This is a genomic window from Sungkyunkwania multivorans (assembly GCF_042675645.1).
Classification (GTDB): Bacteria; Bacteroidota; Bacteroidia; order Flavobacteriales; family Flavobacteriaceae; genus Sungkyunkwania; species Sungkyunkwania multivorans.
The window spans coordinates 59,228-116,898 of record NZ_JBHTJH010000025.1; the positions used below are offsets into that span (position 1 = coordinate 59,228).

Below are 57,671 nucleotides of genomic sequence, written 5' to 3' on the forward strand. Positions count from 1 at the left end.
CAGGCAGGGGAGGATGTGGAATTCTGGGTACGTTGCTCTCTACACACCAAATTCTACTATCTAGATGAGCCATTGGTGCTGTATCGTTCACATCTTAGCAACAGTGAGATCCTTAGCGATAAGTACGTGCAATTACCAAGCTATCTTAAAGAGGTGGTGGATCAAGCTTTCGACGATCATTTGTTGACTGAATCTCAGCATCGATCACTGGTCGATAATCTAGTGAAGATGCAATTAAAGAAACTGAAAGACGGTAAATGGAGAACATTCCTATATTTGTCAAAACTTAATCCCTTTTGGTTTCTTAATTTTAGCAACCTTAAACTGCTTGTAAAAATGCTTACCGCATGAGTGTAACTACGTATTTGATCACTGGAGGAGCCGGAAACGTTGGAAGTGCCCTTGCCAATAAACTATCTGAAGATAAGAACAATCATGTCGTGATCGTCGATGACATCTCAACAGGTGATATCAATAAAGTTCCTAAAAGGGACAATGTTTCCTTCATCAAGGCAGATGTCAATAATTATAAAGATATGACGCCGATTTTCGGCAGATATGACTTCGATCATGTCTTTCATTATGCCGCCGTGGTCGGGGTCAAGCGAACGCTAGAAAACCCGATGAAGGTGTTAGAGGATATCGATGGGATACGAAACATTCTTAGCTTGTCTAAAAACACCGGGGTAAAACGCGTGTTCTATTCGAGTTCTTCGGAGGTCTATGGAGAACCTTTCGAAATTCCTCAAAATGAACTCACCACCCCATTGAACTCGAGATTGCCCTATGCCATTGTCAAAAATGTTGGAGAGGCTTTCTTTAGATCTTTCTATCAAGAATATGGCTTAGAATATACCATTTTTAGGTTCTTCAATACCTATGGGCCCAATCAAAGCGAAGACTTTGTGGTTCCTAGATTTTTAAAGGCAGCTCTTAATGATGAGCCTATCTATATCTATGGTGATGGCCTACAAACACGCTCTTTTTGTTTTGTAGATGATAATGTCGATACCTGTATCAAAGCCCTGAAAAGTGAAGCACATGCCAATCAGGTGCTCAACGTGGGAAGCGACATCGAAATGACCATTTTGTCCTTGGCAAAAAAAGTAGTCGAGATCACCAACTCAAATTCCGAGATCATTCACCTTCCTCCACTGGAAGAAGGAGACATGGCGAGGCGATGTCCAGATAATAGCAAGATGAAAGCATTGCTGGGAAGGGAATTGGTATCTTTGGAAGAAGGACTTGAAAAGTTAATGGCACATTATGCGAATAGGGGATAATCCTGAAAAACATAGCAATCAACTGGAGATCGATTCCTACCATCGGGTAGTGATTCCCGTCTATATACCTAACCTTACCGAAGATTATTTTAGAGATGGTCTAAAAATACTGAAGCTGTGTTTAGGAACTTTATTACATACCATAAATCCCAAAACAAGAATTTCCATTATCGATAATGGTTGCTGCGATGAGGTGATCAATTATCTTAAAGAGCAATTTGCAGCGCACAAAGCCATCGATCAATTATTGCATTCCAAGATCAACCTGGGAAAGGTAAATGCGCTCTATTCAGCCATCAAAAGCAATCTTGAGCCCATCATTAGCATCACCGATGCCGATGTGATGTTTCTACCGGGTTGGCAAGAAGGAGTGGAAGGCGTACTTAACGATTTTCCAGAAGCCGGAATGGTTTCCCCAGTCCCCACGAGTAGAGGCTACGCCAGCATTTATACCTATAGCACTGCATATTACGGACTATTCAAAGGCAAGTTGGCATTTTCCGACGTTGCCGATCCCGATGGAATGATCAAATTCCAAGAAAGTATCGGACGTCAAATGTACGAGCCCATTCATCTGGAAAAATATTTGACAGTGGCCAATAAAAGATCAAAGGCGGTCATCGGTTGTGGTCATTTTGTGGCTACCTTCCGTGCAGAGGTCTTTGAGCATGCACCAACCGAAAATTGCCATGTGAAGATCGTCGGAGGAAGCGAAAACAATTATTTGGATATTCCCAATGACAAAGGTGGATTTTTGCGCCTTTCGACCTTAAAGAATTATGCCTATCACTTGGGGAACAGTGAAGAAGACTGGATGCTGAAAAAATATGATGAGGTGCTTGCCCACCCGAAGAATGAACATATCTTAGCCTCCCTTTCCAAACCACACCCCATCAGTAAACGAGGATATTTCGTCGGCAAAGTGATGCACAAATTGCTGTTTTCAAAATTTAAACGGTCCTTTTTTAAACTGAAAGGGATGAAACAACCTTATTGAGATGAGCGCCCAATGCTATATTTTAGTTTCCAACATAGCGCTGCCTTCCAACAGGATCGGGAGCTGGGTGACGCGTATGGATTCGTTCAACGAGCGCAATGACCTCTTCGATTTCATCCTATCGCCATCAAAAGCATCTGAAAAACATATTTTCTGTAAAAAACGAAGTTTTATTACATGGAACAAACGGTTGAGAAAATTCAATCTACTTCATCGCGTTGCCAAAGATTACGTTGCGGCCATAAAGAAGCTTGCAAAGCAAAACCAGCAGCTCACTATTGTTGTGATGGACGACCCACATCTGCTGGAGTCATTGATCCTTATAAAGAGCGAGTTGCCAGAAAAGACGAAATTAATATTCTCCTTTCACGGATTTCAACTTCAAATGAGCGAGTCTGTTTTGCAAAGGGTAGATAAGGTGCTTTTTCTATCGTATGCGGGCTATCAAGCGACCAAAGACAGCATGTTCGCCTTCGTCCCCGAAGTGGCGGTCGTGGGTAACTGCGTTAATTCGGAGCAATTCTATCCTTTGGAAATGGAAGAAAGAGATGCAGCAAGATCAAAATTTGGATATGCCAAGCGAGATAAAGTACTGGTATGGATGGCCAACGACCGCCCTATCAAAGGCATGCATCTCTTTAAAAAAATAGCGCGAACGCTTTTAGAGAAGCATAGCGATCTAAAGGTGATGGTCCTAGGAAGCAATCAGCAGATCGAAGGTGCTGATATACTGAATATCGGTCGAATCCCCAACGAGGAAATCGCCAAGTACCTTCAGCTAGGCGATTATTATATGTTTACCTCGCTCTGCAAAGAAGGTTTCGGTCTTTCGATGATCGAAGCTTTAAAGACTGGGAATATCGTATTGGCCTCAAAGAATGGGGCGATACCCGAGGTATTAGAAAATGTGCCAAATAGTTATTTAGTAGAAAATCCAAATGAATTGGAGAGCTGGGTCAGTACTTTTGAGAGCGCTATCCAATCATCGCATAAGCGAATTTCAAAGGAGGAGTCCCGCGCTATTTGGAATTATGAGGACTGGGAACAACGCTTTCTAAATGCCATAAAGAATTAACCTAACAAACTATGAGCATCATAAAAAAGATAAAGGAATTAGGGAGATTGGACAGCTATTTCAACAAGACCAATCGGAATAGCTATGATACGCTCTCCTCTTTATTGATACATCGACTATTTCCTAAAGGAACCATTTTGCCTTTCACCCCATTCTCTCTTAACCCTAACACCATTCTTCACGTGATCAATGAGATCCAACTGAACAAACGAAGATCGATCATTGAGTTTGGTTCTGGTATCTCTACCATTGTACTGGCAAAATTTATCAAGGAAAACAAGATCGATGCGCAAGTGGTCGCGGTCGAAGAAAATGAGAGTTGGGCCAACTACATTAAGGCCGAACTCAAAAAATATGATTGCGAGAAATTCGCCTCCGTGCTGCATGTGCCGCTCGCTCCGTGCAAGACCAAAGGACATACGGGTAGTTGGCACGATGTCCCATTGCTAAAAGAATCGATAAAAGGAAAGACCTTCGATTTGATGATCGTCGACGGGCCGGGTGCCTATGAAGAAAAGGAGATCCGATACCCTGCCGCCATTGAAATGATCGATTACTTTGAGCGGGATTTTGTGATCTTTTTGGATGACATTAGAAGAAAAGGCGAGCAACATATCTATAAAAAATGGAAACAGTTTCTTGCAACTCAAGGCCACAAGGTTCAAGGAGATATCATCGATTCAAAGGTATATGCGGTGATCCAATGTGGGGAAGGCTTCTCGACCTACCCGATGAGCTACTAGTAAAATTGGTATCGATGCACCAACAACTAGGCCAAGAATGTTAGATTGAGACTTCTGATAGATTTCTATCTAGTGAAGGAAATTAACAGATTTGTAGTTTACTGTTTTGGTTGATTGTGAAGGTAAATTCGTTTTTTCATCAAGGAAAAAATGAACATAGATCATAAAAGTTAGAATTTTATTCGAATTGGTACAATTTCCTTATATCAAACTCAAGTTAGTGCTTGAAATTGGTGAGGTTTAAGAAATTTAAGCTAGTTAAACGAAGTCAAAAGAAATGATACCTTTGTTTTTATGATATTCCTTAATTAAAAAAAGAAAGATCTTCGATGTTTATAATTGCTGAAATAGGACAAGCACATGACGGTAGTCTAGGAATCTTGCACTCGTATATCGATGCATTGGCTACCACTGGCGTTGATGCCATCAAGTTTCAGACCCACATCGCTTTGGCCGAAAGCAGTATTCATGAACCTTTTCGGGTGAAGTTCTCCTTTGAGGACAACACTAGACTCGACTATTGGAAACGGATGGAGTTTACCCTCCCGCAATGGAAAGAGATCAAAGCACATTGCGATGAGGTTGGGCTAGAGTTCATGTCTTCCCCTTTTAGCAATGCGGCTGTAGATCTTTTAGAAGAGGTAGGTGTCAAGCGCTACAAGGTTGGCTCGGGTGAGGTGAATAATTTTTTGCTCTTGGAAAGGATCGCGCAAACGAGAAAGCCGATCATCATCTCCTCCGGAATGAGTTCTTTCGAAGAGTTGGACCAAACGGTGGCTTTCCTCAAGGATAGAAAGGTCGATTATAATATTTTACAATGTACCACGGCTTATCCAACATCCGCGACACAGTATGGACTCAATGTCATCCCTGAACTGAAAGAACGCTATGGTGTAAAAGTTGGTTTCTCGGATCATTCGGCCAAAGTAGCGACCTGTATCGCAGCGACAGCATTAGGAGCTGAGATCTTGGAATTTCATGCGGTCTTTGACCGTCGACTTTTTGGCCCGGATGCGAAGTCCTCATTAGAGATCGATGAGATAACTAGCCTGGTCAAAGCGGTCACCGATATTTCAACGGCATTGAAACATCCGATAGATAAGAATAATAATGGCCAATTTGCAGATTTAAAAGGTATTTTTGAAAAATCATTGGCAGTCAATAGGGATCTTAAAGCAGGACATCAACTGTCATTTGAAGATCTTGAAGCTAAAAAACCATCAAATATGGGAATCAAAGCGGCTAAGTACACAGAGATAGTGGGAAGAAAGCTTGCACGCGACCTTGACCAGTGGGATTTCTTAAACGAAGACGATCTACAATGAGTAAACGAAAAATATGTGTTGTGGTAACGGCAAGACCTTCATATAGCCGAGTAAAAACTGCACTTTCGGCGATAAAGGCACATCCAAAATTGGAGCTTCAATTGGTGGTTGCTGGGTCGGCCTTGTTAGACCGCTATGGAAACGCGGTAGACTATATAGAAAAAGATGGGTTTGCCATCAATGAGAAGGTCTTTATGGTGCTGGAAGGCGAAAACAAGACATCCATGGCAAAGACCACTGGCCTTGGTGTTATGGAACTTGCAAATACCTTTTATAATTTAAAGCCAGATGCTGTGGTGACCATCGCCGATCGCTTTGAGACGATCGCTACATCGATCGCGGCGACCTATCAGAATATCCCATTGATCCATTTACAAGGTGGTGAGGTAACCGGTAATATCGACGAGAAGGTGCGTCATGCCAATACCAAGTTGGCAGATATTCATTTGGTGAGTTCTGAAGAGGCACGTGACCGTGTGATCAATATGGGAGAAGACGCCTCCTATGTCTTTAATACAGGATGCCCCTCCATCGACCTTGCCTATGAAGTTGCCAAAAGACCCGAACTAGACTTCGACCCCATAGAAAAGTATGGCGGTGTTGGCTCTAGCATCAATTGGAAGGATGGCTATTTGGTGGTGATGCAACATCCTGTGACGACCGAATATGAGCAGGCGAGAGAAGATGTGACAAAAACACTGAAGGCAATTGACAAGCTTGGGATTCCCACATTTTGGTTTTGGCCCAATGTCGATGCAGGTGCCGATGGTACCTCTGGCGGAATACGTTCCTACAGAGAGATCCATCAACCAAAAAATATCCATTTCTTTAAAAATATGCTTCCCGAAGACTTCTTGCGACTGTTGATTCACAGTAAATGCTTGATAGGCAATAGCAGCGTCGGCATCAGGGAATGTTCCTTCTTAAAAGTTCCAGTGGTGAACATCGGGACCCGACAACATGGAAGACAACGCGGAAGCAATGTCATCGATGTGACCTATGATCAGAAAGCGATAGAAGACGCAATTCTGAACAGGGTCGAAGCAAGCGACATTATCGAAGAGCATATATATGGAAATGGAAAAGCTGGAGAAAAGATCGCTGATATTTTGGCCGATATTACCTTGAGATTTCATAAAACGATTACTTATTGATGAGAGTGTTAGGACTCATACCGGCGAGAGGCGGATCTAAAGGCATACCGGGAAAAAACTTGAAGGTCCTTGGAGGAAAGCCTTTGCTGCAATTTACCGCAGAGACCGCTTTGGCTTCACGCATGTTATCAAAAGTGGTGCTTTCTTCGGATGATTCCGACATCATGCATGCAGCAGCTTCGATGGGTATTGAAGTGCCTTATAAAAGACCTGCGGAACTTGCTCAGGATCAAACACCTACATTGCCTGTAGTTCAGCATGCAATTTCCTATTATGAGGGTCAAGGCGAATATTTTGATGCGGTTTGCCTATTACAGGTAACAAGTCCTTTCAGAACTACCGCCCTTTTAGATGCAGCGGTGAAGAAGTTCATAGCGCACAAGCTCGATTCTTTAGTTTCCGTGCTCAAAGTGCCGCACGAATTCAATCCGCACTGGACCTTTAAGGCTGATGATTCCGGTTTGCTCACGATCGCAACCGGCGATGAACAGTTGATACCAAGGCGCCAAGAGCTGCCTGATGCCTATCACCGCGACGGATCTATATATATCACACGAACGCCCGTTATTATGGAACAACAGTCCTTATACGGAAGTAAAATGGGCTTCATAGAATCTTCACCAGAAAATCATGTGAATATCGATACGATAGCCGATTGGAAAAAGGCCGAAGAATTGTTGAAGTTAAATAGTAAATAGTTGTCGAGTTTCCCTATGACCAATGCTAAGAAAGTACTTTTTTTGATTCCAGATGGCGTAGGCATTAGAAACTATTTATACTCTGATGTGATAAAGCATATAAAGGAAAATGCCTCCATCGTTTTCTGGTCACCGCTCGCTGAAGAGGCTTTTAAAGAAGTCTATGAACTTCATGATATCGATGTCGAGTATCAACAGATCAAGCTCCCAGTAGAAAACGCCATTACCCGTTTGTGTAGAGAGGCCGCGACCTATGCACGCTTGAATCATTACGCAAAGAAAATGTCCAATCCCACCATTTTGGTAGTTTGGAGAAGACCAAAGAATAACAAGAAGTTGTGGCTGTTGTATATAATGGCCGAGGTCTTAGGTAAATGGGCCTCTAAGAAGTATCAACGCATCTTAAAGCTAGAACGAATGGCCCAACGTCATTGGTCCAATGCGGTCATTTCCAATTATAAAGGTAAATTAAAGGCAGTGGCACCACATTCGATATTTATTACGCACCAACGTGTGGCAGGCCTAAACCCAATCTCACTCGCAGCCAAAGAACTCGACATCCCTACGACGACCGCCATCTATTCTTGGGACAACCTTCCAAAGGCTAGGCTCTCTGTTAAGACCGATCACTATTTGGTTTGGTCCAATTGGATGAAAGATGAGATGCATACCTATTACCCTGAGATCCCAGAGAATAATATCAAGTTGGTCGGAACGCCACAATTCGATTTTTATGCCCAAAATGAAAGACTGCGGTCTAAAGAGGAATTTGCTTCCAAATATGGTTTGGATGCTCAAAAAAAATGGATCTGTTTTAGCGGTGATGATGTGCGAACCTCGCCCTATGACCCAGATTATCTGAGAGACATTGCCAACGCCCTATCAAGGATGTCCGATAGTGATCGACCGCAATTGATATTTAGAAGATGTCCGGCGGACTTTTCCGATCGCTACGACACCGTCCTAGCGCAGTACCCAGAACTAATTGTCGCCATCGATCCCCTATGGAACAGCAAAGCAAACAACTGGGGCGGATTCTTTCCGAAGTTGGCTGATATCGACTTGCAAGTTAATCTAGCTTTTCATTGTGAGGCGGTGATCAATTTAGGCTCGACCATGGCACATGATTTTACTAACTTTGGAAAACCTTGTCTATACATCAACTATGACCAACCCCATGCCAAAAATTGGTCGGTGGATACGATCTATAAATATCAACATTTCCGAACGATGGAAGGCCTACAGGCGGTAGGATGGTTGAATGGAAAAGACGAAATCGTTGATAAGCTTCAACAGCTGATGGAAAATCCTGATACCATCGGGCCCGATAAGGAACTTTGGATGAAAAAGGTAGTGCGCCATCCTTTAAAGGAAAGTTCAAAATTAATAGCACAAACCCTATTATAAATGCATATTTGTTTCATCACTCACGAGTACCCAAAAAAAGGACACCCGCATGGTGGTGTTGGGACCTTTGTGCAAACGATGGCGAGAGCATTGGTTCAACGAGGACACACCGTAAGTGTGGTAGGGCAACATTATATTTCACGTGATGAAGATGAGAACGATCAGGGTGTAGCAATATATAGATTGAAGAAACATGCCGTGAAAGGTTTGAGTTGGTGGTTCAACGCGAAGGACATCAATACAAAGTTAAAAGCACTTCATGCTGTAGACCCGATCACCATCGTCGAAGCATCAGAACTTGGGTTGGCGTTTATAAAGAAATTAAAGGGAGTCAAGTACGTGATTCGGCTACATGGAGGCCATCATTTTTTTGCGGAAGCGGAAAATAGAGGTATTAACCTCTGGAAAGGCTTTCAAGAAAAGCGTTCTTTTAAAAAGGCAGATGGCTTTGTTGCAGTCTCCAACTACGTGAAGACCCATACCGAAAAATATTTAGATTTTTATGACAAGCCATTGGCCTACAGCCCAAGCCCCATTGACCTCGAAAGATTTTACCCTAGACCGGATATTAAGATAAAGAGGCATCACATCGCCTTTGTGGGTACGGTTTGTGAAAAGAAAGGCATTAGGCAGTTGATCTTGGCTATGCCAAAGGTTTTAAAGGAGGTGCCAGATGCGATTTTACATATTTATGGGAGAGACTGGTATTTTGCCGATGGTACCTCATATATCGATCATTTAAAGACGGATGTGCTTCCCAATTTAGAAAAAGGTCCAGAGCATATCATCTTTCACGGACCGATCCCCTATGACGAGATTCCATCGAAATATGCTGAAGCCGAAGTGTGTGTATTTCCCTCTCATATGGAAACGCAAGGGTTAGTTGCGCCCGAGGCCATGGCAATGGGAAAACCTGTGGTATTTTCTGAATTAGGTCCAGGCCCGGAGATCATTGAGCACCAAACCAACGGATTGCTCTGCGACCCGCATTCACCCGATAGCATAGCCGAATGTATCTGTGAGCTACTTATAAATAAAGAAGAGGCAGAAAGCTTGGCGAAGAAAGCTGCCAAAAGCGCGAAGGAATTATACAGTATTGAGGCCGCTGCGGATCGAAATACCAACTTTTACCGATCATTGATTAGAACCAATTAGAAAACAAGGATGCATTTCGTAATCATGACTCATGTAATACACGAAGAGACCGAAAATGGCCTTGCGGCCTATGCCCCATACGTTAACGAGATGAATCTTTGGTTGAAGCATGTGGATACCGTAGAAGTCGTGGCGCCATTGCAAGCAAGCAATGCAAAAAAGCAGACCTTAAGTACGGCTTACAAACATAGATCGATAAGCTTGTCCCAAATTCCAGAGTTTAGTTTGGTTGGGATTCGAAACGGTTTTAAGACACTGATCAAACTTCCGAAAGTAGCATATAAGATATGGAGGTCCTGTAAAAAGGCAGACCATATTCATTTGAGATGTCCTGGAAATGTGGGGCTGGTCGGATGCGTGGTGCAAATTTTCTTTCCAAGCAAGACAAAAACCGCCAAATATGCAGGAAATTGGGATCCCAAGAGCAAACAACCATGGAGCTATAGACTGCAAAAGCGTATACTATCGAATACCTTTCTCACTAAGAACATGAAGGTCTTGGCTTATGGTGATTGGCCAAATCAAACGAAAAATGTGCTACCTTTTTTTACGGCCACTTATAGCGAAATTGAAAAAACAGCCATATCGCTAAGACCATTGAATGATACAGTACGATTCATGTTTGTAGGTACCTTATCTGTGGGCAAGCGCCCTGTACTGGCAGCAGAGATCATAGCGCGTTTACACAAAGAAGGGCATCAAGTTCGTATGGATGTCTATGGCGAAGGTGAAATGCGGGATGATCTAATGCAGTTCATTCAACTTAATAATTTAGAAGAAGTCATCATGTTGCATGGCAATAGAAGTAAAGAAGAAGTAAGCAAGGCGTATAAAAACGCACATTTCGTGTTTCTACTTTCAAGGTCCGAAGGATGGCCCAAGGCCATTGCCGAAGCCATGTTTTGGGGCGCAGTGCCCGTCGCTACAGAAGTTTCTTGTGTGCCTTATATGCTGGATAACGGTAATAGAGGTATTTTGATAGCACCGAACATTTCGGCCGCCATCGAAGAAATAACACAATTATTCAATAAAAAAGAACGTTATTTGCAAATGGCCGAAGCAGCGATGCAATGGTCCCGCCAATATACCTTAGAGAAGTTTGAGACCGAGATAAAGAAGTTACTGTAACGAGGTGATTGAAAAAAGGAAAGGCATATTGCAACTCATAGATTCGTTGGACGCTGGCGGAGCGGAACGGATGGCGGTAAACATCGCCAATGCATTGGTCGGCTCCAATGGGGTGAATTCTTTCCTTTGCGCCACGCGCCAGGAAGGGCCATTGAAAGCATCGATAGCTGATCAAGTGAGCTATCTTTTCTTAAAAAAGAAAACAACAATAGACATCACTGCCATTTGGCGATTGCGAAGGTTTGTCTCATCTAAAGAGATCACGATAATTCATGCGCACTCTTCATCATTTTTTTTAGCTACACTTGTAAAATTGATCACACCACACGTCAAGATCGTTTGGCACGATCACTATGGTAATAGTGAGGCACTTGCTTCAAGACGCTTCAAGATGTTAAAATGGTGTTCTCGTTTTTTCTCTGTGGTCATATCGGTGAATTTGTTGCTAAAGGAATGGGCCAAGAAGAACTTGCGCACAAGTCGTGTTACCTATTTGCCCAACTTTGCCGCTACTTCGCGGCAGATGGTTTCTGGAACTGTACTTAAAGGAATGGAAGGGAAACGCATTATTTGTTTGGCCAATCTTCGACCTCAAAAAGATCATATTACCTTGATCATGGCTTTTAAAAAAGTTCTTATGAAGTTTCCCGATTGGACCCTGCACTTAGTAGGTAAAGATTTTGAGGATACCTATGCGGAAGAAGTAAAGCGACGAATTATTGAAGATGACCTAGGGGAAGATATTTTTTGCTATGGAAGTGTAAATGACATACAAAATGTACTTGGACAAGCCACGATCGGTGTACTATCGTCAAGATCTGAGGGACTCCCAGTATCTTTGTTGGAGTATGGTCTAGGGGGACTCCCAGTAATAGTCACGGAGGTTGGAGAGTGTGGAAAAGTAGTGATACATGAAGAGAATGGCCTTGTAGTTCCACCAGAAAATCCTATTTTGCTGGCCGAGGCGATGCAGACCTATATAGAAAACGAAGAAACAAGAGAAAAGAGCGCTCAATCCTTTAAAGAGCATATTGATCAGAATTACAGTGAGGTAGCCATTATAAAGACGTTGTTGGAGATTTATGATTCGGTTTAAAAAAGATATATCAGACTTCCAAAGAGAACTTTTCCTCATCTTGGTCCATGTTGGACTAGGGGTGATGGCTTCGTATTTCAAGCCTTTGATGAAACTGTATTTTGCGGTGGTCTTTGTTTCCTTTTTATGGATCATCATTAAAAGGAAGAATATGGGGAATATCGCTCTGGTCTTCTGTGCGTATTATGTTGGGGGCGATACCTTCTTCAGGATGACGGGTGGGACATTCTTCTACGAACAGGTAAAGTATACCTTGATCATTTATATTTTGCTGGCAGAATACTATAAGCCCAATAAACAGCGGACGATCATTTACTACATATATATCCTGCTTTTGATACCAGGAGTGTTCGTTGCAATGAATGCGCTTGATTATGAGACAAATCTGCGGAAGGCGATAGCATTCAACCTTAGTGGGCCGGTGACCTTGGGTATTGCAGCAATACATTGCTACGGTAGAAGAGTACGCTTCGACACTATCAAAAAGATATTGTTCTATATGGGTCTTCCAGTGATTTCAATGACCGTCTATTTGTTTTTATACACTCCAGATCTACAGGCGGTGATCACAGGGACACAGTCAAATTTTGAGACTTCGGGAGGTTTTGGTCCCAACCAGGTCGCCACGGTCTTGGGAATCGGAATGTTCATCTTCTTTGTGAGATATATTTTATGGTCACCAACGCTTCTTTGGAAAACCATCAATGCAGGCCTTTTGGCAATCATGACCTTTAGGGCGCTGCTCACTTTCTCTAGAGGAGGAGTCGTTACCTCGGTGGTGATGGTCGCGCTTTTTCTTGGGATGGTCTATCTGGTTTCGACAGGAAGGCTTAAGGCCAAATTGATAAAGGTATTTTCGTTGCTGATCTTGGTGATGCTAGGCACTTTTATTTATTCGAATTTTCTATCAGCAGGAATGCTCGAGAAACGCTACAAGAACCAAGATGCCATAGGGCGACAAAAAGAAGATGTGACCACTGGACGCAAAGAGCTCATCGCCGCAGAAATAGAGGCTTTCAATGAAAGCCCCTTCTTTGGGATTGGCGTAGGAAAGAACAAGGAATATCGATATCATCGAATTGGGGTCATGGCCGCTTCGCATAATGAAGTTAGTAGGATCTTGGCAGAACACGGGATGCTAGGCATATTGGCCATGGCTATCTTGTTCTTCGTGCCGCTACTCCGTTTTCTCGTTTGGCACCGAAATATCTATATGTTATCCTTTTTTGCCTTTTGGTTTCTGACCATCAATCACTCCTCCATGAGAATATCGGCGCCAGCATTTATCTACGGACTCTCGCTATTAAGTATCGTGAATGTTAAAAATTCTATACATAGGAAACAACTTACAAAAGAAGGGCAGAACCACCTCGACAATAGACAGCTTAGGCAAACTGCTTGAAGCCCGCTATAAGGTGTACTATGCTTCTTCGATAAATAATAAGTTCTTCCGTTTAATGCATATGCTGTTCTCCGTGATCAAAAGGAGAAAGGTCAACGTGGTGCTAATAGATACTTACAGCACATTCAACTTCTATTATGCCTATCTGGTAAGTCTTTTTTGTAGGATGCTGAGACTTCCTTACATCCCAATTTTACATGGCGGGAATTTGCCGAATAGGATCTTACAAAGTCCGAAGATGAGCACGGCTGTCTTCAAAAATGCGGTCACCAACGTTTCCCCTTCCAAATACATGTTAGAGGCCTTTGAAAATCTAGGATATGATAACGTCACCTATATTCCTAACAATATCGAGTTGGATCATTATCAGTACAGATCGAGAAGCGAAGTACAACCGAAGCTTTTGTGGGTGCGTTCATTTTCATCTATTTACAATCCCACTATGGCGGTCGAGGTGCTAAAAATACTTTTAGACAAAGGGTATGAGGCGTCACTGTGCATGGTTGGTCCAGAAAAGGATGGTTCGCTCGAAGCTACCAAAGAAAAGGCGAAGGCATTGGGCGTTGAGGTGACATTTACGGGTAAACTCACCAAAGAGGAATGGATAAAGCGTTCTGAGGATCATGATATTTTTGTCAATACGACCAATTTTGATAATATGCCGGTTAGTGTGATAGAGGCGATGGCCTTGGGGTTGCCTGTGGTCTCTACCAAGGTCGGAGGCATCCCATTTCTTCTAGAAGATGGTAAGGACGCAATGCTGGTCGCACCTCATGATAAAATAGCAATGGCAGCGGCTGTCGAGGAGCTTGTTTCAAGGCCCGACATAGTGAAAAGTATAACAGGCCATGCGCGGACGAAAGCAGAAACGTTTGATTGGCAAACGATAAAGAATCAATGGTTTAAACTGCTAGATGATGTTGCATAGAAGTATCTTTCAACTTGGCCAACGCTATCGGAATCCATCCATTCCAGCTTGGATGAAGTTCTTGCGGTCTTCCGATCGGTGGAGCCGAGAAGAGTTAGAGACCTATCAGTTGACAAAGCTAAAAGAACTGGTGTCCTTCGCTTATGAGCATTCCCCATATTACAGGTCCATTTTTGAGAAGGAAAACATCTCGTCCGACGAAATCAAGGGCCTTGGAGATATCGAAAAGCTTCCAATACTCACCAAAGAGCAACTTCTTAAGAATAACAAAGACATCCATGCCAATTACAAATTTAAGAAAACCTTTACCGCCACCACCTCGGGTTCTTCTGGAGATTCATTAGTGTTCCAACGAGAAGAAGCTGCAGATTCGTTTAACCGGGCGGCCATCTTTAGAGGATATTCTTGGTATGAAGTTCAACCATGGGAGCGCAATGGCTATTTCTGGGGCTTCAATTTTTCTTGGTCAGAGAGATTAAAGACATGGCTACTGGATACGCTTCAAAATAGATTTCGAGTGTTTAGCTACGAAGAGAAGGCTTTTAAAAGCTTCGTGATGAAGCTTCAAAGTGCAACATACATTCATGGGTATTCTTCGATGATCTATCAGACTGCCAAATTGATCAATGAAAAAAGATTAGAAAGACCAAAGCGTCTGAAGCTCGTTAAAGGTACATCAGAAAAGATCTATGAGAGCTATCAGGATGAAGTGGAGAAAGCTTTTGGACGGAAGATGATCAGTGAATATGGCGCTGCCGAATCGGGAATCATCGCTTTTGAGTGTCCCCATGGAAAAATGCATATCAACATGGAAGGGGTGATCGTGGAGGAGATGGAGAACGAGATCTTGCTCACCAACCTTCAGATGTTTTCATTTCCGATCATCCGATATAAATTGGGGGATTATATAACACTGGCCAAAGAAACCGAAAAATGTGACTGTGGGCGAGCACATGCCATCCTTAATGAGGTCACTGGACGTGTGGGGAAAAGTGTGTATGGTCATGAGGGAATCTATCCTAGCCTCTATTTCTATTATATCTTCAAAAATCTTGGAAAGGTACATGACTTAAAATTGAATTATCAGGTGATTCAACGAACAAAGGGAAACTTGGAATTCTATGTCGAACAAAAAATGAGCGAGGCCGAACAAAACCTATTGAAGAAAGAGATCAAGAGATATTTTAAAGAAGACATTTCGTTCACGGTGATCGATGATCATATGCTTTCGATCACAAATGCTAAAAAAAAGAGTTTTATCTCGCATCTTTGACCCCCAGCAACGAGCTGATGGTAAATTACCTCGAGGCCTTCGTTCGCCAAAATGGCCGTATGAAGGTGTACACGCCTGTAACGCATTTAAATCTCCATTATCAAATAAATTTCTTAATGTTCATTTCATATAATTGAATCATTCTTTCTAAATTACAGCGCCTAATTGCCCTGATATGAAATGAGCATAAAAAAAATCAATTAGTTGCATAGTAAACGGTATAATTGAATTTTTTATGTAAAAGTGCAACGTTTACATCTGTGCAATTAATTTTTATTGGTTTATAGAGATGAAATAAAAATTGAAAATAGATGAAAGACGCTCTAAAAGAGACCATAGAGATAAATAAAAAACAACGGGATTTCTACAATACGCCTTCCAAGAAAAAGAACGCTGCCACCAAGTTGTGGTCAAAGATAAGGAACGGGGTGCTCAGTGGTTTTAGAAACCAATTCAATATCAAACAAAAGGTCTATAACAAACATAAAGAATGGCTTGAAGGAATAGAGAATTACAAGGTGTTAGATCTTGGCTGTCTTTATGGAAACCACCACACGATGTATATGGCAGAAAATGCCAAAAGTTATATCGGTATCGATCTTAGTGATAAGGCCATCAATAGTTTGGAACAGCGACTCAGGGATAAGGGCTTTAAAAACGCCAAGGCATTGGCCGTCGATTTCCTTTCTGATGAGTTTGACGAGGAGGCTTTCGATTTGATCTACGCATATGGGGTCATGCATCATTTTGCGGACTTTGACATGCTGCTCGATCGTATCGACCAAAAATTGAAACCAGGAGGCAAGATCATCCTTTATGACCCCTTACAAACCAGCTTTCCTATCAAAGTGATGCGAATGCTCTATCGTCCTTTTCAAAGTGATAAGGATTGGGAATGGCCATTTACAAAGAAGACCTTTAAGAAATTATACGATCGCTACGATGTTCTTGCTACGCACGGGATTCTTGGGGCTAGCAAATGGGGATTGTTGCTAAAAATTGTACCTGCTTCCAAAGGTTGGAAACAACGCCAGATCAAAAGTCTTGTGGATAAAGACTGGAACATAGAAGAGCAGAATGAGTTATACAAATGTATGCATGTCACTATGCATCTACAACGAAAAACTACGGTCTAATATGGCGCATTGCAGCGCTATTCTTCGTAACTTCGGAAGTGTTCGATCGATCTTAAAATTTTATTCATAAACACAAGATTCAACGTAAGAAATGGTTTTTTGTGATCATTTAACTATTTATCAAATGATTTATATTAGCTATTTTAGTTTTTAAATGGAGGAATTAACGCGAAAGTCAAATATACATTTCGAAATAAGCGAGCGCAAGATCTTGCTTAGAATATTCGACATCCTCAGCGTAGTACTTGGCCTGGTGCTGGTTTCCAACTTCTTCAACTTTGATTATCTAAGTATTTCTCCCGAAAATTGGTACTGGATCATCGTACTGCTCCTTTATCTTACGATCTTTGCAAACATCTTTGAGTGGTACGACCTACAGCGCTCTAGTAGATTGGACCAAATACTGCCCAATGTGGTTTTGGCCACTTCGATCACCATGCTTTTCTACCTTTTGACGCCAAAGCTTACTCCCGTTTTACCTGAGAATCGTCTTCAGATACTCTATTTCTTTCTTTCGATCACCATTCCCGTGATCTTATGGCGCTTTGCTTATGTCTTCTTTATTTCCAAGCCCCGATTTTATAAGCGGGTGTTGCTTATTGGATCTACCTATGAGGTGGGTGTCATGTATCAGGCCATCAAAGAGACGACCCCAAGCATACATATAGCGGGGTATATCAACACTGAAATTGGGAACAAAGATTCCATTGCTCTAAAAGATGTACGGCAGCTGAACGATAAAAATTTGAAGGCACTGGTCAAGGAACTTGGAATTTCAGAGCTGATCATCGCGAGCAACGAATCTGATGAAATGGCAAAAAAACTGTTTGACGATCTTATCGACCTGTTGGAGTCGGGTTTGCCTATACGCGAATATACCCAAGTATATGAGGAGTTGACCAATCGTATTCCCGTGCAATATATCGGGAAGGATTTTTATAGATATTTTCCGTTTAGCCGAAGTAACCAGAACAAACTCTATCTTTTCTATCATCGATTCATGGACATTCTACTTTCGGTGATCGGATTGACCATTACGCTGGCGATCCTTCCTTTGATATTTTTAGGAAACCTTGTTGGAAATAGGGGCCCTTTATTTTATACGCAAACAAGAGTGGGTAAATATGGTGCTCCATTTCAGATCTACAAGCTGCGCAGCATGGTAGTGGACGCTGAAAAGGAAGGAGTGCAATGGGCACAGCAAAACGACCCAAGGATCACCGCCTTTGGAAATTTTCTCAGACGGTCACGGTTAGATGAATTGCCACAACTGATCAATGTACTGAAAGGAGAGATGAGTATCATTGGCCCAAGGCCAGAACGACCAGAATTTGTCGAGGCCCTATCTAAAGAGCTTCCCTTCTATGAAACGCGTCACGTTATCAAACCCGGTCTTACCGGTTGGGCGCAGGTAAGTTCAGACTATGGTTCCTCGCAAGAAGATAGTCTTCATAAATTGCAATATGATCTCTATTACATCAAACATCGCAGCTTCTTTCTAGATGCTAGCATTTTAGTGAAGACCTTGAGTACTGTGCTATTTTTCCGAGGTCGATAGGGATCTTTTATAGAAGCTTCTCAAATAGCCGTAGCGTACCACCAGCGCAACGAGAATAGGTATGGACATCAATGGAAAAATTTGAGATCCGATCGCCCAGATCAGTACTACCAGTAGCACCAAAACAATAAGAAGGTTCATATATCCAACAAACCATTTCTTATTCCTTTTTAAAAGGAAAGCGACAAATAGGTTGGGTGCAAAGGCCCAAAGTACATTAAGATTCAGCGCAGTAGCCGAATGATCGGTGCCAAACCAAAGAAATAAGATCACCAAACCAGCAAGACCTGTGGTTAAAAACAATATGATATCTAGCCAAGTACTGCGCTTACCGGTTTTGTTGTCTTTGTAGGTCACCCAAAGGATGACGATCATCAACAAACAGAATATGACCAATGGACTCGTTAGGAAGAATGATTTATTTTCTTTGACAGCAGGCTCGTAGATCGTTGCGGTCTTCTCCACCAATTCCACCTTATTTTCAGCTCTATTTCGAAGATTCGCATCGGCATATCCTTCAAAGACATAATCGGGTATGAAAAAACGTTCCTTGGCCGTCGTTTCCCTATCGATGACTGCGCCTAGCGCCAAGTCGATTCCAAAACCACTCCAACTGTTGTGCTGAACGTATTGATGTATTATTGCTCTAAAGGTCATTGGTGTTTCAACAGTATCATCAAAATTGACCTTTCCGTCCATCACCTCTTGAAGAACGGTTCGCATCTTTGTGGCGCAGTTGTTAAAGAAAAAATCGTATTTGTATGAACGATTCTCGGGTTTTAGATTGATCTCTAGAAATTGAAACAATTCTTGTTTGGCCTCCTGATCAATATTTAGTATTTGCTCTTTAATCCAGCGATTTTCGTACTGATAAGTGTATAGGAAGCGCTCAAATTTTGAGCGACTTAATTGGTAGAGCAGCTTACCGCGAGCAAATTTGGCATAAAAGTAAGGGGTGTCAAAATCAAAGGTCCCGTAATTATAGACCACGTCAATGCCGTAAAGGGGGTCTTTAACTCTAAACGCATTATGCCCAAACTGAGAATAGAGCTCAGTCCCAGGACCACAGGTCAGGAGGCTGATCTCTGCCTTTTCTGAAAGTTGAAAGTTAGCTGGAGCCTGAGCAACTCCTTGATTGAAAAATAGAAGAAGTAGCAGTGCAAAGAATATTCTTCTCATAGGAATCGGGTTGTGCAACTAAATTAAACTACTTTGGGGAGTTATAAAATAAGATCATCTAAAAAGTGTCCAATCGATCTTTATAGAGAAGACATTACTGTAGATGGCGGCACTCTGGTCGCCTAGGTCGGTCAAGGAGTAGTCTATCTGAATACCCTTGTATTTGAAACCTACTCCCAAGTTAGGCTGAAAACTTGTCTCATCACTACCGTCGATGCCTGGTGTATTCTGGAAGTTACCCACACCGGCTCGCACAAACACAAGATCGGTATAGCCAAATTCCAGTCCGACGGCAGGAGTAAAACTCACCGCTGAGGTAGAGAAGATGTCATTGGTCTCTGCAAAGCGCATGTTAAGGTCAAGCTCCGCTCTCAAAGTATAATCGTAGTGGAAGGTGAAATTTCTGGCGATTCCCAGCTGCATTTTTGGTTTTGTGATCTCCATGGTCTCCGGAAGTCGCTGTTCTGGGATATTGGGATTGGAGGTTTGCAAAGCGTCCTCATCGATCTGCCAAGTGTTGTAGGTGGTAGTAATGTCGCGAAGCATGATGCCGTACTCCCAATTACTTCTTTTGAATTGAAATCCAAGGTCAAAGCCCACCCCCCAAGATTTGGCAAAATCGCCAATGACCCTGCGAATGACCTTTGCGTTGGCACCCCAGCTAAAACCAGGGATCTTCAGATTTCTCGCATAAGAAAAGGTAACACCATAATCCGCAGCGGAAAATAAGCTGACATTATCAAAATTGATGACGCCGCCGGCATCGATCAGTTGCGTGGTATTCAAGATATCATCCACGCCAAATCGTATCAAAGAAATTCCCCAGGCACTGTCCTCGTCGATAGGCATGGCGAAAGCTGCATAGTCATATTGGGCGATATTGGCAAAATAATTGGCATGCATCAATGCCAGCTGATTGTCCTCTAGATTGATCAAACCTGCAGGATTCCAATAGCCGGAATTGACATCACTGGTGCTTGCAACCACGGCATTAGACATACCAAAGGCCGCAGCATCGACACCAATGTTCATAAATTCGTTAGAGTAATTGACGACCGTTTGCCCTAAAACCACATTAGAGAGTAGGATCAATCCTAGTAAAAACCTTTTCAAACGCAATTAGTTTTGTGCAAATATCTCACTTTTTTCTAAGAAGATAAACTCTAAAAGCGCTTAGTTATTGTTCGGAAATGTTAATTTGAGGGAATTCTGAAAGGCAAGACGGAAAATCACTTGCAGCCTATCGTAAATTGTGAATCCTTACTTATATTTACGCTGATAAAAGACTCAATGAAAAAACACATTCCGAACCTTATTACGTTATTAAATCTGTTCTGTGGTTGCATTGCGGTCGTCTTTGCCGCATCTGACGAGCTGATCATTGCTGCTTTCTTTGTCTTTCTTGGTATTTTCTTTGACTTTTTTGATGGCCTCGCCGCGAGAAAACTGAAGGTCCAAAGCGAACTGGGGTTACAGCTGGATTCCCTCGCGGATATGGTGACCAGTGGTCTGGTACCAGGGTTGGTGATGTTTCAGTTGTTATCTTCAGTAGAAGGTGTTGTAGGCCTAAGTATTGTTAACAGCGTTGGAGAATTTACGCAGTGGAGAGGATTTAAAGTTGGGCTGCTTCCGTTCATTGGATTTTTGATTACCCTAGCTTCTGCCTATCGTTTGGCCAACTTTAACATAGACGAAAGACAGACAACGTCTTTCATCGGTCTGCCAACTCCTGCGAATGCATTACTCGTACTTTCGTTGCCGTTGATCTTGGAATTTCAGAGTAACGATCTCTTCAGAGATATCATTTTAAATAAGTGGTTTCTCATCGGAATGACCCTATTGAGCAGCTTTTTGCTCAATGCCAACTTGCCGCTATTTGCGTTAAAGTTTAAAACTTGGGGATTTAAGGAGAATGCGATCCGTTATATCTTTTTGATCGCTTGCGTGTTGCTTTTGGCACTACTTCAATTTGTAGCGATACCCCTGATCATTTTGCTGTATGTGTTGATGTCCCTCTTTGACAAAACATCCAACACCCAACACCCAATACCTAAAAACGGACTTTAAAAGTCCAATTTCTTTTTACGCAGTTCAAAGTTTTGGCCCAAATATACTTTGCGAACCATTTCATCGGCAGCCAGTTCTTCGGGCTTTCCTGCCTTCAGAATACTTCCTTCGAACATCAGATACGAACGCTCTGTGATCGCCAAAGTTTCCTGGACGTTGTGGTCGGTGATCAAGATTCCAATATTTTTGTTCTTTAGATGAGCCACGATTCGTTGGATGTCCTCTACCGCAACGGGGTCGACCCCAGCAAAAGGCTCATCCAACAACACAAACTTTGGGTCTGTCGCTAACGCACGAGCGATCTCTGTTCGTCTGCGCTCCCCACCCGAAAGCAGGTCTCCACGGTTCTTTCGGATATGTCCCAAACCAAACTCTTCGATCAGCGCTTCCATCTTCATCAGCTGTTCCTTTTTAGAGAGCTTGGTCAATTGAAGTACACTGAGAATGTTGTCCTCGATACTCAACTTTCTGAAAACGGAGGCCTCCTGAGCCAGATATCCAATACCGCTTTGAGCACGTTTGTACATCGGATAGGTGGTGATGTCCTGATCGTCCAAGAAGATCTTCCCGTCATTGGGTTTTATCAGGCCAACGATCATATAAAAGGAGGTGGTCTTTCCAGCACCATTAGGGCCAAGCAAACCAACGATCTCACCTTGATGGACTTCTAAGGAGATTCCTTTTACTACCTTACGTCCTTTGTAGGACTTCATTATGTTGTCTGCGCGTAAAATCATGGACATTCCGTTTCGGCTTCAAAAATAGACAAAAATTGGGGACTGGGTGATGGGTGTTCGTCTATGGGTAGAAGTTTATCATGAATTTAACAAGCGCGTTGCCCATCCAAACTTGAACCCAAAAATTTCAACCTTCAGTCTAAGAATCTTTCGCTTCCAAGGCGTCCCAAAATTCGTAGGCACGGCGGAGGTGCGGAATTACGATGGTTCCCCCTACTAGCGTGGCGATACCTAGAGACTCGAAAACTTCCTCTTTGGTAACCCCTTCTTTATGGCATGATTCTAAATGGTAGCGTACACAATCATCGCAACGTAACACCGCAGAGGCTACTAGCCCCAGAAGTTCTTTGGTCTTTACGTCAAGTGCACCGGGCATGTACGCATTGGTATCAAGGTTGAAGATCCTCTTAATGATCTTATTATTGTCTTCTAGGATACGGTCGTTCATCTTAGAACGATACGCATTGAACTCATCTACGATATCAGCCATTTCTTAAAGCTTTCTTTTCTTGATTTCTTACAACGATCTTTGTGACCAAGATACTTATCTCGTATAAGATCACGATGGGGATGCTCACGATCACTTGACTGGCAATATCGGGTGGCGTAATAATGGCCGATGCGATCAAGACCAATACAAAGGCATGTTTTCTGTATTTTCTAAGGAATGCAGGCGTGACCAGACCTAATTTTGCCAAGAAGTAAATGATGATCGGCAACTCAAAAATGATACCACCAGCGAGTATGGTAGAGCGGATGATCGCAATATAACTGCTATAGGTAGGATTATTCACTGCATCATTGCCAAGCGAATAACCTCCTAGAAAGTTCACCGAAAGTGGCGCGATCACATAGTAGCCAAAAAGCACTCCGAGGAAGAACAACAAAGAACCGATAGAGATAAAGGCTCCGGCGTACTTGCGTTCGTTGTCGTGCAATCCTGGTTTTATAAATCTCCAGATCTCAAAAAGTACAAATGGGAAAGCCAAGATAAACCCTAGGGTGATCGAGGTCCAGATATGAATGGAAAAAGGAGAGGCCATTTGCGTATGCTGAACTTTAAAAGGCATTTCGGTAACGCAGAGCCCATCGTTCAATCCCAGATTTTGCGAAAGATTGCAAAAAAACTGATACGTCGCAAAATCTACTTTTCGCGGGCCATCTATTAAGGTGTTAAAGACAAAGCTTTTAAAGAAGAACACGACGACGGCCGCAATTAGAATGGCCACACTTGCACGTATCAAATGCCAGCGTAATTCTTCGAGATGGTCTAGAAAAGACATCTCATTGGGGTCTTTCTTCGCCTTTGCCATCAGATGATTCCTTCTTTAATAAGATTATGGAGATGTACGACCCCCGCATATTTACCATGGTCTACCGCTAATAACTGACTGATGTCATGCTCTTCGAGCATATCCAGTGCATCCACGGCCATCGCATCATTATCGATGAGCTTGGGAGTGGAGGACATGATATCTTTTGCCGTAAGTCCGTTGATATTATCATGTTTGGAGAGCATCCTTCTTATATCACCATCTGTGACGATCCCTATGACCTGCTGGTCCTCGATAACCGCGGTAACACCCAACATCTTTTCCGAGATCTCAACGATGACGTCTTTTACAGGGGCATCGGCACCTACCTGTGGCTTCAAGTTACTGCCGGTAATATCACTGACTCTCAAATAGAGTTTTTTGCCCAGCGAGCCGCCAGGATGATACTTTGCAAAATCTTTACTGCTAAATCCTTTTAAGTCCAATAACGCTATTGCAAGGGCATCACCGATGACCAATTGTGCCGTGGTACTTGTGGTCGGCGCCAAATTATTCGGACATGCTTCCTTCTCCACATAAGCATGCAGAATATGGTCCGCCTGCTGCCCTAAAAATGATTCTTTATTGGAAGTGATCGCTATTAATTTGTTAGGCCCGTTCTTTATAAGTGGCACTAGCACTTTGATCTCTGGGGTGTTACCACTCTTAGAAATACAGATCACCACATCATCATCCAATATAGTGCCTAGATCTCCATGGATGGCATCTGCAGCGTGCATAAAGATGGCAGGAGTTCCGGTAGAGTTCATCGTGGCAACAATTTTTGTGGCAATAATGGCACTTTTCCCTATTCCCGTGACGATAACCCTTCCTTTAGATCGATAGATCAGCTCTGTCGCCTCGGCAAAATCCTCATCGATGAGCGTGGCAAGGTGTGTGATCGCTTCTGCCTCAGATCTTATCGTTTGTTTGGCCGAAGAAATGATCTTATCCCTAATGTTCAAAACTTAATATTTTATTGGGTTTGTTAAAAGTAAAGAAAGTTTTATCTTTAGTAGTGCAAATGTATATAAAATAGTAAAAAGATAGGATGGGTTCCCCGGAATTTGACGTACACAAGGAGCTAAAAAAACATTTTGGTTTTGGCAATTTCAAAGGTTTACAGGAAGAGGTTGTAAAAAGCGTGATCGAAGGAAAAAACACCTTCGTTATCATGCCAACGGGTGGGGGGAAATCCCTATGTTATCAGCTACCAGCATTGGTCAAGGAAGGAACCGCGATCGTGGTTTCACCTTTAATAGCACTCATGAAGAATCAGGTGGATGCCTTGCGAGGCATCTCTGAGGTCGAAGGTATCGCTCATGTGCTCAATTCATCATTGACCAAAGCGGAGATCGTCAAAGTTAAAAGTGACATTTCTGCGGGAGTTACAAAACTGCTCTACGTGGCACCCGAATCACTCACCAAAGAAGAAAACATAGAATTTTTACGCTCGGTGCCTATTTCATTCATGGCAGTGGATGAAGCCCATTGTATCTCCGAGTGGGGACACGACTTTAGGCCAGAATATCGCAATCTTAAGAAGATCATAGAGCGCATCGGTGATGATATTCCGATCGTAGGTCTTACCGCAACGGCCACTCCCAAGGTACAAGAAGATATACTAAAGAATTTGGGGATGATCGACGCTCGGACATTTAAAGCATCCTTCAATAGGCCCAATCTTTTTTATGAAGTTCGCCCAAAGACTAAGAATGTTGATGCAGACATTATACGTTTTGTAAAACAAAATGAAGGCAAATCCGGTATCATCTATTGCCTCTCGAGAAAGCGTGTGGAAGAGTTGGCGCAGGTGCTTCAAGTGAATGGCATCAAAGCAGTGCCTTATCATGCTGGACTCGACGCCAAGACCAGAGCAAAGCATCAAGACATGTTCTTAATGGAAGACGTCGACGTGGTGGTGGCGACCATTGCGTTTGGAATGGGAATCGACAAGCCCGACGTTCGTTTTGTAATCCATCACGATATTCCCAAAAGTATTGAAAGCTACTATCAAGAAACGGGACGCGCTGGTAGAGATGATGGGGAAGGGCATTGCTTGGCCTATTATTCCTACAAAGATATAGAAAAGTTAGAAAAGTTCATGGCTGGGAAACCTGTAGCTGAACAGGAGATTGGACATGCATTGCTGCAGGAGATGGTGGCCTATGCAGAGACTTCCATGTCCAGACGAAAGTTTATCCTTCACTATTTTGGGGAGGAGTTTGACGAAGTCAATGGTGAAGGTGCAGACATGGATGACAATGTTCGCAACCCAAAGAAAAAACATGAGGCCAAAGATGAGGTCGTAACGCTCTTGAAGGTCGTTCAGGAAACGAATGAAAAGTATAAGAGTAAGGAAGTGGTGAATACCTTGATAGGAAAGTCCAACGCCTTGATGAAATCTCACAAGACGGATGAAAAGGATTTCTTTGGCATGGGAAAAGCCCAGGATGGTAAATATTGGATGGCACTCATCCGTCAGGTCTTGGTCGCAGGTTTACTCAGAAAAGATATTGAGACCTACGGTGTCCTCAAGCTTACAGATGCAGGGGTCGAATTTCTAAAAGCGCCTTCTTCTTTCATGATGACCGAAGATCACACCTATGTCCAAGCAGATACCGATGATGTGATAACTGGTGATAAGAGCGGAGGTGGAGCAGCCGATGAAAAATTGTTGAAGCTGTTAAAGGACCTTCGTAAAAAAGTTGCGCAAAAAAGGAATGTTCCGCCGTTTGCTGTGTTTCAAGAGATGTCACTAGAAGACATGGCCTTGAAATATCCTGTGAATATCGAGGAGATGAAAAATGTGAATGGTGTTGGTGAGGGAAAGGCTAAGAAATTCGGTAAGGACTTTGTAGAATTGATAGCACAATACGTTGAGGAGAACGATATCGTGCGTCCAGATGATCTTGTGGTGAAAAGTACAGGGGCCAATTCGGCCTTAAAACTTTATATCATCCAAAATGTGGATCGAAAACTACCACTGGATGATATCGCAGCTGCGAAAGGACTTAAAATGGAGGATGTGATGAAAGAGATGGAGCAGATCGTCTACAGCGGGACAAAATTGAACATCGATTATTGGGTGGACGAAATCTTGGACGAGGACCAACAAGAGGAATTGCACGAATATTTTATGGAAACCGAGGACGATAAGATCTCATTGGCACTAGAAGAGTTTGATGGCGACTATGAAGATGAGGAGCTTCGACTATACCGTATTAAGTTTATCAGCGAGGTGGCAAATTGATATGATGACAGCTATCGTTTAATGCGTATGGCTCGCAAAAGATCTTTAGACCTTATAGGATGTCTAGAGACCTTTTCAAGATTCTTCTTTTCGGCCGTTATTATCAAAGAGACGATCATTTTGTTAGCGGGGCATGCTATCTCCAGTTTTTCAGCAGCCTTCACAATAGCGCCATTTAAATGCGCGATCTCCGTCTTTTTTCCTTGAGAAAGGTCCCACCACATCGAAGTACGCACATTGGGGTCGATGGTCAACATTTTATTGGCAACCAACTTAAACAGAAAATTAGGAAGACTTAGGACCAACGGAAGATATTTGCCCGGTACTGCCGTTACTTTTGGAAGCTGAATATTTTGCACCTTGGTCACCGCCAGCAATTCTCGCATCATGGCGGCAATAACCAGTCGATAGTTACGGTCCTCTAACATTTGTTTCACGGGGATATCTGCCAACGCATTGACACTATTGCCGAGATTCAACTGTAATTTTGCCCATAATAAGGCCTGCATATTATTGGTCGTGGTGACCGACATCAAATCGCTATCGATGCTTTTGGCGACCGCTTCAATCATTTCTTTGTGTGCTGCCGGCGACATCTCAATGGCAAGTGTGCCTTCCGATCCACGATGAAGATGCCCGGGCGCTATCTCGGCAACATTGAAGGGAACCATCACCCGCAAGACAAGATTGTTTGGATAGTGTTCTTTGATGACCTCTTCAGATCCCAAGCCGTTCTGACAACAAAATATAACTGTTTCTGGTTTAATAAAGCCTTTAATCTCTTTAGCCGCTTGCGCAATGGCCGTGCACTTTACCGTAAGCCAAAGAAAATCGCACCGCTCGCCGATGCTACTTTTTTCAACAAACCGAAGCTTGTTTATATGTGCAAGATTTCCCGCATAGTCCGTTAGCTTCAAGCCGTTTGCAAGCTTTTTAATGATATGTGGTTTGCATATCAATCCTACATCCATTCCTTTGGAACTTAGAACACCGCCGAGGTAGCATCCAATAAGTCCTGCCCCGAAGATGATATGCGATTTTCTCTTAGCGTCTTTAATGCTATTCATTCATTCTTAAGGGTTCGTTCTAAAGAGGTCTCAAAATTAAGCGGTAAAAGATGATAGTGCATGCTGTTCGTTTTATCAAAAGGTGAATTGCTACGCTATTGATCATCAATTTTTAAAATTGCGTTTATCCTATTGTTGTGAACATCTTATCGTCGTTGTCATCTCAAAGATAAGTTTTCAATCTCTAAGTTTCCACGCTACGTTCATAGAGCTTTTATAGTTTCAAAAAGGCAGGTCGACAAAACCGCTTTCAACATTTTATGCTTCGCCGAACAATCCTTACTTTTGCAGCCTAAAATAAATCGAGCATGGAAAACGGCATTTACGCAAAATTCAATACTACCAAAGGTGAGATCTTGGTAAAACTTACACACGATAAAACCCCAGGTACCGTAGGTAACTTCGTTGGTCTTGCCGAGGGGCAATTAGAGAACGATGTGAAGCCTCAGGGTAAACCTTACTATGATGGTTTAAAATTTCACAGGGTGATACCAGATTTTATGATACAAGGGGGTTGCCCGCAGGGAACAGGTGTCGGTGGTCCTGGATATCAATTCGATGATGAATTTCATCCAGAATTAAAGCATTCTGGGCCAGGTGTATTATCCATGGCCAATGCAGGTCCTGGCACCAATGGGAGTCAATTTTTTATCACTCATGTGGAAACTGCTTGGTTAGATGGCAAACATACGGTGTTCGGATATGTTGTTGAAGGACAAGGTGTGGTAGATGCAGTAGCTCAAGGCGATATGATAGAAAGCTTGGAAATTGTAAGGGTAGGAGAGGAAGCAGAAGCTTGGAACGCCGTTGAGGCTTTTAGAACTTTTGAAGGTAGTCGCGAAAAACGTTTGGCAGAAGAAAAAGCACGTCAGGAAGCTGAGCTCGATAAATTAGCAGCTGGTTTCGATAAGACAGAAAGCGGATTGCGTTATAAGATCATCAACAAAGGAAATGGTGCCAAGGCCGAAAAAGGACAAACCGTTTCGGTACATTACAAAGGGCAGTTGGCAGATGGGACGGTTTTCGATTCATCATACAAGCGCAATCAACCTATCGATTTTGCCTTGGGCGTAGGACAAGTGATCCCAGGCTGGGACGAAGGTATCAGCTTGTTGAATATCGGTGATAAGGCCCGCTTTGTGATTCCTTCACATTTAGCCTATGGCAGTCGTGGAGCTGGTGGGGTAATACCACCCGATGCGACCCTTGTCTTTGATGTAGAGCTGGTGAACGCAAAGTAAAAAGCAATAAATAGGAACAAAAGAGGCCTTCTAAAAGAATTAAGTAGAGTCATTGCGATTCACCGCAGGTGGAGAAGCAATCTGTATAACCTTCGTTAATGTTTAACAGATTCCTTCCCCAGAAGTCTCGAGGTCGGAATGACACTTTTTTAGACAGCCTCTTTTTTGTGAAAAATAGTCGCTACCTTTAGTGTTCAATTCAACCAGACATGACCAATACCGAACTCGACCATCTTCGTTATCCGATTGGGAAATTCGAAATGCCAGAAGAAATAACGGATCTCTATATCAAAGAATGGACCAACATTCTCGAACAATTTCCGACAAAACTCGAGAAATTGGTGATTGGGCTGTCCGAGGAACAATTGGACACGCCTTATAGGCCAGATGGCTGGACGGTGCGACAGGTGGTACATCATGTAGCAGATAGCCATCATCATAGCTATACAAGGATCAAATGGGCACTTACCGAAGATAACCCGATGATCAAAGCGTATTTTGAAGCGCGTTGGGCGGAATTGACAGATACAAAGTTGGCACCGATCCGGATATCATTGGATCATTTGAAGGCACTTCATGTCAAATTGGTCTATCTTATCAAAGGGCTATCCGAAGAGGAGCTAAAGCGCACCTATGTACACCCTGAAGATGATATGGAAGTAGATCTAAAAGAACATATAGGAAAATATGCATGGCATAGCGAGCATCATTTTCATCACATTAAAAACTTGTTAGAGCGGAAAGGGTGGCTTTAAAGTTTAAGTAGCATACGCTGCATTTCTCTGTGCTCCTTCTTGATACCAGGATACGCTAGATCATAGGTTGAAATGGTTACAAAACCTGCGCGCTGATAGAACTTTAGTGCTGGGCTTGTTGTCATCACATCAACTCTTAGAGCTTTCTTGTGATGCGTCTTTGCAAAGAAACAGACAAATTCGAAGGCGCGATTCCCGATTCCCTTGTTGGTAAAATCTTCTGCGAGGTAAATTTTCTCCAGTTCCATGGCCTCTTTAGCCTTAAAGTCGCCAATGGCACTGTCGATGCGTATTTTGATCAGCCCCGCATCTTGCTCGTCATGTCGGATCAAAAAAAGTTGGAAATTGTGATGCTCAATATTTTTCTGTAATGCTTCCTCCGAAAAACTCTTTTCAATATACAATGAGACATCCTCGCCCTTCCATATATCCGTATAAGATTGTTTGTAGGCAAGCCGTCCAATCTTTGACAAGGCAGGAACATGCTCTGAGGTACAGCGAATAAACTCTAAACTCATGGGTGGAAACTTATGTTTTCCATTTGATATTGCATCCAATACTCGGTTTTTGGGAGGAGGAAACTGCTTTACCATCCAATAGAGAATCGATTGCCCCTCGCATATCACTTCCAGTCACTGGAATTCCATTGCCAGGCCGCGAATCGTCCAATTGCCCACGGTAGATCAATTTTAAGCTAGAATCAAATAAATAGAAATCAGGTGTGCAAGCGGCGTCATATGCTTTGGCAATTTCTTGCGTCTCATCATAGAGATATGGAAAGGTGAAGCCTTCTTGCTTCGCATTTTCCTTCATCAGCTCCGGACGATCATCTGGATAGTTCTTTACATCATTGCTGCTAATGGCCACAAAACCGATTCCTTTTTCTTGATAGTCTTTTGCCAATTGCACAATACCAGCATTTACATGCTTCACGAACGGGCAGTGATTACAAATGAACATGATAACGGTGCCTTGTTTTCCTTTGATATCTTGAAGTGTTGTTTGTTGATCGGAAACCGTATCCATTAAACTAAAATCGGGAGCATTTGTGCCCAGGGGTAGCATATTGGAAGGAGTGCGTGCCATGCTTATTTATTTGAGTTCTTTTAAAAATGCGTATCTGTAAAGTTACAAAGAAGCAATGATCCATAGCGATGCTTTTCCAGGTTAAATTTCTTGATTTGAAGATGGATTATTCGTAACTTATTGGAAATCAAAAAACAGTGTTATGGAACGCAGCTATGAAAGCCTATCGAAAGCAATTGAAGCCTTGACCAAAGAGGGATATACTATAGATTTTAACTTGGTTGATGAAGGTATCGAGTCCAAGCATTTGAAAGAACGCTGGACGGCAAGCCAGTGCGAAGTGGTTCGTTTTTTTAGATTCGAGGGAATGACCAGTACCGACGATTCCTCCATCCTATATGCCATAAAGACGAAAGATGGTAAAAAAGGGTTGCTCGTCGATTCTTATGGCGTCTATGCTGGGCAAATCTCAGAAGAGATGCTCAAGAAGTTGAAGGTTCATTAGTTTGCGGTCGCTAGCGCCATCCCTTCTGCAAAAAAGTTGATCGATCTATAGCTGCCATATTCTAGAAAGAGTTCCTAAAAAATACCGCATTCATCAACAATTTGTTAGTGCCGTACCAAAAGGCCCTAAAGTTAGTATTATCGGTGAATATGATAACCTTTCCCCTTCCCAAGCGCTGCGATTTAAAAGGTACGGTGTGCTTTAATTGCTCTAGGTTCTCTTCGGAAATATAGCCGCTTAGTAAGGGCTGCCCCGTATATTTTATCGGATTCCGATAGCTTGTGCTATCCGCTCTAATGAACAGACGTGTATTTCTGAACAATGGCAGTCTTTTATTTTTATAGCCAAAGTTGATCGGATGCGACCGATCCAATTCGGCTTCAAAAATCGCTCCACCGATCACCTGTGCTCCTGTAAATTTCTGGGCATCTTCAAAAGGAACATCTTTAGCAACCACTTGGGTCTTGTTGTAATCAATTTTTATAAAACCATTATTGCTTAGCCATCTTGCCGCATTTCTGAAGCCGATAAGCGTCCCACCTTTTCGCACCCACTCGTTTAGTTTATTCTTTTGCCCGTTGTTCAAACCCGATTGGGTGTTTGGCAGAATGATCACATTGTACTTGTGCAGATCGGCCCTATTAAAATATTCTGTATCTATCTTGGTGATCTGCATATCATAACGCGTATCAAACAAATGCCAGATTTCTCCAGCGTCATAGGCATTGATGCCCCTTCCTACGATCATGGCCACTTTTGGTGCCTTTATAGTTCTAAATTCGTTGCTTCCAAGATCGATCCCGTTGGTCAATCCAGTAGTTACGGCAGTAATTTTGATATGTGATTCTTTAGCGACCTTTTGTAAGAATGTGTAGATCTCGTCGCTGTTTAGCTCTTGATTTTGAACAGGGATCATGATCGTGCCATAGTCATATTGATTTCCCTGAAGGTCAAAAGGTGTCATCCCCTGTTTTGCTCGCAACCCCTTCTCCAAGATCATATTCAACGCTTTCGGGGTATAGTATTCATGCCATTCGAACAAATAGGCGTAATTGCTTTTTGCGGAAACACTCCCCATGGCTGGTTGAAGGTCCGTTACTTTGGCGCCTGCATTATTCAAAGAAGGAAGATTGGTGTGGTCCAGATTGAAGGCGAGTGGAAAGCTCCAAGCTGAAATATCATAGAATAAACTGTCCTTGAATTTGGTCCTTTTTTCAAACATTGCGTTGATCAGACGATGATTTTTCTGATTTGTTGGAATGATATAACTAGATCCCTTTTTATAGCGCTTTCCATCAGCGGTAAAGTCATTTTTGATCTCGTGAAAGTCGATCTGATGGCGCTTTAAGATCTCTGCTAGATGAAAGGTTTTAGCTGCATCCTTCTCGTCTCCAAAGACGATCGCTTTTGTCTTTGTCCGCGCCCCCTCATTTCGGGCATTCTTATAAAAGTCTCTTTGGTAGCCGAGAATCTCCGTTCGCAGATTCTGAGCAGCTTCTAAGGTAGATAAAGCGGTGGTGAGTTGATTTCTGATAGTGAAGGGAAAGGCGAGTAAACCATTTGCGCTTTCTTGCAAATGACCTCGACTGCTGCCTTGCTCAAACAGAATACCGATACTTCCATTGATATCTGGAAAGGTAGAGCCCTTTCCATAATAAAAGTCATCGTAATTTTCCTCTGAATAATAGAGCGAACCGATTTTATCCAAAGCCTTTGCGTGAAATTTTGCTATTTCTTTGGTCAATTGTTGATTCATTTTCGGAGTCAGGGGGTGTGTGCGATCGGGCACCCCTGGCTGAAAGAAGAACGTACTGTTGGTACCCATTTCATGATGATCTGTCAAAATATTTGGAAGCCATTTGTGAAAGGTGGCGATGCGAACCCGCGATTCTGGGAGTTGTACCGGCAGCCAGTCCCTATTCATATCAAACCAATAGTGATTGGTGCGACCGCCAGGCCACACCTCATGAAACTCCCGGTCGTTATTGTCCGAATTCAGATGTTGGCTCTTGTTGGTATTGGCCCAGTACGCAAAACGTTGTAAACCATCTGGATTGTACGATGGGTCAAAAAGAATGATGACGTTTTCCAATAGTCGCTCTATTTCTGGGCCTTGGGCCGCCGCCAAGTGATACGCAGCCAGCAGGGAGGCGTTTGCGCCGCTTGGCTCGTTCCCATGAATGGAAAACCCCTGCTGCACAACGATGGGCATATTGGCAATATTCAGCTCAGCGCCGCTCGACTCTGTAAGCTGAAGATGTTGTTGCCTGATCGCTTCTATGCGTTGATGATTTTTAGGCGAGGTGATGGTCAAAAGGAGCAGCGGTCTGTCCTCAAAGGTCGTCCCTCTATCTTCAATAGTGATGCGATCGGAGGTCGCCGCGAGGGTCTTCATGTATTCTACTAGCTTATCATGGGTGACGTGCCATTTACCAACCTCATAGCCTAAAACGCTTTTCGGCGTTGGAATATCTTGGTTATATAAATCGCTTTGAGGGAGAAAGTATTTGAGATCGTATGTTTTTTGAGCAGATAAAGCAGTGACTATAAAAAGTAATAGCAGGGTTAGTTTTTTCATTTCGAAAATGTTGGTTACCTAGTAAAAATAAAAAAACCGTTTCGATTATTCGAAACGGCTGTTATTTTAAAGGTTTTTTAACGTATCAGATATCGTCAAAATCTACATCGGTAAAAGATTCTGGTGAGGTATTGGTCTCTCCATTCTCTTCGTACTCCTTCTTATAATCCTTTTGATGACGCTCACTGATCACTTCTTGACCTTTCTCGTTGATAATGTAATCTGTAGTTTCCAATAATAGGTCTTTGAATGAGTCAAAATCTTCTTTGTACAAATAGATCTTGTGTTTCTTATAGTGATAAGATCCGTCTTCGTTGGTAAATTTTTTACTCTCGGTAATGGTCAAATAATAGTCTCCGGCCTTGGTGGCTCTAACATCAAAGAAATAAGTTCGCCTTCCAGCACGTAAGACCTTGGATAGGATTTCTTCTTTCTCTAAAACATCTTTTTCACTCATGATCCTTCTTTTTCTGTTTTTGGTAGTTGATATTGTCAACCAAAAATGTAAAAAAAAAGATAATCAAACAACAAATTCGTTACAAATCTTTCTCGGACAGCTGCTTCAAATAAAGCTCTTTGTAATACCCTTCGGTGCTTATCAGTTGATTGTGAGTACCTTGCTGTATGATTTCACCATCCTCTAAGACGATGATCTTATCCGCATTTTTCGCCGAAGAAATACGATGACTAACAATAAGCGTTGTCTTGTTGGATGACACTTTTTCGAGATTGTTTAGGATCTGCTCTTCGGTCTCGGTATCTACCGCAGAAAGGCAGTCGTCAAGTAATAGGATGTTCGGGTCTTTGATCAAAGCACGTGCGATAGAAACCCGTTGTTTTTGCCCTCCAGAAAGCGTGATTCCGCGTTCTCCTAGAACAGTGTCATATCCTTTAGCGAAGTCAATGATATTTTTATGGACCACAGCATCTTTTGCTGCGGCGATCACTTCGTCGTCCGTAGCGTCCTCTTTCCCAAATTTTATGTTGTTCTTTATAGAGTCTGAAAACAAGAACGCATCCTGTGGTACCGCACCAATACTATCCCTTAAGCTATATAGATTGAGCGTTGTGATCGGTTTGTCGTCGATCAGGATTCTTCCAGAGGTGACATCATACAACCTGCTGATCAGTTGAAGTATCGTAGATTTTCCGGCACCTGTTTTTCCAAGAATCGCCAAGGTTTCTCCGCGTTTCACGGAGAATGACAGATTTTTCAAGGCTGTGATATTCGTGTCGTCGTAGGTAAATGTTACATTTTCAAATGCAATATCTCCCTTAATTTCATCCGGTTCGTCTTTAGGATTTTTGATATCTGGTTCTACCAAAAGAAACTCGTTAATTCGTTTTTGGGAAGCCTCTGCCTGCTGCACGATCGAGGTCACCCAACCTACCGTCGCAACAGGCCATGTGAGCATGTTAACGTAGATAATGAATTCTGCAAGAACTCCTATCTCTATCTCTCCATTGATATATTGATTTCCGCCGATATAAATAACGATGAGATTGCTTAGTCCTATCAATAGGATCATCATTGGAAAGAACCACGCTTGTATCTTTACGAGATCCATGTTCTTGTCCTTGCTTTGATTGGACAGGTCTTCAAAATCATTTTGGGTAGCCAGCTGAATGCCATAGGCCTTGATCACCGAAATTCCGCTAAACGATTCTTGCGTAAATGTGGATAGTTTGGAAAGGTATTCTTGGACGACCGTACTTCGTTTATGAATCGCTCTGCTCAATTGATAGATGGCAATTGAAAGTATGGGTAATGGGAGCACGGTGTATAACGTAAGCTTTGGCGCAACATTGATCATGTAGGAAATCACCACTACAAATAATGAAAGCGTATTAATACTGTACATGATCGCGGGTCCGACGTACATCCGGGTCTTGCCAACGTCTTCGCTAATGCGATTCATCAGATCTCCCGTACGATTTTGTTTGTAGAAATTAAGCGATAAGCGCTGATATTGTTCGAATACCACATTCTTAAGGTCAAATTCTATGAATCGCGACATGTTAATGATGGTCTGTCGCATAAGAAAGGTGAGAAATCCAGCAACGATGGCAGCACCGATGATAAGGAGAATATTATAAAGCAGTTCTCGTTCCACGATAGCGAGGTCGGTGATTTCCTTTGACAGGTATTTTTCGACCACGGTCAACGAATTGCCGATAAGCCTGGGAGCGAAAAGCGCAAAGATACGGGCAACGACCGTAATGATAATACCTAGAATTAGGCGGTATCTGTATTTATAGAAGAAGCGATTGAGATATCTTAGTTCTTTCATAGATGTATGAAGCTATGAATTTTATCAAATTCATATTTAATAAAAGCATTTGTTGTATAAAATATAATTTTTTCTATTTTTACAGCCTGTTTTTAAGAATATCGAAAAACGGAAGAACAATTAAAAGAACGCATCACTATGATTTCAGAGGTAATATCCACTAAAGAACTTCCAAAAATGGACCCCGTTTTTGGGCAATTGTCTTTCGACGATCACGAACAGATCGTTTTTTGCCAGGACAAAGATACAGGTTTGAAAGCAATAATCGGGATACATAATACGGTTCTTGGCCCAGCTCTTGGCGGTACCCGTATGTGGACATATAATAGCGAATGGGATGCCCTTAACGATGTGTTACGACTTTCTAGGGGAATGACCTTTAAATCGGCCATTACAGGATTGAATCTAGGAGGAGGAAAAGCTGTGATCATCGGCGATGCTAAAACGCAAAAGACCCCAGCGCTAATGAAGCGTTTTGGTGAATTTGTTCATTCTTTAGGAGGGAAATATATCACCGCGGAAGATGTGGGCATGGAAACTGCCGATATGGATCTGGTTAGAGATGTGACACCGTATGTTACGGGTATATCCGAATCTAGAGGCGGCGCAGGAAACCCTTCGCCAATCACAGCCTATGGTGTTTTCATGGGAATGAAGGCAGCAGCAAAGCATCAATTTGGCTCTGATGTCTTAGAAGATAAAAAAGTGCTGGTTCAAGGTATAGGCCATGTTGGTGAAACTTTGGTAGAGCATCTAACAAATGAGGGAGCGAAGGTTGTTATTTCAGATATCAATGAAGAACGACTGCAGGCCATTAGTGTCAAATATGGTGCTTCGATCTTTCGTGGAAAAGACCTCTATGAGGCAGATATGGATATCTATGCTCCCTGTGCGCTTGGGGCCACTATCAATGACGAATCCATTGCTAAATTAAAGGCCCGAGTGATCGCCGGTGCCGCAAACAATCAGTTGGCCAATGAAGTGAGGCACGGTGCCATGCTTAAAGATAAAGGGATTGCCTATGCACCCGACTTCCTTATCAACGCTGGTGGTATCATCAATGTGTATGCAGAACTTGAAGGGTATGGTAAAAAAGAGATCATCCAGAAAACAGAAAATATCTACAATACCACTTTGGAGATCTTTGCGCATGCAGCGAAGAATAACTGCACTACGCATCAATCGGCATTGAGTATTGCGCAGTCGCGCATCGAAGCGAGAAAAAGTAGCAAGAATTCGTAAATACATTTAAAATAGTTTTACTTTTGCGGGCGTAAGAATCTTTCTTACGCCCTTTTTTTTGTCAATAGCCATAAAAGTTCTTTCTAATGTTAACAAGAAGACATATTCGTGTAAAGGTGATGCAAGCGGTTTACGCGTTCTCCAAAGCTTCGGAAGACAATTTGTCCAAACAAGAGAAGTTCATCAATGCGAGTAGCGAAAGTATGTACGATCTTTATATCCTGATGCTTTCACTGCTTTCAGAAATTAGAAAGCTCGCTGCGGATAGGCTCAAGAAATCACAAAAGAAATACCTGGCCACCGAAGAAGACAAAGATCCCAACAAAAAGTTTGTGAACAACCAGCTGCTGCAACAGCTGAGCATCAATAGACAGCTGGAGACAGAATTGGAATACCGCAAGCTCAACAACTGGAAAATGGACGACGAATATGTTGCGATCATCTGGAATGAACTCAGAGAAAGCGAGAGCTACAAATCGTACATGTCTACCAAAGAGACCTCCTATAAAGAAGACAAGAACTTTATCATTAGTATTTATAGAGATATCATCGCGCCCAACGATAAGCTGTATGAATACTTTGAGGATAACAAATTGACCTGGCTCGATGACTTGCCAGTGGTGAACACCGTAGTGGTGAAAACCTTGAAACAATTTGGGCCAAAAGCGGACGAGAGTTTTTACCTTCCGGACCTTTATAAAGACGAAGAAGACAAGGAATTTGCTAAGGAGCTCTTTAGAAAGACCGTTCTAAATGATGAGAAACTGCTCAAAGAAATAGAGGGTAAAACACCCAACTGGGACAAAGAGCGTATTGCGGATATCGATATGGTGCTTTTGAAAATGGCCATCTGCGAATTTTTAAATTTTCCCTCCATACCGATCAAGGTAACCATCAACGAGTATCTAGAAATAGCCAAAGAATATTCCACCCCTAAAAGTAGCGTTTTCATTAACGGCATTCTAGATAAACTCACCAAAGAATACATTGAAAATAATAAGTTAAATAAAAGTGGACGCGGGCTGATGTGACAAAATATTGTTATTTTTAGGCGCTAATTAAAATTTAAAATTTTAGAAATGAGAAAAGGAATAATTTTACTAGGAGCAGCCATGGCTATGGTATTCACTTCGTGTAAGGACAACGCTGCTGAAAAGATCAAATCAGAAAATGTTGCCCAGGCAGCAGAACGTGACGCGGCAGCAAAGAATTTTCCTGTGATGAAATGGGATAAGGTAGAGCACGATTTTGGTACTATCAATGAGGGCGACAAAGTAGAAACTGTTTTTAAATTTACCAATACAGGAACCGCACCTCTCAAGATCGTTAGTGCTAAGGGAAGCTGTGGATGTACAGTACCGCAACCTCCTACAGAGGCCATCTTGCCAGGAGAATCCAACGAGATCAAGGTACAGTTCAACTCTGCCAATAAGCCAGGAAATCAGCAAAAGACGATTACGGTGATCGCCAATACAGAGACCGGTAGAGAGATCGTGCGAATCAAAGCGCAAGTGACTCCAGATCCAGAAAAGCAGAAACAACGCGACGAATTGGCAGCAAAGCGCAAAGCGCAACAGGCTGCATCAGCAACAAATACGAACACAACAACAGGTCACGAAGGCCACGATCATAACTAAGAATGGGAGAAGGATTTCAGGGTATGTTACCCTTTTTACTGATGTTCGTGGTGATCATATTTTTTATGGTCATTCCGGCTCAGCGGAGACAAAAGAAGGAAAAGAATTTTATAAATAGCCTTAAAAAAGGTGATCGTGTTATTACCAAGAGCGGCATGCACGCTAAGGTTTTGGAAGTAAATGACAAGGATAACAGTTGTGTTTTAGAGACCATGGCTGGCAAACTGAAGTTTGATCGTTCAGCGATTTCCATGGAAGCTTCAAGCCGACTGCAAACTGCTGTAAAAAAGTAATAAGTTCTTTCCAAGATATAGCAAAGCACCTCAAAACGAGGTGCTTTTTTTATGTGTTCAAGTATCATGACCAGTGAGTGCGTTATTCATAAGTGGCTGAAATTCATTATATTTAAGTAATCAACCATAACCTCTAAACAAATGGCAAGACCAACGATTGCAATTATCGCGATGCTCTTTGGTGCACTCTTCTGTACCTGGGCACAGACCAAAACCGTTACTGGAACAGTGACAGACGAAGACAACCAACCACTACCCACTGTTTCGGTGGTGGTAAAGAATACCACCCGTGGTACCACTACAGATTTTGATGGAAATTATTCAATAGACGTCTCTGAAGGAGAGGTTTTTGTTTTTAGCTATGTAGGTTTTGAAAATGCCGAAAGAACCGTCGGCAGTGCGTCGACCATCAATGTGCAATTAAGTTCAGGATTGGCACTGGCAGAAGTACAGGTCGTGGGTACCCGTAATCCAAATAGGACCGCAGTTGACACGGCCGTTCCGGTAGATGTGATCGACGTCGCCGAACTGGCAGGAGCCGCACCACAGGTCAATTTAAACCAGATCCTTAATTATGTCGCACCTTCCTTCACCTCTAATACTCAGACCATCTCTGATGGGACAGACCATATCGATCCCGCATCCCTGCGAGGCCTAGGACCCGACCAGGTCTTGGTACTGATCAACGGAAAGCGTAGACATACCTCTTCATTGGTCAATGTCAATGGTACCTTTGGCCGAGGTAATGTAGGTACTGACCTGAATGCGATTCCTGCAGCCTCTATTCAACGAATCGAAGTTTTACGAGATGGTGCAGCAGCGCAATATGGTTCTGATGCCATCGCTGGGGTCATCAATATCGTATTAAGAAAAGATACCGATGAGCTGAATGTCAATATTACCTCTGGAGCACATTTCTCTAAAAATTCCAATGGGCAAACCGGAGGCGTCGATGGAGCAACCACTAACATAAGTGCCAATTATGGTATTAAGCTTGGGGAAAAAGGGGGATATGTGAACTTTACTGGGGATTTTGACTATCGTGATTTTTATAGTCGTATGAAAGAGTGGGAAGGTAGCGTCTTTAATGCGTATAACGCCATTGAGTTTGTTGCGGCCAATGATGGTTTTGATATTTCCTTGTTGCCCGATGATATCGCAGAAATTCAGAATTACGGAGCGCAAGTGTCGCACTTCTCCACACAGCTGCAAAATGATATTGCCAACGCAAGTACCATTGCCGATCTTCAGGCCATCTTGGGTGTAGATGTTACCGATGCCGAATTGGCCGCTCGAGGGCAGGTACGTAGCGATTATAACATGCGTGTCGGACAATCGGAGTTGCGAGGAGGACGATTTTTTGCCAATATGATGCTTCCGATGGACGAAGAGGGAACACAGCTCTATTCATTTGCCGGAATCAGTAATAGAAAAGGAAACTCGGCAGGTTTCTATAGATTGCCAAATCAGTCAAGAACCTATACTCCAGCTTATATCAACGGTTTTTTACCCGAGATCAATTCGGATATCACCGATAAATCCGTAGCCGTAGGAATTAAAGGAGCGATCGGTGACTGGAATGTGGACCTAAGCAATACTTGGGGACAGAATTCCTTTCAATATGTGATAGGTAACACCTCCAATGCCTCATTACAAAATGCAACACCAACGACTTTTGATGCAGGGGGATTTGCGTTCACTCAAAATACCAGCAACCTCGACATCAGCCAATTCTATGATGAGATATTAGCTGGATTCAACGTTGCCTTTGGAGCAGAGTACCGGTTTGAAAACTACGAGATCATCGCAGGGGAGGAAGAATCCTATGGACAATATACCGATGACGGACAATTGATCACGTTGTTCAATCAGGCGCCTGCCGAAGATTTCTTTGGTAATCCTCGTCCAGGTGGCTCTCAGGTGTTTCCTGGTTTTAGTCCGAGCAACGAGCTTTCTAGGGGAAGAAGCAGTATTGCTGGGTATATCGACCTAGAAGCTGATATCACAGAAACGATACTGGCCAGTTTTGCGACACGATTTGAGGACTATTCAGACTTTGGGTCCACAATCAACTTCAAAGTTTCTGGTCGCGTAAAAGCCACCGACAATATCAATGTTCGGGCGGCTGCAAGTACCGGATTTCGAGCACCTCATTTGGCACAGTTGAATTTTAACTCTACCTCGACCATTTTTGACAACAATGGGAATCCGCAAGAGGTCGGAACCTTTTCCAATGATAGTAGAGCGGCCAATTTGTTGGGAATCCCGCAACTGAAGGAAGAGACCTCTAAAAGTGTAAGCTTAGGGTTTACAGCTCAAATTCCAGACTACGATCTGTCGATCACCTTAGACGGTTATTTTGTTGCCATCGATGATCGTATCGTCTACACCGGTCAATTTGCAGGACCAGGAACAGGCACGGAACTAGACATCCTGTTGGCCCAGGCCAATGCGAGTCGCGCTACGTTCTTTGCCAATGCCATCGATACCGAATCGAAAGGCTTGGATGTCGTCATTACCCATAACATCCGGTTTGGATCCAATATGCAATTAAGATCTGATCTTGCAGGTACCTTCTCTCAAACTAGGAAAGTTGGTGATATCCAAGCTTCGCAGGTCTTAGAGGATGCCGGTTTGGTCGATACCTATTTTCCAGAAGACAGTAGAGTATATCTCGAAGAGGCCGTGCCACGGACCAAGGTGAACCTTACCAACAGCTTTACCACCGATAAGTTCAATATCTTTTTGAGAAATGTATGGTTTGGAAAGGTCACCGAAGCCACGACCATTATAGAGCGTCAACAGGTTTTTGGTTCTAAATTGGTAACCGACCTATCTTTTGGCTATCAACTTGGAGAAAGCCTCACTGCCACGATCGGTGCCAACAATATATTCGACATCTATCCAGATAGAGCTGCCCAGGACCTAGAGCCTAATGTTGCTGGAGATCAAAATAACAGAAGTAGTGGGCGTTTCGATTGGTCGCGTCGATCGCAACAATTTGGTATCGGAGGAAGATTCCTCTTTGCTAGATTGTCATTCTCGCTAGATTAAGATAGTTTATTCTACTCAAAGAATAAAATGAGGTTGTCTAAAAAATTGTCATTCCGAGTGTAGCGAAGGAATCTGTTTGATTTAAGTTAGCGATAAACAGATTACTTCTGCCGAAGTCTCGGCCTCGTAATGACCATATGTCAATTTTTTAGACAACCTCTTTATCGATTAGCAGTTACGATATTTATCATTGAGCCCAATGCCGTCTTTGATCATTGGAATGATCTTCTCTAGCCGACTTAACTTTGTGGCTTCTCGTTTTGCCGCAGCGATATATTCTGAGAACTCCCGTTGTTTAAAAGGTGTGAATTTATCGAAAGCGATTTTCAAACTAGCGTCTCTAGAAAATGCATCGACCAATTCAGGTGGAACCGAAGCAGTTTTTTTCTTTTGAGGTTTTATTTCCTTGCCGTCTTTCTGATTTTGAATCGCCTCATGCAAATATGCCTTTATCGGCTTTTCTTGCTTAGCTATTTCTTCGATGGACTGAAATCGCCATTGCCGCAGCGCAACAGTTTTCTCTTCCTGCGCATTGATCAATACATTTTTCTCGTCTTTCAGAAAGACGCCTTGAAAAAACCAGATTCCAACATAGGACTTGAAGGCTCCAATACCAGCGACGTTTTTCCCATTTACGGTGTAAGTGGGGATACTCCATTTTAGGGTCTCTATCATTTCAGTGGTATCAAAGATGGCCCTCAGCATATTTATGGCAGGTATCCATTCACCTTGAGCACTGATATAATCGTCTACAGTACTATATTTTTTCATAAAAAACATCTTTTTTTCATTCCCTTGAACCTGCCTGTCGGCAGACAATGGCAGGAATCTATTTTTTATGTCTTGATGATGGACTTCATCGCATCCTCAATTTCTTTTGAATACATTATCCAATCACCAATTTCCGGCGTATCTAAGGTCTTCGCCCTGCTGTTTAAGCAGTTCGAATCTGTACCGCAGAATTTGTCGGATATGTAAATAATCGTGTGCCAACCAATTTACCAAATATGTCCTAGCGGTCATTCGGCCTAGTTTTGGATGTGTAAAACCATTTTCCCAAGGTGCGTCTTTCAAACCGCGCAACCAATCGATCGATCGATCTCTTTCAGCATTGAACTTTAACAACATTTCGTTATAATCCTGTTCCGAATAATCTCGCTCAACGACCCACACTATGGGATCGAAGGGAGGTGGGGTCTCATCAGGTCTTTCCAAACACCACTGTGTTCTAAAGCGAAAATCATCCCGTTCCTCGTCATACAGATGACAAACGATCTCTAACAGGCACCATTTTTCTGGAGAAGGTCGCCATAGCTGTCGCTGTTGGTTGATATTCTTTAATAGTCCAACAAAGACTTCGCGATTATTTGCAAGTTGTTCGATTATATCTTTCATAGTTAAACTTTTTAGCGGTCTATTGGTAATACTTGCCAAGTATATGGTCTATAGTGTCTACTACTTCTTTTGCATTCTCTGAACTGAAACAGAGGGGAGGTTTGGTCTTTAGCACACTGTCAAAAGGACCATCGGTACTGATCAAGATGTGCCGCTTGCGGAGTTCATTCTTAATGTACTGCGCAATCTGGTGATTTTGTTTCAATGTTTTTTCGCTGATGATTTCCAAGCCCAAAAAAAGTCCACTTCCACGAACATCGCCAATACAGGGATATTTTTGCTTCAAATCCCCTAACAACTTAGTGTAGCACAGCCCAACATTCTTAGCATTCGATTGCAAGTTTTCCTCTTCTATAGTTTCTAAAACGGCCATACCTATGGCACAAGAAACGGGATTGCCCCCAAAAGAGCTGAAGAATTCAACACCTTTGGCAAAGGAATCGGCAATTTCTTGTGTGCAAACAACAGCGCCCATCGGATGTCCATTGCCTATCGGTTTCCCAAGGATGACCATGTCTGGAATTACCTCCTGAGCTTCAAAACCCCAGAAATGATCTCCTAAGCGTCCAAATCCGGTCTGTACTTCGTCACTGATACAAATTCCTCCATTTGCCCTGATTGCAGGATACAGTTCTTTTAAATAGCCTTTTGCCAATGGCACTTGTCCGCCACAACCTACGATAGGCTCACTTATAAATGCGGCGACAGCCATTTCACTTTCTTGCAGCAATGCAATGGCATCTTTGGCATATAGACTTCCAGCATCTTCATTTTTGTATTTCCCCCAATAGGTGTCAGGAATGGGCGTCTTTAAAATATGACCTTTCTGACCTTGTCCCTTTGGATTGCTGAATTTATAATCGCTAACATCGATGGACGTTTGCGTGTTACCATGATATCCGTGTTCTGTTACCATAATGCCATCCCATTGCGTATGCGCCTTGGCCATCCGGATGGCGAGGTCGCTGGCGGCACTTCCCGAATTGACGAGGAATATCTTATTTAAGCTCTTTGGGAAATAGGAAAGTAGTTTTTCGGCATATGCTGGCAAAAGATCATAGAGATAGCGAGTATTCGTATTTAGCTGAGCCATTTGCCGCTGACCCGCTTCGACCACCTTAGGATGACAATGTCCAACGTGGGGAATGTTGTTGTAGGCATCCAAAAAAGTATTTCCATATCCATCGTACATATACTGAAAGGCCGCCTTTTGCACAAAAATTGGGGATTGATAACTTATCGATAAGTTCTCCCCAAAATAGTCTTTGCGTCTTTCTATGTGCCAATCAATAGATTTCGGTGCTTTTGATTCAAAACCTGCCGCCTTTCTGAAGGTAAGTAGCGCTTTTTTTGGATTGATGCGTAACCAGCGATGCAGCATTCGCCAGGCTGGTTTTTCGCTTACAGAAATGTATTCGTTCCCAGGGTCGTCCTTTTTTGCTTGCGCAGAATTACAGACGCTGATGCATAGTCTGGCAGCGATCAAATAGTATAGAACCTCGAGTTCGTTTTCTTCCAACGGTAATGTCTTGTGATAGCCCTTAATGATCGGAATTGCCCAAGACAAGGGGTCTTCCTTGTCATAGCAGGCATAGGTGATCGCCACGGCCAATTCGTTGATAAGAAACGAATGCGCGATATCACCAAAATCGATGATACCAGAAACCTTCCCATCTTTGATCAGGACATTCCACTCGTTGGCGTCGTTGTGTATAATACTTTTTCTAAGTTCGTGTTGTTTTGGAACGACCTGCTGTTCGAATTGCCCAATAAAATAGTTTACGATATTTCTGTGGTGGGCATCATCGATCGCTGGCACCATTTTTTTGACCAATGGCAAGTATTGTATATCCCATTCCCATTGCCTTGCACTTATGGTATCATTTCTAAGTGACAGTAACCTTTTATCCAGACGGGCCAAAAATACACCCAATGACTTAAAAAGGGTTTTGGAATGATCCACATCCCCCAAAAACCGACCCTCGAGAAAACTTAGTTTTCTGTAAATACTAGGGTGGTCACCGAAGTTCTCCAAACCTATATAGCTGTCTTTTTTTACGGGAATAGGCAGTGGGGTCTCTAGATCCAGGTCCTGGACAAACAATAGCACCTCATTCTGTGCTTTGACCATTGCAAGTGTTTCCGCGCTATGCTCATAGGTCTTAAAGATGAAGTTTCCAGAGTCCGTTTCTACTTTATAATTGGCATTCGCATAGCCATCCAATTTTTTAACGGTTGTAATTGGTGACTCGAAATAGGGTTGTAGAAGCGTTTTCACGGTTGTTGGTTGTTGGTGTCTCTGCTATTGGTTTTCTACAGTTGTTTAGCGATCAAATTTTTCAGCAGTAAGTTCGGCGATCTTGACGATGACTTCGGTAGCTTTTATCATACTTTCAACGGGAACATACTCGTATCTACCATGGAAATTATGTCCACCAGCAAAAATATTAGGACACGGAAGTCCCATATAACTCAATTGAGAGCCGTCGGTGCCACCTCTAATGGCCTTTATGAGCGGTTTTATACCAAGTTCTTTCATCGCCTCTTCTGCAATAGCTACGATATGCATTACCGGTTCCACCTTTTCCCGCATATTGTAATATTGGTCTTTCAGTTCAAGTTCTATCACAGCTCTTCCATAGGCTTTGTTCATGGTCGCCGCGATCTCTTGTATCAACGCTTTCCGATCTTCAAATTTCTGACGGTCATGATCCCGAATGATATATTCTAGATGGGTCTCTTCTACCTTACCACTTATGGAATACAAGTGGAAAAATCCTTCATAGCCCTCAGTTTCCTGTGGGATCTCATATTGTGGAAGTGCAGCGATGAATTCGTTGGCGATAAGCATGGAATTCACCATCTTTCCTTTTGCATAGCCAGGGTGAACGATCTTCCCCTTCACTTTTACCTTGGCTCCCGCAGCATTGAAATTTTCATATTCCAACTCGCCGATCTGGCTACCATCCATGGTATAGGCCCAATCGGCTCCAAATTTCTCGACATCAAACTTATGAGCACCACGTCCAATCTCTTCGTCGGGAGTAAAGCCCACACGTATTTTCCCATGTTTAATTTCAGGGTGGGCAAGCAGGTATTTCATGGCCTCCATGATCTCTGTGATACCTGCTTTATCATCTGCACCGAGTAAGGTAGTTCCGTCTGTGGTGATCAATGTCTGACCTTTGTACAGCAACAGATCTTCAAAATAATCTGGTGAAAGCACGATATTTTCCTTCGCATCCAATACGATATCTTTTCCATCATAATTTTCGATGATCTGAGGGTTTACATTGGCGCCAGTATAATCTGGTGTGGTGTCGAAATGTGAAATAAAGCCGATCGTTGGAACTTCATGTCCAACATTGCTAGGCAAGGTGGCCATGACATAGGCATTCTTATCTATAGAAACGTCTTCCATCCCCATTCCCTCTAGTTCTTTGGCAAGTTTTTTGGCCAGGTTCCACTGTTTCTCAGAGCTGGGAGTCGTCTCACTATTGGGGTCAGATTCGGTGTCAATGGTCACATAACTTATAAAACGGGCTATGAGTTTTTGTTTATCGATCATGAAGAAAATTTTAGTTCTTCAAAAATAGCGATTTAGATGAGGAACTATTCTATACTTTTCAAACTTTGAAAAAGCTATTGATCCAAAGAATTCCTCGAGGCGCTGCCCATAAGCTCCGCCTTCGGACCAGTCTCGAGATACCTGCCCGCCACAAGTAGGGTCGGTTTCAAGAAATTTTTATTACCTATTTTTGCGCAAACAATACAATTAGATGTATAAGTACCTTCTTCGACCGATCCTTTTTCAATTTGATCCTGAAAAAGTACACCATTTCACATTTTCTCTCATACGATTCCTATGTAAGATCCCAGGGGTGGCTTCAATTTTTAGAGCATTCTACTCCGTAAATGACAAACGCTTGGAAAGGGAGGTGTTTGGGTTGAAGTTTAAAAACCCAGTAGGACTGGCGGCGGGATTTGATAAAGATGCGAAACTATACAATGAATTAGCCAATTTTGGTTTTGGATTCATCGAGATCGGGACGATCACCCCCAAACCACAGGAGGGGAATCCTAAAAAGCGACTCTTTCGCTTAAAGGCCGATAGCGCTATCATCAATAGAATGGGCTTTAATAATGGAGGTGTTGAAGAGGCGGTAGGGCGCTTAAGAAAGAATAAAGGCAAAGTGCTGGTTGGAGGTAATATTGGAAAGAATAAAGTGACGCCCAATGAGCAGGCTGTAGAAGATTATAAGATCTGTTTCAATGCGTTGTTCGACCATGTCGATTACTTTGTGGTGAATGTGAGTTCGCCCAATACGCCAGGACTTCGCGAACTTCAAGATAAGGAGCCGTTGACGAAACTACTGACTGAGCTTCAGGTTTTAAATAAGGATTTATCAGTTCGAGCGCAGTCGAGAAGACAAAAGCCAATACTCTTAAAGATAGCGCCAGATTTGACTGACGAGCAGTTATTGGATATCATAACCATCGTAAAGGATTCAAAAATAGATGGAGTTATTGCCACCAACACGACCATTTCTCGAGAAGGTTTGAGCTCGCCATCTTCATTGACCAGCGAACAAGGAGGACTCAGTGGAAGGCCAGTAAGAGATCGCAGTACCGAAGTCATTCGATTTTTGGCAAAACATAGTAACAAGTCCTTTCCAATAATCGGTGTCGGCGGGATACACAAGGCTGAAGATGCACTTGAAAAACTGGAGGCGGGTGCCGATCTTGTTCAGTTATATACGGGATTTATCTATGAAGGGCCGGCATTGGTAAGGGATATCAATAGAGCAGTTCTCAGATAGCATATCGGATGTTTTCTTATTATTCATCCACTCAATATCACAATGTGGAGAATATTAAGCGTACTTTTGCGGCTAATTGTGAGATGGCGTATGATGAAGAATGTCATTTCTAACTACATTATATGACATTTAAATCATTAGGATTATCCAATGCTCTACTGAAAGCAGTCGAGAAAAAAGGATATACAACGCCTTCACCGATTCAAGAAAAGGCGATACCACGAATTTTAGAAGGAAAAGATGTTTTGGCATCCGCCCAAACAGGAACCGGAAAAACGGCCGGGTTTACATTACCCCTCTTACAGATCTTATCTCAAGGACAGCAACTGAGAAGGCGCCCCATACGGGCGCTGGTATTAACACCAACCAGAGAATTGGCAGCCCAAGTATATGACAATGTAATGGATTATGGAAAGTTCTTAGACCTGCGAGCGATGGTGATGTTTGGTGGGGTCAATGCCAAACCGCAGATACGAACGCTGAAGAATGGAGTGGACATCCTCGTGGCTACTCCGGGTCGTTTATTGGATCTGTATAACCAGAAGGCCCTATCTTTGGCCAATATCGAAATATTGGTAATGGATGAAGCAGATCGCATGCTCGATATGGGCTTTTTACGAGACATCAAACGAATTCTTGCCTTGATGCCAAAGAAAAGACAGAATTTGTTGTTTTCGGCTACCTTTTCTAAAGAGATAAAGCAATTAGCTGGAAGTATTTTGCATCAACCGGTTTCGGTAGAGGCTACTCCAGAGAATACGACTGCCGAAAAGGTGAATCAGAGGATGTATAAAGTTGATAAGGGTGAGAAACCTAACTTGCTCATCAAATTAATATCAGAGGGAAACTGGGATCAAGTATTGGTATTTACCCGAACAAAACATGGTGCCAATCGCTTGAGTCAGAAATTGGAGAAAAGTGGTATATCCTCTGCTGCGATCCATGGAAATAAAAGCCAAGGAGCCCGTACCAAAGCCCTCAGTGGATTTAAACAAGGAGCGATTAGGGTATTGGTGGCCACGGACATTGCCGCTCGGGGATTGGACATTCCTTTGTTGCCGCATGTGATCAATTTTGAATTGCCCAACATACCCGAAGATTACGTGCACAGAATTGGTAGGACTGGTAGGGCAGGAGCCAGCGGCGAGGCGCTTTCCTTGGTAAGTATCGATGAGCGAGATTATGTCAAAGGAATCGAAAAGCTGCTTGACGAATCATTTAAGTTGGAAGTATTTGAGGGATTTGAGCCTAGCGACCGGCCAGAAAGCGATGGTAGGCCAGCTACAAACTCGCAATCTAGAAGGTCACGACCAAAAAATCGCAACAGAAATTACCGAGGCGAGCGCGGAAGAAACAATTCCAATCGTGGCGGCAGCAAGAAGTCTTGATCCAATTTTTTTAAAAAGACTTCCTATTTCTATTTGGATCGATATTAGGACAAGATACTTGAACGCGTATCTTGATAGCTGTGTTCTTTCAGATTGATATACAGATTTCCAGGATACATGGAGAAGGCGAAAACCTCTCTTACCTCTTCTGGTTTTACAGCGAGCGCTACATCAAAATTTTTACAGATCATAGACAGAGCCATGATCATTTCGTGCATGGCCAAATTCTTACCTGGGCAGAAACGAGGTCCTGCTCCAAAAACCTTTATGATATCTGGGCTATGTGGCCCTGAGAACGGACACCCTTCTTTTAACCAGCGTTCAGGGACAAAAGACTCTCCATGAGCAAAGTATTTCTCATCGGTTTGTGACACTTGGATCTGGAAGATGATCGAAGTGTCTTTCTCAATATGGATACCATTGATCTCGATATCTTCATTAGCTTGATGAAACATGTTGGGGGCCACGGGTTTTAGACGTAAAGCTTCCATCGCAACCGCCTCGGTATATTTTAGCTTGCCAAGGGTCTCATTGTTTGGAGGGAATAAGCCGTCACCGTAGATCTCAAAAGCCTCTTCGCGTATCTTTTTTACCATTTCTGGCTGTTGCCCTAAATAATACAATGCCCAAGAGACCGAATTGGAAGTGGTGTCCTCTCCAGCCATCAAAAGCGAAAAAACATTGCTATACACCGCATGGTCCGAGAAGTTTTTATCCTTTTCTTGTTCTACGAGTAGGGCTTCCAAGAAATTCGTTGGATTTTCCTTCAATTCAGGATTATTTTCTAAACGCCCTTTAGCCTCATTGATAAAGTGGTTCACGGTTGCTTCTATCTCAGCAACCGCATGATCCAATTCTTTGTCTTTTTTTAGTTTCAAGTAGCGCCAAAGCGGAATTGGAGCCGTGATACGTTCGTTGATCATCGGAAAGACCTTCTCCAAATGTTCTTGGATCACATCTCCGTCATGGTCGATGGTATTCATCGGATATCCAAAGGCGATCACAGTGGTGATGTCAACGGTATAGCGCATCATTTCTTGTTGGATATCAATAGGGTCACCGGTTGCTTCAAGCCTTTTTAGTTTGTTCAAAAAGCGCTCTGTTGTTTGCGAGATAATGGGAAAGAAACCTTTCACATTCTTCATGTTCAATGCTTCGGAGGTGAGTTTCCTGTGTTTTTTCCAAGTTTCCCCTTCCGCATTAAAGACTCCTTTCACTCCGATCTCTTCGATAATGTCGGTCATCTTTGATAACCTTCTAAATTTCTCTGGACGTGCCTTTAAAACTTTTTTATTAAAATCCGGGTTTGTAGAGACCAAAAAAGGTTTTCCAACGAAGTGAACCCGAAAGATATTCCCAACCTCTTCCGACCATTTTTCAATCGCACGATGCTTATTTTCTACGTTGAATTGATGAAGGTGACCTACAATAAAATCTCCTTTTGGTGTGGGGAGATCCTTTAGGGTCTTGGTTTTGTTTGTTATGGTTTCTGGCGTTTCTTCGAAAAGAGATGCGTCGATAAAAATATTACCATCTTCAATTTTTATTGGATAGCTCTTCAGGCAGGCTCTTTTTCTGGTATGCTTGCCATCTTGGCAAGAAAATTTCCAATGATGCATAGGGCAAACGATATGTCCTTTCTCAATGTGACCTTCAATAAGCGGTGTACCTTCATGCGGACAATTTCCCTGAAAGGCCTTGATCGAATTTTCATGTTCAAGAAGGAGAATGCGTTGCTCGTTTAGAATAACTTCGTGAAGTTGGTCTGTTTGAATATCAGAACGTTTGGCAATTTGGATCGGTTTCATGGATAGCATAAGTTGGTTACCTTCAAAATTAACGAAAAAAGAAAGACCCTACACAAGAGCGTAGGGTCGAAATGGGAATCTTTGGAAAAGCCATTTAGTTTTCAATAATGATCTTTCTAGTGCTTGTATTTCCTTCGATGGAAATAATACGGATCAAATAGATTCCAGCGTCTAGCGCACTATAGTCAAATTCGAGTTCGCGTTGATTGTTAACATTTTCTACTCGCACCTTTTTTCCCAATAGGTCATAGACCTGAACTTCGGTAATTGGATCTGCACGAAGCGAGGCGACCTTAAAAATACCGTTGCTAGGATTGGGATATACCGTAAATGCATCGCGATCAAATTCATCAGTGCTTAGGATCGCATCTAGTGTAATGGTCAAAGTGCCCACCTTTTCGTTGGAGAAAGGGGCTATATTTTGCCTGCTAAAGATCACTTCTTGGGGGCTGCTGGCAGGATTGCTACCAGAATAGGTGTCTCCTTCTTCAGTACCAGCATCATACGGATATAGATCGAGCGTTATCGATGGTATCCAGTCGCCGTTGGTGTCCAAAAGTGAGATACTATTCACCGCGATCATCCAGTCTGGACTTGGCGCGATCATAGCGGCTAAAGATAACAACGGATAATTACCACTCACTTCAACCCCAGATAGTGCAGCGGTACTAATAGCTGCAAAGGGAGAAAATGAGGCCTGTAACCATCGATCGGCTGTTCCATCGATATTGATGGCGTCCTCTACTTCATTAAAAAAATTACCATTGCTACCCAATTCTGCCACATCCTCTATCCCAGGACTGGCCAATTGGCCAGGGACAACGAATGTAACACTGTTGTTGTGGGTGGCTCCAACGAGATCGCTCCAATGTGCATTGGATGGAAAACCGGCAAAAGGATGCGTGGTATTGCTCCATGTGCTCGTAAAGCTAATGTCATAACGTGCGATGGATTGAGCATGTACATTCCAAAGAGCGCTCGAAATGAGTAAGATGGTTGTAAATAAAAGCGTAATTTTCTTGATCATCGGTTGATAAGTTTATGTTACTTTTAAGGGATTTTTGCCAAATTCATGGATATCGAAATCATTTTATCTTTTTTAGTCGCATCTATACTGCTGACCCTTTCACCCGGTCCTGATAATATTTACGTTTTAACACAAGGAATGGTTCACGGGAAGAAATATGGCATAGTCACGACCCTTGGCTTGGTCAGCGGTATTCTGGTGCATACCACGTTGGTAGCATTCGGTGTATCGGCCATTATTAAAAAGAGTGAGACGATTTTCTTCGTGATTAAATTGTTGGGTGCTTTATACTTGTTTTACCTTGCCTACCAAGTTATCAGAAGTGAACCAGCAATTCGGGTAAACAAAGCTCTGGCACCCCGGAAAGATCTTTTTCAATTGTACCGTCAGGGTTTTATCATGAATGTGCTCAACCCGAAGGTTACCATCTTCTTTCTCGCCTTTTTTCCGAGTTTTCTTTTTAGTGAGACACTAAGCAACATAGTACAGTTCTACGTCTTGGGGGTACTATTTATGTTGCAGGCTTTGTTGATATTCGGTTTGATAGCGATCCTGGCGGGAACCATCGCTGAATTTTTAAAGAAACACCGAAATACAGGTGTGGTTCTTAAATGGATGCAGATCTTCGTTTTTATCGGGATTGGAGTTTTCATCCTTCTTTCGGATCAATAGCTTTTCAAAAACCATCAACCTTATATTTCATCATAAAAAATAGTGGTATTTTTATGCTCGCCAATGAATAAAGTAAAACTCATAGAATGTCCACGAGATGCCATGCAGGGCATCAAAGAGTTTATTCCTACGGAAAAAAAAGTACAGTATATACAAGCACTGCTGCGATGTGGTTTTCATACTATAGACTTTGGGAGTTTTGTCTCGCCAAAGGCTATTCCGCAAATGGTGGATACGGCCGAAGTACTGGCCAAACTCGATCTTTCAACGACCGAGAGCAAATTGCTAGCCATTGTTGCTAATGTGCGCGGCGCTAATGATGCCGTTATTCATCCCGAAATTGACTATTTAGGGTATCCGTTTTCTATTTCGGAGAACTTTCAAATGCGTAATACTCATAAGACCATTGCGCAGTCTCTGAATGTCCTCAGCGAGATATTGCATATTGCCGATAAAACAAACAAGGAGGTCGTGGCGTATCTCTCAATGGGATTTGGAAATCCGTATGGTGATCCTTGGAGTGTTGAGATCGTTGGCGAGTGGACCGAGAAGTTGGCTAAAATGGGCGTGAGGATCCTGTCACTATCGGATACCGTGGGCAGTTCTACCCCAGAAGTGATCGATTATTTATTTGCCAACCTCATACCTAAGTATCCAGATATTGAATTTGGGGCTCATTTACATACCACTCCCTCTAAATGGCATGAAAAAGTGGATGCCGCTTACAAGGCTGGATGTAGAAGGTTTGATGGTGCCATTCAAGGATTTGGTGGGTGTCCCATGGCAAAGGATGAACTTACTGGCAATATGCCCACAGAACGCATGGTATCCTATTTCACTGCTGAAAAGGTCGATTCCAACATTAGTCCAATGAGTTTTGAAAGCGCCTACAACGAAGCATCAAAGATCTTTAATTTCTATCATTAGAAAATAAAGGGAATAAGGCTATAGGTGTCTTTTTTATAGGCGAGGTACTCTTCACCAAATCGCTCCTCTAAATATACTTCCTCCAACACGATCTTGTAGAAAATGATACCTGCGAGCAGCGTATACACCAAAGTGACTATAATTCGACCATCATGCCAGACCAATGGCAAGAAAAAAAGTAGTAATCCAAGATATATCGGATTTCGTAATAATCTATAAGGTCCCTTTTTGATGAGCATATCAGATTTTACCTCGGGTTGAGATTGTAAATTCTTGATACCCAATGATAGGACACCCCAAACGGCTAAGGCGATGGCCAGACATTGAAAAAGAGCCCAAAAACTCGGAGCTACCGTGGCCGTGTAGAATGTTAAAAACAGGCCACTAAAGAATTCGAGCGTTACTAACGCAAAGGAAGTTTTAGACATGGGGCAATGTTTAAATATTCAATATAGTAAAAAAAATGTAATTCGATGAAATGCACCATGTTGGGAGGTATATTGGTTCTCAGTATCGTATAAACGGGATAGTTCGCAAATTCGTATAAAAAAAGCGCATTCTTTGGAATGCGCTTATGGTAGTAATACAGATTTCGAGTCTAGAATCGCAGCTCAAAACCTCCGTAAATTCCGAAAGGATGACCAGGTCTAAGTCCTGCTGGGACACGTGAAACAGCATAGGTTTCGTCCAGAAGATTGATGACATTGGCCGTTAAACTGAAATTTTTACTGAAATGATATTTAGAGGAAAGGTCAATGATAAAATTACTTGCCACTTCTTCATCCGCAGGAATACTGCCTTGTCCAGCTTGCGTTCTGAAGGCTCCGTTGAATCTTCCATTGGCATTGATCTCAAAATCTTTGTGTTCTAAAGAGAGCGATGCATTGAATTGATGCTTGGAAATATAGGGAAGTTCATCTCCCGCTTGCACTTCGCCCCAAAGGTCATCGTCGCTTCCAAAGCTATTCAAGAATTCGGTGTCCGTAAAGGTATAACCGAAGGTGATCGGAAGATTGAAACTTTCATTCAGTGGCAAGAGATTGTAGTTTAAAAGAAGCTCGATTCCTTTTACGTTCACCTCTCCTGCGTTAAATTGTTCAAGAGAACCAGTACCGCCAGTTGCAGCGAGATCACTTCCGAGCAAATTGCTATAGTCGTTATAGAATCCGATGAGTTCCCCAGAAATTCCAGCAATATCAAATCGAGAACCCAATTCTATATTGATGCTTTCTTCGGGCTTCTGACCGGGCTGATTGCTCGGGGGAGAGAATCCTTTATGAACTCCACCAAACACAGACACCGTGTTGTTTACATTATAATTAAAACCAATACCAGGAATAAACACGTCGACATCATTTTCTCTTGTGGATAGGTCACTTCCAGTACGAGAAGGGTCACTGGTGCCATAGTTTAATCTTCGTAGTCGAATGTTCTCGTACCGAATACCAGGTGTAAGGGTTAGGTCGTTATATTTCAACTTGTACATTGCAAATGCAGCGAACGCGCGTGCATCACTGATTCGATTGGCATCAGAACCTCCGGGAGCATCAAACGTAAGTTGCATGATTCCATCGGTGATACTATAGCCATCTTTCCATTGAAAACGGTCTTCCTCGTCAAAATGGTACCGAAGTCCAATTTCTACGTCATGGAAAAAAGAATCACCGCCCCAATGATAGTCGAACTTGGTTTGAATCCCTTGTGAGGTATATCTACGATTGTTTGCCTTTACCAAAAGCGCGTCATCTGCCGAATTCGCCGTGCCATCCAAGATGGCAAAATGATCTGGGAAGTCTTGAGGATTGCTTATTACCGCAGCGATCCCTCTCTTATCCCCGTTGAATACCACATCATTCAATTTATACCAGTTACGCTCAAAGCCATTGTGGTATGCAGTGGTCGAAACTCTAAAGTAATCACTGAATTTCAAGGTATGAGTGGCCATCACCTGTACGTGCTCGGTCACCATTTGGTCTTCCTGAGACGAAGCATACCTTCTAAAAGGAGTGGCTGCAAAGTCCTCTTCGGTAAGCCCAAGATACGTTTCGTCAGAAACTTCATCTGAATATTGAAATTTCACTTCCAATGCTTGTCTCAACGTTGCATCGGAATTCGAATTCACCCTAAATTTAGCTACAAGGTCATTTTTGTCAAAGCCGGTGTCACCGCCATTGTCTAATTCCTTAAAACCATCCGAAGCAAAGTTGAGGTATTCTACCATGTATCCAAAGTTCTCTTTGCTATCCCCCACAACGGCGTGAATACGACTACTGTTAAAGCTTCCATAATTTGCGGATGCCCTTACACCAAAGGATCTTGGAATACTAGTAGAAAGCATGTTAATAGCTCCACCTGTTGTATATGGACCATATTGAACTTGGCTACTTCCCTTTAAGACCTCTACCGCCTCCATTCTGGCGATAGAAGGAAAATAGTAAGCGGCGGGAGCACTGTATGGTGCTGGTGCTATAAGGACACCATCTTCCATCAATGTTATTTTCGCGCTGCGCTCTGGAGAGGTACCTCGAAGACTGATGTTGGGACGAAGACCAAAACCATCCTCTTCATAAATATTAACACCAGGAACAGTTCTCAGTACTCTGTTAATATCGATGGGATTGAATTTTTTTAGTTCAGCCGGGTCGATATAATAGGCCGATCCTGTGCGGTTTTTAGCCTGAAACTTACTCCCAAATATCACATTGGCAGAAAGCACGACTTCTTTTAATTGTTGGATACTATCTAGGGATGTGCTTGGTTGTTGTTGCGACTGGCCTTTTGAAGAAAGATAGGCTAGCAGTAAAAAGACGGTTAGTAGATAAGCTTTGTTCATTTATTTAGACTTATTAAAAATAATAGTGATTTTCCAGCTGCAAATTTATATGCTGGTCTTTTTATATCAAAATTTATTTAGAACAAATAAAAATAAACTCATCAATTCATAGTTAAATAATTAATAATCAATACAATGTATTGTGTTAAATTTATGTTTTGAAGCTATAAGGTCTTCATTTTGATACAACGATAAGATGATCTTC

The 57,671-nt window shown here is 42.6% G+C and carries 51 protein-coding genes (1 of these 51 cut by a window edge); 31 read left to right on the forward strand and 20 right to left on the reverse strand.

The window, feature by feature from the left end; genetic code table 11:
- From ACFQ1M_RS17965 to ACFQ1M_RS18045, 17 genes are all read left to right on the forward strand, one after another.
- Positions 1 to 351: the 3' portion of a glycosyltransferase family 2 protein gene (locus ACFQ1M_RS17965; RefSeq protein WP_386411124.1), read on the forward strand. 537 nt of this gene lie to the left of the window's left edge; the window shows 351 of its 888 coding nt (coding positions 538-888); its start codon lies off the left edge, out of view; its stop codon occupies positions 349 to 351.
- Entirely contained in the window at positions 348 to 1,283 is a 936-nt protein-coding gene (locus tag ACFQ1M_RS17970) for an NAD-dependent epimerase/dehydratase family protein (RefSeq protein ID WP_386411127.1), read from the forward strand. Before ACFQ1M_RS17965 ends, ACFQ1M_RS17970 begins: the two co-directional genes overlap by 4 nt.
- Complete coding sequence (locus ACFQ1M_RS17975; RefSeq protein WP_386411130.1) at positions 1,267 to 2,280, forward strand: glycosyltransferase family A protein; 1,014 nt, start codon at positions 1,267 to 1,269, stop codon at positions 2,278 to 2,280. Before ACFQ1M_RS17970 ends, ACFQ1M_RS17975 begins: the two co-directional genes overlap by 17 nt.
- A 1-nt stretch (position 2,281) precedes the next feature.
- Entirely contained in the window at positions 2,282 to 3,355 is a 1,074-nt protein-coding gene (locus ACFQ1M_RS17980; RefSeq protein ID WP_386411133.1) for a glycosyltransferase, read from the forward strand.
- 11 nt (positions 3,356 to 3,366) lie between these two features.
- A complete protein-coding gene (locus ACFQ1M_RS17985; RefSeq protein ID WP_386411136.1) occupies positions 3,367 to 4,098 on the forward strand; it encodes a hypothetical protein in 732 nt (243 codons plus the stop codon).
- Positions 4,099 to 4,427: 329 nt separating this feature from the next.
- On the forward strand, positions 4,428 to 5,423 hold the full coding sequence (locus ACFQ1M_RS17990; protein ID WP_386411139.1) for an N-acetylneuraminate synthase family protein: 996 nt from the start codon (positions 4,428 to 4,430) through the stop codon (positions 5,421 to 5,423).
- Complete coding sequence (neuC, locus tag ACFQ1M_RS17995) at positions 5,420 to 6,577, forward strand: UDP-N-acetylglucosamine 2-epimerase (protein WP_386411141.1); 1,158 nt, start codon at positions 5,420 to 5,422, stop codon at positions 6,575 to 6,577. The genes ACFQ1M_RS17990 and neuC overlap by 4 nt, the downstream gene beginning before the upstream one ends.
- Positions 6,577 to 7,275: an acylneuraminate cytidylyltransferase family protein gene (locus ACFQ1M_RS18000; protein ID WP_386411144.1), complete on the forward strand. Its 699-nt coding sequence runs from the start codon at positions 6,577 to 6,579 to the stop codon at positions 7,273 to 7,275. The genes neuC and ACFQ1M_RS18000 overlap by 1 nt, the downstream gene beginning before the upstream one ends.
- Positions 7,276 to 8,682 carry a hypothetical protein gene (locus ACFQ1M_RS18005; RefSeq protein WP_386411147.1) on the forward strand — a complete coding sequence of 469 codons (1,407 nt, stop codon included), beginning with the start codon at positions 7,276 to 7,278 and terminating at the stop codon, positions 8,680 to 8,682.
- Entirely contained in the window at positions 8,683 to 9,837 is a 1,155-nt protein-coding gene (locus ACFQ1M_RS18010; protein ID WP_386411150.1) for a glycosyltransferase family 4 protein, read from the forward strand.
- Positions 9,838 to 9,861: 24 nt separating this feature from the next.
- A complete protein-coding gene (locus tag ACFQ1M_RS18015) occupies positions 9,862 to 10,965 on the forward strand; it encodes a glycosyltransferase family 4 protein (protein ID WP_386411154.1) in 1,104 nt (367 codons plus the stop codon).
- Between the two features lie 28 nt (positions 10,966 to 10,993).
- A complete protein-coding gene (locus ACFQ1M_RS18020; protein ID WP_386411157.1) occupies positions 10,994 to 12,061 on the forward strand; it encodes a glycosyltransferase family 4 protein in 1,068 nt (355 codons plus the stop codon).
- Positions 12,048 to 13,463: an O-antigen ligase family protein gene (locus tag ACFQ1M_RS18025; protein ID WP_386411160.1), complete on the forward strand. Its 1,416-nt coding sequence runs from the start codon at positions 12,048 to 12,050 to the stop codon at positions 13,461 to 13,463. Before ACFQ1M_RS18020 ends, ACFQ1M_RS18025 begins: the two co-directional genes overlap by 14 nt.
- Positions 13,378 to 14,391, forward strand: a complete 1,014-nt coding sequence (locus ACFQ1M_RS18030) for a glycosyltransferase family 4 protein (RefSeq protein WP_386411163.1) — start codon at positions 13,378 to 13,380, stop codon at positions 14,389 to 14,391. The genes ACFQ1M_RS18025 and ACFQ1M_RS18030 overlap by 86 nt, the downstream gene beginning before the upstream one ends.
- Entirely contained in the window at positions 14,378 to 15,664 is a 1,287-nt protein-coding gene (locus ACFQ1M_RS18035) for a phenylacetate--CoA ligase family protein (RefSeq protein WP_386411166.1), read from the forward strand. Before ACFQ1M_RS18030 ends, ACFQ1M_RS18035 begins: the two co-directional genes overlap by 14 nt.
- Before the next feature lie 311 nt (positions 15,665 to 15,975).
- On the forward strand, positions 15,976 to 16,800 hold the full coding sequence (locus ACFQ1M_RS18040) for a class I SAM-dependent methyltransferase (protein ID WP_386411169.1): 825 nt from the start codon (positions 15,976 to 15,978) through the stop codon (positions 16,798 to 16,800).
- A 154-nt stretch (positions 16,801 to 16,954) separates the two neighbouring features.
- The gene (locus ACFQ1M_RS18045; protein WP_386411172.1) at positions 16,955 to 18,358 is read left to right on the forward strand and encodes a sugar transferase; all 1,404 of its coding nucleotides are present in this window, start codon (positions 16,955 to 16,957) and stop codon (positions 18,356 to 18,358) included.
- On the opposite strand, the gene ACFQ1M_RS18050 is transcribed toward ACFQ1M_RS18045, so the two are convergent.
- The gene (locus ACFQ1M_RS18050) at positions 18,338 to 19,537 is read right to left on the reverse strand and encodes an Lnb N-terminal periplasmic domain-containing protein (protein WP_386411175.1); all 1,200 of its coding nucleotides are present in this window, start codon (positions 19,535 to 19,537) and stop codon (positions 18,338 to 18,340) included. The genes ACFQ1M_RS18045 and ACFQ1M_RS18050 overlap by 21 nt on opposite strands.
- Positions 19,538 to 19,591: 54 nt before the next feature.
- Positions 19,592 to 20,650 (reverse strand): putative type IX sorting system protein PorV2, encoded by a 1,059-nt coding sequence (locus ACFQ1M_RS18055; RefSeq protein ID WP_386411178.1) that lies wholly within the window; start codon positions 20,648 to 20,650, stop codon positions 19,592 to 19,594.
- 177 nt (positions 20,651 to 20,827) lie between these two features.
- Here ACFQ1M_RS18055 and ACFQ1M_RS18060 point away from each other — a divergent pair, with 177 nt between their 5' ends.
- Positions 20,828 to 21,604, forward strand: a complete 777-nt coding sequence (locus ACFQ1M_RS18060; RefSeq protein WP_386411181.1) for a CDP-alcohol phosphatidyltransferase family protein — start codon at positions 20,828 to 20,830, stop codon at positions 21,602 to 21,604.
- Here the strand turns inward: ACFQ1M_RS18060 and lptB are convergent.
- From lptB to ACFQ1M_RS18080, 4 genes are all read right to left on the reverse strand, one after another.
- Positions 21,601 to 22,341, reverse strand: coding sequence for an LPS export ABC transporter ATP-binding protein (gene lptB, locus ACFQ1M_RS18065; protein WP_386411328.1), 741 nt, complete (start codon positions 22,339 to 22,341; stop codon positions 21,601 to 21,603). The genes ACFQ1M_RS18060 and lptB overlap by 4 nt on opposite strands.
- Positions 22,342 to 22,480: 139 nt before the next feature.
- Positions 22,481 to 22,831, reverse strand: coding sequence for a carboxymuconolactone decarboxylase family protein (locus tag ACFQ1M_RS18070; RefSeq protein WP_386411184.1), 351 nt, complete (start codon positions 22,829 to 22,831; stop codon positions 22,481 to 22,483).
- Positions 22,824 to 23,654 (reverse strand): twin-arginine translocase subunit TatC, encoded by an 831-nt coding sequence (gene tatC, locus ACFQ1M_RS18075; protein WP_386411188.1) that lies wholly within the window; start codon positions 23,652 to 23,654, stop codon positions 22,824 to 22,826. Before tatC ends, ACFQ1M_RS18070 begins: the two co-directional genes overlap by 8 nt.
- Entirely contained in the window at positions 23,654 to 24,619 is a 966-nt protein-coding gene (locus tag ACFQ1M_RS18080; protein WP_386411191.1) for a KpsF/GutQ family sugar-phosphate isomerase, read from the reverse strand. The genes tatC and ACFQ1M_RS18080 overlap by 1 nt, the downstream gene beginning before the upstream one ends.
- An 86-nt stretch (positions 24,620 to 24,705) precedes the next feature.
- Between ACFQ1M_RS18080 and ACFQ1M_RS18085 the strand changes: the two genes are divergently transcribed.
- A complete protein-coding gene (locus tag ACFQ1M_RS18085) occupies positions 24,706 to 26,907 on the forward strand; it encodes a RecQ family ATP-dependent DNA helicase (RefSeq protein WP_386411194.1) in 2,202 nt (733 codons plus the stop codon).
- A gap of 11 nt (positions 26,908 to 26,918) precedes the next feature.
- On the opposite strand, the gene ACFQ1M_RS18090 is transcribed toward ACFQ1M_RS18085, so the two are convergent.
- Positions 26,919 to 27,974: a 2-dehydropantoate 2-reductase gene (locus tag ACFQ1M_RS18090; RefSeq protein ID WP_386411197.1), complete on the reverse strand. Its 1,056-nt coding sequence runs from the start codon at positions 27,972 to 27,974 to the stop codon at positions 26,919 to 26,921.
- A gap of 308 nt (positions 27,975 to 28,282) precedes the next feature.
- Between ACFQ1M_RS18090 and ACFQ1M_RS18095 the strand changes: the two genes are divergently transcribed.
- Both ACFQ1M_RS18095 and ACFQ1M_RS18100 read left to right on the forward strand, forming a co-directional pair.
- Positions 28,283 to 29,215 (forward strand): peptidylprolyl isomerase, encoded by a 933-nt coding sequence (locus ACFQ1M_RS18095; protein WP_386411200.1) that lies wholly within the window; start codon positions 28,283 to 28,285, stop codon positions 29,213 to 29,215.
- Positions 29,216 to 29,424: 209 nt separating this feature from the next.
- Positions 29,425 to 29,970, forward strand: coding sequence for a YfiT family bacillithiol transferase (locus ACFQ1M_RS18100; protein ID WP_386411202.1), 546 nt, complete (start codon positions 29,425 to 29,427; stop codon positions 29,968 to 29,970).
- On the opposite strand, the gene ACFQ1M_RS18105 is transcribed toward ACFQ1M_RS18100, so the two are convergent.
- Together ACFQ1M_RS18105 and ACFQ1M_RS18110 are read right to left on the reverse strand one after the other, a co-directional pair.
- The gene (locus ACFQ1M_RS18105) at positions 29,967 to 30,488 is read right to left on the reverse strand and encodes a GNAT family N-acetyltransferase (protein ID WP_386411205.1); all 522 of its coding nucleotides are present in this window, start codon (positions 30,486 to 30,488) and stop codon (positions 29,967 to 29,969) included. The two genes, ACFQ1M_RS18100 and ACFQ1M_RS18105, sit on opposite strands and share 4 nt — an antisense overlap.
- A 10-nt stretch (positions 30,489 to 30,498) precedes the next feature.
- Entirely contained in the window at positions 30,499 to 31,056 is a 558-nt protein-coding gene (locus ACFQ1M_RS18110; RefSeq protein WP_386411208.1) for a thioredoxin family protein, read from the reverse strand.
- 142 nt (positions 31,057 to 31,198) lie between these two features.
- Between ACFQ1M_RS18110 and ACFQ1M_RS18115 the strand changes: the two genes are divergently transcribed.
- Positions 31,199 to 31,501, forward strand: a complete 303-nt coding sequence (locus ACFQ1M_RS18115) for a phosphoribosylpyrophosphate synthetase (protein WP_386411211.1) — start codon at positions 31,199 to 31,201, stop codon at positions 31,499 to 31,501.
- 61 nt (positions 31,502 to 31,562) lie between these two features.
- Here ACFQ1M_RS18115 and ACFQ1M_RS18120 read toward each other — a convergent pair whose 3' ends face one another.
- The 3 genes from ACFQ1M_RS18120 to ACFQ1M_RS18130 form a co-directional block, all read right to left on the reverse strand.
- Positions 31,563 to 34,079: a M14 family metallopeptidase gene (locus ACFQ1M_RS18120; RefSeq protein WP_386411214.1), complete on the reverse strand. Its 2,517-nt coding sequence runs from the start codon at positions 34,077 to 34,079 to the stop codon at positions 31,563 to 31,565.
- A gap of 85 nt (positions 34,080 to 34,164) precedes the next feature.
- Positions 34,165 to 34,536: a PUR family DNA/RNA-binding protein gene (locus ACFQ1M_RS18125; protein ID WP_386411217.1), complete on the reverse strand. Its 372-nt coding sequence runs from the start codon at positions 34,534 to 34,536 to the stop codon at positions 34,165 to 34,167.
- 79 nt (positions 34,537 to 34,615) lie between these two features.
- A complete protein-coding gene (locus ACFQ1M_RS18130) occupies positions 34,616 to 36,370 on the reverse strand; it encodes an ABC transporter ATP-binding protein (RefSeq protein WP_386411220.1) in 1,755 nt (584 codons plus the stop codon).
- Positions 36,371 to 36,508: 138 nt separating this feature from the next.
- On the opposite strand from ACFQ1M_RS18130, the gene ACFQ1M_RS18135 reads away from it, so the two are divergent.
- The 5 genes from ACFQ1M_RS18135 to ACFQ1M_RS18155 all read left to right on the forward strand — a co-directional run bounded on the left by ACFQ1M_RS18135 (position 36,509) and on the right by ACFQ1M_RS18155 (position 42,596).
- Positions 36,509 to 37,612: a Glu/Leu/Phe/Val family dehydrogenase gene (locus ACFQ1M_RS18135; protein ID WP_386411223.1), complete on the forward strand. Its 1,104-nt coding sequence runs from the start codon at positions 36,509 to 36,511 to the stop codon at positions 37,610 to 37,612.
- Between the two features lie 86 nt (positions 37,613 to 37,698).
- A complete protein-coding gene (gene nusB, locus ACFQ1M_RS18140) occupies positions 37,699 to 38,643 on the forward strand; it encodes a transcription antitermination factor NusB (protein WP_386411226.1) in 945 nt (314 codons plus the stop codon).
- Positions 38,644 to 38,691: 48 nt separating this feature from the next.
- Positions 38,692 to 39,249, forward strand: coding sequence for a DUF1573 domain-containing protein (locus ACFQ1M_RS18145; RefSeq protein ID WP_386411229.1), 558 nt, complete (start codon positions 38,692 to 38,694; stop codon positions 39,247 to 39,249).
- A 2-nt stretch (positions 39,250 to 39,251) separates the two neighbouring features.
- Positions 39,252 to 39,542, forward strand: a complete 291-nt coding sequence (gene yajC / locus ACFQ1M_RS18150) for a preprotein translocase subunit YajC (protein ID WP_386411232.1) — start codon at positions 39,252 to 39,254, stop codon at positions 39,540 to 39,542.
- Between the two features lie 141 nt (positions 39,543 to 39,683).
- Complete coding sequence (locus tag ACFQ1M_RS18155) at positions 39,684 to 42,596, forward strand: TonB-dependent receptor (protein ID WP_386411235.1); 2,913 nt, start codon at positions 39,684 to 39,686, stop codon at positions 42,594 to 42,596.
- 168 nt (positions 42,597 to 42,764) lie between these two features.
- On the opposite strand, the gene ACFQ1M_RS18160 is transcribed toward ACFQ1M_RS18155, so the two are convergent.
- From ACFQ1M_RS18160 to pepT, 4 genes are all read right to left on the reverse strand, one after another.
- Positions 42,765 to 43,367 carry a YdeI/OmpD-associated family protein gene (locus ACFQ1M_RS18160; protein ID WP_386411238.1) on the reverse strand — a complete coding sequence of 201 codons (603 nt, stop codon included), beginning with the start codon at positions 43,365 to 43,367 and terminating at the stop codon, positions 42,765 to 42,767.
- Between the two features lie 123 nt (positions 43,368 to 43,490).
- Complete coding sequence (locus tag ACFQ1M_RS18165) at positions 43,491 to 43,991, reverse strand: DinB family protein (RefSeq protein WP_386411241.1); 501 nt, start codon at positions 43,989 to 43,991, stop codon at positions 43,491 to 43,493.
- A gap of 19 nt (positions 43,992 to 44,010) precedes the next feature.
- Positions 44,011 to 46,269 carry an aminotransferase class III-fold pyridoxal phosphate-dependent enzyme gene (locus ACFQ1M_RS18170; RefSeq protein WP_386411244.1) on the reverse strand — a complete coding sequence of 753 codons (2,259 nt, stop codon included), beginning with the start codon at positions 46,267 to 46,269 and terminating at the stop codon, positions 44,011 to 44,013.
- 45 nt (positions 46,270 to 46,314) lie between these two features.
- Complete coding sequence (gene pepT, locus ACFQ1M_RS18175; RefSeq protein WP_386411247.1) at positions 46,315 to 47,559, reverse strand: peptidase T; 1,245 nt, start codon at positions 47,557 to 47,559, stop codon at positions 46,315 to 46,317.
- Positions 47,560 to 47,770: 211 nt separating this feature from the next.
- Here pepT and ACFQ1M_RS18180 point away from each other — a divergent pair, with 211 nt between their 5' ends.
- Entirely contained in the window at positions 47,771 to 48,811 is a 1,041-nt protein-coding gene (locus ACFQ1M_RS18180) for a quinone-dependent dihydroorotate dehydrogenase (RefSeq protein WP_386411250.1), read from the forward strand.
- 122 nt (positions 48,812 to 48,933) lie between these two features.
- A complete protein-coding gene (locus ACFQ1M_RS18185) occupies positions 48,934 to 50,199 on the forward strand; it encodes a DEAD/DEAH box helicase (RefSeq protein WP_386411253.1) in 1,266 nt (421 codons plus the stop codon).
- A gap of 44 nt (positions 50,200 to 50,243) precedes the next feature.
- Here ACFQ1M_RS18185 and ACFQ1M_RS18190 read toward each other — a convergent pair whose 3' ends face one another.
- On the reverse strand, positions 50,244 to 52,007 hold the full coding sequence (locus tag ACFQ1M_RS18190) for a cytochrome P450 (protein WP_386411256.1): 1,764 nt from the start codon (positions 52,005 to 52,007) through the stop codon (positions 50,244 to 50,246).
- A gap of 94 nt (positions 52,008 to 52,101) precedes the next feature.
- A complete protein-coding gene (locus ACFQ1M_RS18195; RefSeq protein ID WP_386411259.1) occupies positions 52,102 to 53,034 on the reverse strand; it encodes a spondin domain-containing protein in 933 nt (310 codons plus the stop codon).
- Positions 53,035 to 53,079: 45 nt separating this feature from the next.
- Here ACFQ1M_RS18195 and ACFQ1M_RS18200 point away from each other — a divergent pair, with 45 nt between their 5' ends.
- Positions 53,080 to 53,706, forward strand: a complete 627-nt coding sequence (locus tag ACFQ1M_RS18200) for a LysE family translocator (protein WP_386411262.1) — start codon at positions 53,080 to 53,082, stop codon at positions 53,704 to 53,706.
- A 63-nt stretch (positions 53,707 to 53,769) separates the two neighbouring features.
- Entirely contained in the window at positions 53,770 to 54,633 is an 864-nt protein-coding gene (locus ACFQ1M_RS18205; RefSeq protein ID WP_386411265.1) for a hydroxymethylglutaryl-CoA lyase, read from the forward strand.
- On the opposite strand, the gene ACFQ1M_RS18210 is transcribed toward ACFQ1M_RS18205, so the two are convergent.
- Together ACFQ1M_RS18210 and ACFQ1M_RS18215 are read right to left on the reverse strand one after the other, a co-directional pair.
- A complete protein-coding gene (locus tag ACFQ1M_RS18210; protein ID WP_386411268.1) occupies positions 54,630 to 55,061 on the reverse strand; it encodes a methyltransferase family protein in 432 nt (143 codons plus the stop codon). The two genes, ACFQ1M_RS18205 and ACFQ1M_RS18210, sit on opposite strands and share 4 nt — an antisense overlap.
- 170 nt (positions 55,062 to 55,231) lie before the next feature.
- A complete protein-coding gene (locus ACFQ1M_RS18215) occupies positions 55,232 to 57,466 on the reverse strand; it encodes a TonB-dependent receptor family protein (RefSeq protein ID WP_386411271.1) in 2,235 nt (744 codons plus the stop codon).
- Positions 57,467 to 57,671: the final 205 nt, after the last annotated feature.

Coding starts and splice junctions, on each gene's coding strand:
- ACFQ1M_RS17970 (WP_386411127.1), top strand. CDS start 348: ATGAGTGTAACTACGTATTTGATCACTGGAGGAGCCGGAAACGTTGGA.
- ACFQ1M_RS17975 (WP_386411130.1), top strand. CDS start 1,267: ATGCGAATAGGGGATAATCCTGAAAAACATAGCAATCAACTGGAGATC.
- ACFQ1M_RS17980 (WP_386411133.1), top strand. CDS start 2,282: ATGAGCGCCCAATGCTATATTTTAGTTTCCAACATAGCGCTGCCTTCC.
- ACFQ1M_RS17985 (WP_386411136.1), top strand. CDS start 3,367: ATGAGCATCATAAAAAAGATAAAGGAATTAGGGAGATTGGACAGCTAT.
- ACFQ1M_RS17990 (WP_386411139.1), top strand. CDS start 4,428: ATGTTTATAATTGCTGAAATAGGACAAGCACATGACGGTAGTCTAGGA.
- neuC (WP_386411141.1), top strand. CDS start 5,420: ATGAGTAAACGAAAAATATGTGTTGTGGTAACGGCAAGACCTTCATAT.
- ACFQ1M_RS18000 (WP_386411144.1), top strand. CDS start 6,577: ATGAGAGTGTTAGGACTCATACCGGCGAGAGGCGGATCTAAAGGCATA.
- ACFQ1M_RS18010 (WP_386411150.1), top strand. CDS start 8,683: ATGCATATTTGTTTCATCACTCACGAGTACCCAAAAAAAGGACACCCG.
- ACFQ1M_RS18015 (WP_386411154.1), top strand. CDS start 9,862: ATGACTCATGTAATACACGAAGAGACCGAAAATGGCCTTGCGGCCTAT.
- ACFQ1M_RS18025 (WP_386411160.1), top strand. CDS start 12,048: ATGATTCGGTTTAAAAAAGATATATCAGACTTCCAAAGAGAACTTTTC.
- ACFQ1M_RS18030 (WP_386411163.1), top strand. CDS start 13,378: ATGTTAAAAATTCTATACATAGGAAACAACTTACAAAAGAAGGGCAGA.
- ACFQ1M_RS18035 (WP_386411166.1), top strand. CDS start 14,378: ATGATGTTGCATAGAAGTATCTTTCAACTTGGCCAACGCTATCGGAAT.
- ACFQ1M_RS18040 (WP_386411169.1), top strand. CDS start 15,976: ATGAAAGACGCTCTAAAAGAGACCATAGAGATAAATAAAAAACAACGG.
- ACFQ1M_RS18045 (WP_386411172.1), top strand. CDS start 16,955: ATGGAGGAATTAACGCGAAAGTCAAATATACATTTCGAAATAAGCGAG.
- ACFQ1M_RS18050 (WP_386411175.1), bottom strand. CDS start 19,537: ATGAGAAGAATATTCTTTGCACTGCTACTTCTTCTATTTTTCAATCAA.
- ACFQ1M_RS18060 (WP_386411181.1), top strand. CDS start 20,828: ATGAAAAAACACATTCCGAACCTTATTACGTTATTAAATCTGTTCTGT.
- lptB (WP_386411328.1), bottom strand. CDS start 22,341: ATGATTTTACGCGCAGACAACATAATGAAGTCCTACAAAGGACGTAAG.
- ACFQ1M_RS18070 (WP_386411184.1), bottom strand. CDS start 22,831: ATGGCTGATATCGTAGATGAGTTCAATGCGTATCGTTCTAAGATGAAC.
- tatC (WP_386411188.1), bottom strand. CDS start 23,654: ATGGCAAAGGCGAAGAAAGACCCCAATGAGATGTCTTTTCTAGACCAT.
- ACFQ1M_RS18085 (WP_386411194.1), top strand. CDS start 24,706: ATGGGTTCCCCGGAATTTGACGTACACAAGGAGCTAAAAAAACATTTT.
- ACFQ1M_RS18090 (WP_386411197.1), bottom strand. CDS start 27,974: ATGAATAGCATTAAAGACGCTAAGAGAAAATCGCATATCATCTTCGGG.
- ACFQ1M_RS18095 (WP_386411200.1), top strand. CDS start 28,283: ATGGAAAACGGCATTTACGCAAAATTCAATACTACCAAAGGTGAGATC.
- ACFQ1M_RS18100 (WP_386411202.1), top strand. CDS start 29,425: ATGACCAATACCGAACTCGACCATCTTCGTTATCCGATTGGGAAATTC.
- ACFQ1M_RS18105 (WP_386411205.1), bottom strand. CDS start 30,488: ATGAGTTTAGAGTTTATTCGCTGTACCTCAGAGCATGTTCCTGCCTTG.
- ACFQ1M_RS18110 (WP_386411208.1), bottom strand. CDS start 31,056: ATGGCACGCACTCCTTCCAATATGCTACCCCTGGGCACAAATGCTCCC.
- ACFQ1M_RS18115 (WP_386411211.1), top strand. CDS start 31,199: ATGGAACGCAGCTATGAAAGCCTATCGAAAGCAATTGAAGCCTTGACC.
- ACFQ1M_RS18120 (WP_386411214.1), bottom strand. CDS start 34,079: ATGAAAAAACTAACCCTGCTATTACTTTTTATAGTCACTGCTTTATCT.
- ACFQ1M_RS18125 (WP_386411217.1), bottom strand. CDS start 34,536: ATGAGTGAAAAAGATGTTTTAGAGAAAGAAGAAATCCTATCCAAGGTC.
- ACFQ1M_RS18130 (WP_386411220.1), bottom strand. CDS start 36,370: ATGAAAGAACTAAGATATCTCAATCGCTTCTTCTATAAATACAGATAC.
- ACFQ1M_RS18135 (WP_386411223.1), top strand. CDS start 36,509: ATGATTTCAGAGGTAATATCCACTAAAGAACTTCCAAAAATGGACCCC.
- nusB (WP_386411226.1), top strand. CDS start 37,699: ATGTTAACAAGAAGACATATTCGTGTAAAGGTGATGCAAGCGGTTTAC.
- ACFQ1M_RS18145 (WP_386411229.1), top strand. CDS start 38,692: ATGAGAAAAGGAATAATTTTACTAGGAGCAGCCATGGCTATGGTATTC.
- yajC (WP_386411232.1), top strand. CDS start 39,252: ATGGGAGAAGGATTTCAGGGTATGTTACCCTTTTTACTGATGTTCGTG.
- ACFQ1M_RS18155 (WP_386411235.1), top strand. CDS start 39,684: ATGGCAAGACCAACGATTGCAATTATCGCGATGCTCTTTGGTGCACTC.
- ACFQ1M_RS18160 (WP_386411238.1), bottom strand. CDS start 43,367: ATGAAAAAATATAGTACTGTAGACGATTATATCAGTGCTCAAGGTGAA.
- ACFQ1M_RS18165 (WP_386411241.1), bottom strand. CDS start 43,991: ATGAAAGATATAATCGAACAACTTGCAAATAATCGCGAAGTCTTTGTT.
- pepT (WP_386411247.1), bottom strand. CDS start 47,559: ATGATCGATAAACAAAAACTCATAGCCCGTTTTATAAGTTATGTGACC.
- ACFQ1M_RS18180 (WP_386411250.1), top strand. CDS start 47,771: ATGTATAAGTACCTTCTTCGACCGATCCTTTTTCAATTTGATCCTGAA.
- ACFQ1M_RS18185 (WP_386411253.1), top strand. CDS start 48,934: ATGACATTTAAATCATTAGGATTATCCAATGCTCTACTGAAAGCAGTC.
- ACFQ1M_RS18190 (WP_386411256.1), bottom strand. CDS start 52,007: ATGAAACCGATCCAAATTGCCAAACGTTCTGATATTCAAACAGACCAA.
- ACFQ1M_RS18195 (WP_386411259.1), bottom strand. CDS start 53,034: ATGATCAAGAAAATTACGCTTTTATTTACAACCATCTTACTCATTTCG.
- ACFQ1M_RS18200 (WP_386411262.1), top strand. CDS start 53,080: ATGGATATCGAAATCATTTTATCTTTTTTAGTCGCATCTATACTGCTG.
- ACFQ1M_RS18205 (WP_386411265.1), top strand. CDS start 53,770: ATGAATAAAGTAAAACTCATAGAATGTCCACGAGATGCCATGCAGGGC.
- ACFQ1M_RS18210 (WP_386411268.1), bottom strand. CDS start 55,061: ATGTCTAAAACTTCCTTTGCGTTAGTAACGCTCGAATTCTTTAGTGGC.
- ACFQ1M_RS18215 (WP_386411271.1), bottom strand. CDS start 57,466: ATGAACAAAGCTTATCTACTAACCGTCTTTTTACTGCTAGCCTATCTT.